This window comes from Microbacterium sp. Y-01 (assembly GCF_003856715.1).
Lineage (GTDB): Bacteria > Actinomycetota > Actinomycetes > Actinomycetales > Microbacteriaceae > Microbacterium > Microbacterium algeriense.
In genome coordinates this window covers 1,534,302-1,591,186 of record NZ_CP024170.1, presented here as the reverse complement: position 1 = coordinate 1,591,186, position 56,885 = coordinate 1,534,302, and the positions used below count along the sequence as shown (strand labels likewise).

General features: G+C 69.8%; 51 protein-coding genes and 1 pseudogene (2 of these 52 cut by a window edge). 15 read left to right on the top strand and 37 right to left on the bottom strand.

Annotated features, from left to right (window positions below; genetic code table 11):
• The 3 genes in view from efeB to efeU are tightly spaced (at most 35 nt apart) and all read right to left on the bottom strand, a layout consistent with a single transcriptional unit that may run on beyond the window.
• A protein-coding gene (gene efeB / locus CSX12_RS07390) for an iron uptake transporter deferrochelatase/peroxidase subunit (protein WP_192576744.1) crosses the window boundary here: on the bottom strand, positions 1-1,139 show its 5' portion. 166 nt of this gene lie to the left of the window's left edge; only the first 1,139 of its 1,305 coding nucleotides appear in the window; it begins with the start codon at positions 1,137-1,139; the stop codon falls past the left edge of the window.
• A gap of 35 nt (positions 1,140-1,174) precedes the next feature.
• Positions 1,175-2,407 carry an iron uptake system protein EfeO gene (efeO, locus tag CSX12_RS07385; RefSeq protein ID WP_124895368.1) on the bottom strand — a complete coding sequence of 411 codons (1,233 nt, stop codon included), beginning with the start codon at positions 2,405-2,407 and terminating at the stop codon, positions 1,175-1,177.
• Complete coding sequence (efeU, locus tag CSX12_RS07380; protein ID WP_124895367.1) at positions 2,404-3,345, bottom strand: iron uptake transporter permease EfeU; 942 nt, start codon at positions 3,343-3,345, stop codon at positions 2,404-2,406. The genes efeO and efeU overlap by 4 nt, the downstream gene beginning before the upstream one ends.
• A 150-nt stretch (positions 3,346-3,495) precedes the next feature.
• On the opposite strand from efeU, the gene CSX12_RS07375 reads away from it, so the two are divergent.
• The gene (locus CSX12_RS07375) at positions 3,496-4,500 is read left to right on the top strand and encodes a 2-oxoglutarate and iron-dependent oxygenase domain-containing protein (RefSeq protein ID WP_124895366.1); all 1,005 of its coding nucleotides are present in this window, start codon (positions 3,496-3,498) and stop codon (positions 4,498-4,500) included.
• A gap of 6 nt (positions 4,501-4,506) precedes the next feature.
• On the opposite strand, the gene CSX12_RS07370 is transcribed toward CSX12_RS07375, so the two are convergent.
• The 3 genes from CSX12_RS07370 to rpsO form a co-directional block, all read right to left on the bottom strand.
• On the bottom strand, positions 4,507-4,845 hold the full coding sequence (locus CSX12_RS07370; protein ID WP_124895365.1) for a transcriptional regulator: 339 nt from the start codon (positions 4,843-4,845) through the stop codon (positions 4,507-4,509).
• Positions 4,829-5,698, bottom strand: coding sequence for a hypothetical protein (locus CSX12_RS07365; RefSeq protein WP_124895364.1), 870 nt, complete (start codon positions 5,696-5,698; stop codon positions 4,829-4,831). The genes CSX12_RS07370 and CSX12_RS07365 overlap by 17 nt, the downstream gene beginning before the upstream one ends.
• Before the next feature lie 170 nt (positions 5,699-5,868).
• On the bottom strand, positions 5,869-6,138 hold the full coding sequence (gene rpsO, locus CSX12_RS07360) for a 30S ribosomal protein S15 (RefSeq protein ID WP_017203073.1): 270 nt from the start codon (positions 6,136-6,138) through the stop codon (positions 5,869-5,871).
• A 186-nt stretch (positions 6,139-6,324) separates the two neighbouring features.
• On the opposite strand from rpsO, the gene CSX12_RS07355 reads away from it, so the two are divergent.
• On the top strand, positions 6,325-7,617 hold the full coding sequence (locus CSX12_RS07355) for an MFS transporter (protein ID WP_124895363.1): 1,293 nt from the start codon (positions 6,325-6,327) through the stop codon (positions 7,615-7,617).
• A gap of 29 nt (positions 7,618-7,646) precedes the next feature.
• On the opposite strand, the gene CSX12_RS07350 is transcribed toward CSX12_RS07355, so the two are convergent.
• From CSX12_RS07350 to CSX12_RS07340, 3 genes are all read right to left on the bottom strand, one after another.
• Complete coding sequence (locus CSX12_RS07350; RefSeq protein WP_017203076.1) at positions 7,647-8,201, bottom strand: YceI family protein; 555 nt, start codon at positions 8,199-8,201, stop codon at positions 7,647-7,649.
• A gap of 179 nt (positions 8,202-8,380) precedes the next feature.
• Complete coding sequence (locus tag CSX12_RS07345; protein WP_017203077.1) at positions 8,381-8,749, bottom strand: FKBP-type peptidyl-prolyl cis-trans isomerase; 369 nt, start codon at positions 8,747-8,749, stop codon at positions 8,381-8,383.
• 210 nt (positions 8,750-8,959) lie between these two features.
• Positions 8,960-10,252: a PrsW family intramembrane metalloprotease gene (locus CSX12_RS07340; protein WP_225855802.1), complete on the bottom strand. Its 1,293-nt coding sequence runs from the start codon at positions 10,250-10,252 to the stop codon at positions 8,960-8,962.
• A gap of 89 nt (positions 10,253-10,341) precedes the next feature.
• Here CSX12_RS07340 and CSX12_RS07335 point away from each other — a divergent pair, with 89 nt between their 5' ends.
• The gene (locus tag CSX12_RS07335) at positions 10,342-11,211 is read left to right on the top strand and encodes a fumarylacetoacetate hydrolase family protein (RefSeq protein ID WP_124895362.1); all 870 of its coding nucleotides are present in this window, start codon (positions 10,342-10,344) and stop codon (positions 11,209-11,211) included.
• Positions 11,212-11,277: 66 nt separating this feature from the next.
• Here CSX12_RS07335 and CSX12_RS07330 read toward each other — a convergent pair whose 3' ends face one another.
• The 4 genes from CSX12_RS07330 to CSX12_RS07315 all read right to left on the bottom strand — a co-directional run bounded on the left by CSX12_RS07330 (position 11,278) and on the right by CSX12_RS07315 (position 15,502).
• Complete coding sequence (locus tag CSX12_RS07330; protein WP_124895361.1) at positions 11,278-12,738, bottom strand: aspartate ammonia-lyase; 1,461 nt, start codon at positions 12,736-12,738, stop codon at positions 11,278-11,280.
• Positions 12,739-12,799: 61 nt separating this feature from the next.
• Positions 12,800-13,720, bottom strand: a complete 921-nt coding sequence (locus CSX12_RS07325) for a phosphodiesterase (RefSeq protein ID WP_124895360.1) — start codon at positions 13,718-13,720, stop codon at positions 12,800-12,802.
• Positions 13,721-13,799: 79 nt separating this feature from the next.
• Entirely contained in the window at positions 13,800-14,135 is a 336-nt protein-coding gene (locus tag CSX12_RS07320; protein ID WP_017203083.1) for a hypothetical protein, read from the bottom strand.
• Complete coding sequence (locus tag CSX12_RS07315; protein WP_017203084.1) at positions 14,132-15,502, bottom strand: inorganic phosphate transporter; 1,371 nt, start codon at positions 15,500-15,502, stop codon at positions 14,132-14,134. The genes CSX12_RS07320 and CSX12_RS07315 overlap by 4 nt, the downstream gene beginning before the upstream one ends.
• Before the next feature lie 155 nt (positions 15,503-15,657).
• On the opposite strand from CSX12_RS07315, the gene CSX12_RS07310 reads away from it, so the two are divergent.
• On the top strand, positions 15,658-17,757 hold the full coding sequence (locus CSX12_RS07310) for a S9 family peptidase (protein ID WP_124895359.1): 2,100 nt from the start codon (positions 15,658-15,660) through the stop codon (positions 17,755-17,757).
• A 238-nt stretch (positions 17,758-17,995) separates the two neighbouring features.
• A complete protein-coding gene (locus CSX12_RS07305; RefSeq protein WP_124895358.1) occupies positions 17,996-18,838 on the top strand; it encodes a DUF559 domain-containing protein in 843 nt (280 codons plus the stop codon).
• Positions 18,839-19,150: 312 nt separating this feature from the next.
• Here CSX12_RS07305 and CSX12_RS07300 read toward each other — a convergent pair whose 3' ends face one another.
• From CSX12_RS07300 to truB, 6 genes are all read right to left on the bottom strand, one after another.
• On the bottom strand, positions 19,151-20,179 hold the full coding sequence (locus CSX12_RS07300) for a 6-phosphofructokinase (RefSeq protein WP_017203087.1): 1,029 nt from the start codon (positions 20,177-20,179) through the stop codon (positions 19,151-19,153).
• 201 nt (positions 20,180-20,380) lie between these two features.
• Entirely contained in the window at positions 20,381-22,525 is a 2,145-nt protein-coding gene (locus CSX12_RS07295; protein WP_017203088.1) for a DEAD/DEAH box helicase, read from the bottom strand.
• 223 nt (positions 22,526-22,748) lie between these two features.
• Positions 22,749-23,699 (bottom strand): bifunctional riboflavin kinase/FAD synthetase, encoded by a 951-nt coding sequence (locus tag CSX12_RS07290; RefSeq protein WP_017203089.1) that lies wholly within the window; start codon positions 23,697-23,699, stop codon positions 22,749-22,751.
• Positions 23,696-24,133, bottom strand: coding sequence for a hypothetical protein (locus tag CSX12_RS07285; protein WP_241160582.1), 438 nt, complete (start codon positions 24,131-24,133; stop codon positions 23,696-23,698). The genes CSX12_RS07290 and CSX12_RS07285 overlap by 4 nt, the downstream gene beginning before the upstream one ends.
• 58 nt (positions 24,134-24,191) lie before the next feature.
• Positions 24,192-24,560, bottom strand: a complete 369-nt coding sequence (locus tag CSX12_RS07280) for a hypothetical protein (protein WP_017203091.1) — start codon at positions 24,558-24,560, stop codon at positions 24,192-24,194.
• Positions 24,557-25,450: a tRNA pseudouridine(55) synthase TruB gene (gene truB / locus CSX12_RS07275; protein ID WP_124895356.1), complete on the bottom strand. Its 894-nt coding sequence runs from the start codon at positions 25,448-25,450 to the stop codon at positions 24,557-24,559. Before truB ends, CSX12_RS07280 begins: the two co-directional genes overlap by 4 nt.
• A 96-nt stretch (positions 25,451-25,546) precedes the next feature.
• On the opposite strand from truB, the gene CSX12_RS07270 reads away from it, so the two are divergent.
• Positions 25,547-26,443 (top strand): A/G-specific adenine glycosylase, encoded by an 897-nt coding sequence (locus CSX12_RS07270; protein WP_017203093.1) that lies wholly within the window; start codon positions 25,547-25,549, stop codon positions 26,441-26,443.
• A 4-nt stretch (positions 26,444-26,447) separates the two neighbouring features.
• On the opposite strand, the gene CSX12_RS07265 is transcribed toward CSX12_RS07270, so the two are convergent.
• The 6 genes from CSX12_RS07265 to CSX12_RS07240 all read right to left on the bottom strand — a co-directional run bounded on the left by CSX12_RS07265 (position 26,448) and on the right by CSX12_RS07240 (position 34,560).
• The gene (locus tag CSX12_RS07265; RefSeq protein WP_124895355.1) at positions 26,448-28,517 is read right to left on the bottom strand and encodes a helix-turn-helix transcriptional regulator; all 2,070 of its coding nucleotides are present in this window, start codon (positions 28,515-28,517) and stop codon (positions 26,448-26,450) included.
• Between the two features lie 162 nt (positions 28,518-28,679).
• The gene (rbfA, locus tag CSX12_RS07260) at positions 28,680-29,105 is read right to left on the bottom strand and encodes a 30S ribosome-binding factor RbfA (RefSeq protein ID WP_124895354.1); all 426 of its coding nucleotides are present in this window, start codon (positions 29,103-29,105) and stop codon (positions 28,680-28,682) included.
• Between the two features lie 83 nt (positions 29,106-29,188).
• On the bottom strand, positions 29,189-31,939 hold the full coding sequence (infB, locus tag CSX12_RS07255; protein ID WP_124895353.1) for a translation initiation factor IF-2: 2,751 nt from the start codon (positions 31,937-31,939) through the stop codon (positions 29,189-29,191).
• A gap of 94 nt (positions 31,940-32,033) precedes the next feature.
• Complete coding sequence (locus tag CSX12_RS07250) at positions 32,034-32,288, bottom strand: YlxR family protein (protein ID WP_083391685.1); 255 nt, start codon at positions 32,286-32,288, stop codon at positions 32,034-32,036.
• Positions 32,289-32,350: 62 nt separating this feature from the next.
• Positions 32,351-33,334, bottom strand: coding sequence for a transcription termination factor NusA (nusA, locus tag CSX12_RS07245; RefSeq protein ID WP_017203098.1), 984 nt, complete (start codon positions 33,332-33,334; stop codon positions 32,351-32,353).
• A 185-nt stretch (positions 33,335-33,519) separates the two neighbouring features.
• A complete protein-coding gene (locus CSX12_RS07240) occupies positions 33,520-34,560 on the bottom strand; it encodes a TIGR00730 family Rossman fold protein (protein WP_124895352.1) in 1,041 nt (346 codons plus the stop codon).
• 114 nt (positions 34,561-34,674) lie between these two features.
• Here CSX12_RS07240 and CSX12_RS07235 point away from each other — a divergent pair, with 114 nt between their 5' ends.
• Positions 34,675-35,178, top strand: coding sequence for a pyridoxamine 5'-phosphate oxidase family protein (locus CSX12_RS07235; RefSeq protein WP_026049846.1), 504 nt, complete (start codon positions 34,675-34,677; stop codon positions 35,176-35,178).
• Positions 35,179-35,197: 19 nt separating this feature from the next.
• Here CSX12_RS07235 and CSX12_RS07230 read toward each other — a convergent pair whose 3' ends face one another.
• Genes CSX12_RS07230 through CSX12_RS18475 form a run of 3 tightly spaced genes read right to left on the bottom strand, consistent with a single transcriptional unit; the run spans position 35,198 to position 37,979 of the window.
• A complete protein-coding gene (locus CSX12_RS07230) occupies positions 35,198-36,958 on the bottom strand; it encodes a proline--tRNA ligase (RefSeq protein ID WP_124895351.1) in 1,761 nt (586 codons plus the stop codon).
• Positions 36,959-36,998: 40 nt separating this feature from the next.
• Positions 36,999-37,769, bottom strand: a complete 771-nt coding sequence (locus CSX12_RS07225; RefSeq protein WP_124895350.1) for an isocitrate lyase/phosphoenolpyruvate mutase family protein — start codon at positions 37,767-37,769, stop codon at positions 36,999-37,001.
• 48 nt (positions 37,770-37,817) lie between these two features.
• The gene (locus CSX12_RS18475) at positions 37,818-37,979 is read right to left on the bottom strand and encodes a hypothetical protein (RefSeq protein WP_164479503.1); all 162 of its coding nucleotides are present in this window, start codon (positions 37,977-37,979) and stop codon (positions 37,818-37,820) included.
• Here CSX12_RS18475 and CSX12_RS07220 point away from each other — a divergent pair.
• Complete coding sequence (locus CSX12_RS07220; RefSeq protein WP_124895349.1) at positions 37,959-39,374, top strand: RNB domain-containing ribonuclease; 1,416 nt, start codon at positions 37,959-37,961, stop codon at positions 39,372-39,374. The genes CSX12_RS18475 and CSX12_RS07220 overlap by 21 nt on opposite strands.
• 173 nt (positions 39,375-39,547) lie before the next feature.
• On the opposite strand, the gene CSX12_RS07215 is transcribed toward CSX12_RS07220, so the two are convergent.
• From CSX12_RS07215 to ispG, 3 genes are read right to left on the bottom strand one after another with little or no spacing between them, the layout of a single operon-like run.
• The gene (locus CSX12_RS07215; protein WP_124895348.1) at positions 39,548-40,411 is read right to left on the bottom strand and encodes a hypothetical protein; all 864 of its coding nucleotides are present in this window, start codon (positions 40,409-40,411) and stop codon (positions 39,548-39,550) included.
• 56 nt (positions 40,412-40,467) lie between these two features.
• A complete protein-coding gene (locus tag CSX12_RS07210) occupies positions 40,468-40,800 on the bottom strand; it encodes a nuclear transport factor 2 family protein (protein WP_017203107.1) in 333 nt (110 codons plus the stop codon).
• Between the two features lie 13 nt (positions 40,801-40,813).
• On the bottom strand, positions 40,814-41,944 hold the full coding sequence (gene ispG / locus CSX12_RS07205) for a flavodoxin-dependent (E)-4-hydroxy-3-methylbut-2-enyl-diphosphate synthase (protein ID WP_017203108.1): 1,131 nt from the start codon (positions 41,942-41,944) through the stop codon (positions 40,814-40,816).
• A 77-nt stretch (positions 41,945-42,021) separates the two neighbouring features.
• Here ispG and CSX12_RS07200 point away from each other — a divergent pair, with 77 nt between their 5' ends.
• Positions 42,022-42,648 (top strand): pyroglutamyl-peptidase I, encoded by a 627-nt coding sequence (locus tag CSX12_RS07200; protein WP_124895347.1) that lies wholly within the window; start codon positions 42,022-42,024, stop codon positions 42,646-42,648.
• A 170-nt stretch (positions 42,649-42,818) separates the two neighbouring features.
• Entirely contained in the window at positions 42,819-44,702 is a 1,884-nt protein-coding gene (locus CSX12_RS07195; protein ID WP_124895346.1) for a chorismate-binding protein, read from the top strand.
• Positions 44,703-44,729: 27 nt separating this feature from the next.
• On the opposite strand, the pseudogene CSX12_RS07190 reads toward CSX12_RS07195, so the two are convergent.
• Positions 44,730-46,042 (bottom strand): annotated as a pseudogene (locus tag CSX12_RS07190) (M50 family metallopeptidase).
• 65 nt (positions 46,043-46,107) lie between these two features.
• Between CSX12_RS07190 and CSX12_RS07185 the strand changes: the two are divergent.
• From CSX12_RS07185 to CSX12_RS07175, 3 genes are all read left to right on the top strand, one after another.
• Positions 46,108-46,692: a hypothetical protein gene (locus CSX12_RS07185; protein WP_124895345.1), complete on the top strand. Its 585-nt coding sequence runs from the start codon at positions 46,108-46,110 to the stop codon at positions 46,690-46,692.
• Positions 46,693-46,788: 96 nt separating this feature from the next.
• Complete coding sequence (locus tag CSX12_RS07180; protein WP_124895344.1) at positions 46,789-47,463, top strand: YcnI family protein; 675 nt, start codon at positions 46,789-46,791, stop codon at positions 47,461-47,463.
• 94 nt (positions 47,464-47,557) lie between these two features.
• Positions 47,558-49,180: a UDP-N-acetylmuramoyl-L-alanyl-D-glutamate--2,6-diaminopimelate ligase gene (locus tag CSX12_RS07175; protein WP_051000876.1), complete on the top strand. Its 1,623-nt coding sequence runs from the start codon at positions 47,558-47,560 to the stop codon at positions 49,178-49,180.
• Between the two features lie 25 nt (positions 49,181-49,205).
• Here CSX12_RS07175 and dxr read toward each other — a convergent pair whose 3' ends face one another.
• A complete protein-coding gene (gene dxr, locus CSX12_RS07170) occupies positions 49,206-50,288 on the bottom strand; it encodes a 1-deoxy-D-xylulose-5-phosphate reductoisomerase (protein WP_017203115.1) in 1,083 nt (360 codons plus the stop codon).
• A gap of 38 nt (positions 50,289-50,326) precedes the next feature.
• Positions 50,327-51,289: an FKBP-type peptidyl-prolyl cis-trans isomerase gene (locus CSX12_RS07165; RefSeq protein WP_124895343.1), complete on the bottom strand. Its 963-nt coding sequence runs from the start codon at positions 51,287-51,289 to the stop codon at positions 50,327-50,329.
• Positions 51,290-51,412: 123 nt separating this feature from the next.
• Between CSX12_RS07165 and CSX12_RS07160 the strand changes: the two genes are divergently transcribed.
• Positions 51,413-52,192, top strand: a complete 780-nt coding sequence (locus tag CSX12_RS07160) for a lysophospholipid acyltransferase family protein (RefSeq protein ID WP_017203117.1) — start codon at positions 51,413-51,415, stop codon at positions 52,190-52,192.
• Between the two features lie 12 nt (positions 52,193-52,204).
• On the opposite strand, the gene CSX12_RS07155 is transcribed toward CSX12_RS07160, so the two are convergent.
• Positions 52,205-52,699 carry an OsmC family protein gene (locus CSX12_RS07155; protein WP_124895342.1) on the bottom strand — a complete coding sequence of 165 codons (495 nt, stop codon included), beginning with the start codon at positions 52,697-52,699 and terminating at the stop codon, positions 52,205-52,207.
• A 67-nt stretch (positions 52,700-52,766) separates the two neighbouring features.
• On the opposite strand from CSX12_RS07155, the gene CSX12_RS07150 reads away from it, so the two are divergent.
• Positions 52,767-53,762: an asparaginase gene (locus CSX12_RS07150; RefSeq protein WP_124895341.1), complete on the top strand. Its 996-nt coding sequence runs from the start codon at positions 52,767-52,769 to the stop codon at positions 53,760-53,762.
• 1 nt (position 53,763) lies between these two features.
• Here the strand turns inward: CSX12_RS07150 and CSX12_RS07145 are convergent, their stop codons facing one another.
• Both CSX12_RS07145 and CSX12_RS07140 read right to left on the bottom strand, forming a co-directional pair.
• On the bottom strand, positions 53,764-56,532 hold the full coding sequence (locus CSX12_RS07145; RefSeq protein WP_124895340.1) for an FtsK/SpoIIIE domain-containing protein: 2,769 nt from the start codon (positions 56,530-56,532) through the stop codon (positions 53,764-53,766).
• Between the two features lie 58 nt (positions 56,533-56,590).
• On the bottom strand, positions 56,591-56,885 hold the end of the coding sequence (locus CSX12_RS07140; protein WP_124895339.1) for a protein phosphatase 2C domain-containing protein. Its footprint extends 503 nt past the window's final position; the window shows 295 of its 798 coding nt (coding positions 504-798); its start codon lies beyond the right edge, outside the window; it ends in the stop codon at positions 56,591-56,593.

The following is a 56,885-nucleotide window of genomic DNA, read 5'->3' as shown; positions in this document are numbered from 1 at the left end:
AGACCCGCGTCGAGCCGTCCGAGCGCGTTGTTCCCGTCGACGTAGTTGTAGCCGCGACGGAGGATCCGCACGCCCCCGTTCTGCTCCGGATGGGCGAGACGCACGTGACTGTTCGCGTCGATCTCCGAGCCGTGGAAGTCCGGGGCGGTGAACTCGTCTCCGCCGGAGAGCGGTGCGCCCTCTCCCTTGTCCCTGCCGATGATCGTGTCCTGCTCCGACAGCCGCACGCGGTCCCAGGTCTCGATCAGCATCGCGATCTTCCGCGCGACGAGGTAGGAGCCGCCCGTCATCCAGGCGGGCTCGTCGTCGGCCGCCACCCAGACGTGATCAGCGAGGGCTGCGGCGTCATCGGCCAGGATGTTCGCCGTGCCGTCCTTGAAGCCGAAGAGGTTCCTGGGTGTGGCCTGCGTCGCCGTCGTGCGCGAGGTCTTGCCGAATCCGAGCTGAGACCACCGCAGCCGGGCGCGCCCGAAGGCGATACGGCTGAGGTTGCGGATCGCGTGCACAGCGACCTGGGGATCGTCGGCGCAGGCCTGGATGCAGAGGTCGCCGTGCGAGGCCTGCGGGTCGAGGTCGTCTCCCAGGAACGCCGGGAGGCGTTCGAGGCCGGCCGGACGCCTGGATGCGATGCCGTAGCGGTCGCCGTCCTCGTTCTCGAAGAGTCCGGGGCCGAACCCGATGGTGAGGGTCAGACCGGCGGCGGGAAGTCCCAATGCCTCCCCCGTGTCGTCGGGAGGCGCCTCGGCGGGACCGTTCACCGCGCCGCTCGCGCTCACCTCGAGCCCCTGCGTCATCCGCGCGGCCGCGTACGACCAGTCCTGCAGGAGGGAGATCAGGTCGTCGCGATCCGTGCGGGGCATCATGTCGAAGCTCGCGAAGTGCAGATGGTCCTGCACCGGGGTGGTGATGCCCGCCTGGTGCTCGCCGAAGAACTCGTACACGGGGTTCGCGCCCTCGCCGGCCCGAGCCCGCCCGAGCGCGACGCCGCCCGTGAGCCCCGCCCCCATGCCGACGGCGAGGCCGGCGACACCCCCACCGACGGCGAGTCCGAGCAGCCCTCGCCTGCTCAGCCCGCCCCCGGCGGACGCCGCCTCCGATGCCGCCGACGCGTCTGCGGTGTCGGCCTCCGACTCGTTCACTTCTGCGACCGTTCCTGTGCGCCGTGACCGGACCGTCAGTCGAGCACCGTGCCCGTGAGCTGCGAGAGCGGCTCGGCCAGCGCGTTGATGAGGTCCGTGAACTCGCGCTTGTCCGCGTCGGTCAGCTCCGCATATCCGACGAAGCCCTCGGTCAGCGAGCCGTGGGCCGCCAGCGACGCTTCCAGCGCCGAGTAGCCCGACTCGATCTCGGAGACCAGCTTCTCGCCGTCGTCGCCCTGGGCGGCCGCGAAGTCCTGGACGAGCGAGAACGCCATCTTCGAGCCTTCGACGTTGGCCGCGAAGTCGTACAGATCGGTGCCGGACCACCAGTCCTCCTCACCGGAGATCTTGCCCGTGGCGACCTCGTCGAGGAGCGCGATCGCGCCGTTGGAGATGCCGCCGATGCCCTGGTCGTCGAGCGCTGTCGTGAAGTCGTCGGAGTGCACGTAGTCGTACAGCTCCTGCACGTCCGCGAGCAGCAGATCGCCGAAGTCCGCACGCTCTGCCGGCGTCGAGGGCGCCCAGTCCTGCCAGGCCGGGGTCTCGCCGTCGGCGTTCAGGGCGTCCTGCGCAGGAACCCAGAGGTCCTTCTCGATGCGGTGGAACCCGGTCCAGTCGAGTCCCTCCGCGACCGCATCGACTTCGCGGTAGTCGATACGAGGGTCGAGGTCGCCCAGCGCCTCGGCGACCGGCTCGATGCGCTCGTAGAATGCCCGGGTCTGCGGGAACAGCGTGCGGGCGGTCTCATCGTCTCCGGACTCGTAGGCGGCGACCAGGTCCTCCACCGCGGGGACGAGCTGTCCGACCTGATCCTTCACGAACGCGCCGTAGAGGTCGACAGCCTTCTGCTTCTGCTCCGCGTCGGGTCCGTCGACGGCGACGCGGTCGCCCGTGACGGTGAAGGAGGCCCGGCCGACGCCCTCGCCGACCATGCCCGGCTTGCAGAGCGTGAAGTACTCCCCCGGCTGCGCCACCACGGTGAGCGTGCGCGACGCCGCAGGGGCGATGTTCTCGACCTCGCCGACGATGCGCAGGCCGTCCTCGGCGAGCAGGTAGAACTCGGACACCTGGTCGGTGTCGTTCGTCACGTCGAAGGTCAGGGTCCCGCTCTTCGCGGTGGACCCGGACACGGCGCAGTCGCCGTCCGTGGAGGAGACCTCGAAGGCGGCCGCGGCTTTCGCATCGCTCTTCGCGACGCAGCCGCTGAGGAGGACGGCGGCGGCACCAGCGGCCACCACCGCTGTCAGGACCCGGTGCGAGGTGATCATGCTGCTCCTTGCTGTGAGAGTGAGGGAGAGGAGGAGGACGCGGTCCTCTGCTCGCGCCGCGACGAGCGCGCCGAGCGGAGTCCGCGGACGTAGAGCCATCCGACGACGGCGATGTAGACGACCCATGCGACGACCTGCAACCAGGTCATCGCCGGCATGAATCCGACCGTGGCCTGGAGGATCGAGGCGAGGGCGCCGCCGGGCGCGATCGCCGAGGAGACGTCGAAGGCCCAGCCGAACGGGAAGGCCGCCCACCCCACGGCGACCGCCCCCGTGACCGGGTCGAGAGGCGCGGCGGCCGTGAACGGCCCCGGCAGCGCGCCGGCCTCCTGAAGGTCCATCAGAGCGTACGCGAGGACACCGGCGGCGACGATCACGAGGAAGCCTCCGGTCCAGGCGAAGAAGCGGCGGAGGTCGAGGCGCAGGGCCCCGCGCGAGATCAGCCAGCCGAGCAGGACCGCGACGGTGAGGCCGAGCAACGCTCCCAGCAGAGCGGAGGGCGCGTCGCCGAAGGACTGCACCATCGACCACAGCAGCAGCGTCGTCTCGATCCCCTCGCGGGCGACCGAGACGAACCCGATCGCGATGAGCGCCCAGAGACCGCCGGCCGTGAGGGCGCGATCGATCCCGCCCTCCAGCGTCGACTTCATCGTGCGGCCGGCCCGTTGCATCCAGAAGATCATCCAGGTGACCATCGCGACGGCGACCAGCGACAGCCCTCCGCCGATCAGCTCCTGCGCCTGGAACGTGAGCTCGTACGCCCCGAACGTGAGCACGGCCCCGATGGCGAGAGCCAGGGCGATCGCGAGCCCGACCCCGGCCCACATCTTCGGAAGAGCGTCGCGACGCCCGAGACGACGCAGGTAGGCGACGAGGATGCCGACGACGAGCGCGGCTTCGAGACCCTCGCGGAGCCCGATGAGGAAGGTGGCGAGCACGGAAGAACACTCTCTGATGGCGACTGAGGTAAGGCAGCCCTTACTCACGAGACTCTAGCATCGGGATCGCTCCGTCTCGAACACCGTGACCGGAAGTAATGGAGCGCAACAGAGCATGACCGGGTCGCTCCTCCGACGTAGCCTCGGTCCATGGCTGAACTCTCGCTCCCCATCCTGGATCTGTCCCAGCTCGACGAAGGCCCCGACGCCGCGGCTCGTTTCCGCGACGACCTCCGCGCCGCGACGCACGACGTGGGCTTCTTCTACCTCACCGGCACGGGGATCTCCCCCGACCTCGAAGCGCGCCTGCACCAGGCGGCGCTCGACTTCTTCGCCCTGCCCGAAGAGGACAAGCTCGCGATCGAGAACGTGAACAGTCCGCACTTCCGCGGGTACACGCGAGTGGGTGGCGAGCGGACGCAGGGGAAGGTCGACTGGCGCGAGCAGATCGACATCGGCCCCGAGCGCGAACCCGTCGACGGCGGCCCCGCCTTCAACCGGCTCACCGGCCCCAACCTCTGGCCTGCAGCCCAGCCGGAGCTGAAGGAGATCGTCACGGAATGGCACGACACCCTGACCGAGATCGCGCACAAGCTTCTTCGCGCCTGGGCTGTCACGCTCGGCGCAGACGAGACCTACTTCGACGAGCCGTTCCGCGATCCGTCGACTCTGATCAAGATCGTGCGGTACCCGGGCACGGACGAGCCGGAACCGCAGCAGGGCGTCGGAGCGCACAAGGATTCCGGTGTGCTGACGCTGCTGTGGGTCGAGCCCGGCAAGGGCGGACTCCAGGTCGAGCGTGACGGCGAGTGGGTCTCTGCTCCCCCGGTGCCCGGCGCCTTCGTCGTCAACATCGGCGAGCTGCTGGAATACGCCACCGGCGGATACCTCAAGGCCACGAACCACCGTGTGATCTCACCGCGGGCACCGGAGGAGCGCATCTCGATCCCGTTCTTCTTCAACCCCGCGCTCGATCAGCAGCTGCCGCTACTCGAGCTCCCCGCCGACCTCGCTGCCCAGGCGACCGGAGTCACCGAGGATCCCGGCAACCCGATCCATGCGACCTACGGCGAGAACGCGCTCAAGTCTCGGCTTCGTGCGCACCCCGATGTCGCCGCGATCCATCACCCCGACCTCGTCAGCGCGACCGCTTGAGGGACGTCACAGTTCCGCCCCGCCGCTGAGGGCGACGATCTCGCGGAGTGCCTGAAGGTGCGCGGCGAAGGCATCACTTCCCGTCTTCGTCGGACGCACCCAGGTGCGCGAGCGCCCCCCGACCGTGCCCTTGCGCGCGACCACATACCCGGCGGCCTGCAGGTGCGCGATCGCCTTGCTCAGGGGGGAATCGCCGCACTGCAGCATCTCGCGCAGGGCTGAGAAGTCGAGCTCCATCCCGTCGCCAAGTCCGGCCATGAGGGAGAACCGGATCGGCGAGGCGAAGTTGTCGTCCAGCCGGGTGCGCGGGTGTGGGGCGGAGGCGGACTCACGCACGTTCGCCATGCCCCGCGACGAAGGAGACAGCCATGAAGGACGCGATCACGCCGACTCCGGCGCACACGCCGGCGAGTCCCGCGTTGTCGAGTGCTCCGGATCCCAGGACGATGCCCACGGGTATGCAGGCGGCGACGAAGAAGACAGTGAGGTGCGGCCAACGCCAGGACGCGCCGACAGCGGGGAGACCGAGGTCGGAGGCGGAGGCCGCGATCCACGCCACGAGGCACAGCATCACGAGCAGGGTGATGACACTCCTCAGCACGTCGTCCGGCGATCCCGCGAGCATCGTCAGCACGGCGAACGCGACGCCGACGAGGACGGTGCCCCAACGAAGCCGGCGCGGCAACGGACGGGGAGCCGGACGCGGACGACGCGGGTCACCCGCAGCCCGTCTGAGCTGCACGACGCCGTGCCCTCCCACTCCGGCGAGCACCAAGGCTGCCGGGATGAGCACCACCCCGACGGGGAGTCTCGTATCCAGAGCCGCGAACCCGAACACCACGAGCGCCCCGACGACGATCGCTGCGCCGCCGACCAGCAGCGGCCACCGCGAACGCGTCATCCGCCACTGCATGCCCGTGCGCTGCGCCATCCCGGTGGACAGCTGCCCCCAGACCAGGAGGGTGAACAGCACGATCTGCGACGCCAGCACGTCGTCCTGCCGGAGGACGAGCGCGAAGGCGACGAAGTACGCCGCCATGACCACGGCGTTGCCGATCTGCAGTCGGGCGAGAGCGCGTCGGTCGACGGCACGGTCGCGGCGGTCCACCACCGCCTCCACCGTCTCGAGATAGCGCCGGGCGGTCTCCGGGTCCGGGGGCACCAGAGCGTCCTGACCTTCGATCGGCTTCTGCTCCATGACGACCTCCCTCACTTTCCAGGTGGAAAGCCCTACGACTTTCCTATCGGAAAGTCGGGCAGGTGGCAACCAGCATCGCTACCCGCTCGGGTACGACGAAGGCCGCCCCACACCGTGGGGCGGCCTTCTCAAGAATGTTCTGCGCGATTGAACGCTGGGTCCGTGGTGCCTTATCGGCGAAGACCAAGGCGTGCGATCAGCGAGCGGTAACGCTCGATGTCGACGCTCTGGAGGTAGCCGAGCAGACGACGGCGCTGACCCACGAGCAGGAACAGACCACGACGCGAGTGGTGGTCGTGCTTGTGCTCCTTCAGGTGCTCGGTGAGGTCCTTGATGCGCTGCGTCAGCATCGCGGCCTGCACCTCGGGGGATCCGGTGTCACCGGGGTGCGTCGCGTACTCTTCGATGATCGCCTTCTTGACGTCTGCTTCCAGTGCCATAGATTCGATCCCCTCTCTGCTTGTTGCGCGGCGCCCGACGCCTGATGCGTGAGCTCTCTTTATCCGCGGCCGATCGAACGGCAACCTGACGAGTCTACCAGCCGAATCGCGCGTGGCGGGACACCAGTGCCGTCTCGCCCTCGCATGGGTCGACTAGGCTCGGGATGTGCAGAAGAAGATCGACCGGTGAGCACCCGACGCGGCCATCTGATCGACCTCACTCCGCTGAAGGCGAGTCCCGCCTTCGCTCGCATGTGGATCGGCTCCACGCTCGCCGGCATCGGCGGCCAGCTGACGATCGTCACCGTCATGCTCCACGTGTTCGTGCTCACCGGGAGCACGTTCGCCGTCTCGATGATCGCGGTCGCCGGCCTTCTCCCGATGATCCTCGCCGGGCTCTACGGCGGCATGCTCGCCGACGCCTTCGATCGCAGACGCGTCGCCCTGATCGCCGCGACCGTGACGTTCGCCTCGACGGCCCTGCTCGCCACCCTCACGTGGACCGGCACCGAGACGATCTGGTGGCTCTACGCGCTGAGCATCGTCAACTCGGCAGCGAACTCCGTCGGCATGGCCACGCGCACCGCCATCGTGCCCCGGCTCATCCCCCGCCGCATGCTCGCCGCCGCATCCGCCCTCAACGGTGTGGCATTCGGCCTCACCGTCATGGCCGGTCCGGCACTCGCCGGTCTCCTCGTGGCGCTCACGGGGTACGGCTGGACCTACACGATCGATGTCGTACTGATGCTGTCGATGTTCCTCGGGCTGTGGACGCTTCCCGCGCTCCGCCCCGAGGGCGAGGTCGTTCGGCCGGGGTTCGCCTCTCTCGTCGACGGCTGGCGGTTCCTGCGCCGAGCCGGCAACATCCGGATGCAGTACATCATCGACATCATCGCGATGACCTTCGGCCAGCCCCTGGTGCTCTTCCCTGCTCTCGGCACCGTGATCCTCGGCGGAGGCGCATTCACCACCGGGATCCTCACGGCCGCGGTCGCCGTCGGCACCTTCTCATCGAGCCTGCTCTCCGGGCGCGTGGTGCAGTACCGCTGGCACGGGCGCGGCATCGCGCGCGCCGTAGAGGCGTACGGAGCCGCCATCCTGCTGTTCGGCCTGGTGCTCCTGGTCGGCGCGTTCTCGACACCGGCGAGCGAGAAGGACCCGAACATCGGACTGATCGTCGCCGCGTGCATCGCGCTCGCGCTCTCCGGGGCGTCCGACAACGTCAGCTCCATCTACCGCAACACGATGATGCAGGCAGCGGTGCCCGACGCGATGCGCGGTCGCCTGCAAGGACTCTTCGTCGTCGTGGTGACGGGCGGCCCTCGCGTCGGTGCACTCTACGCCGGCACGCTCGCCACCCTCACCGCCCTGTGGTTCCCGCCGCTGCTCGGGGGCATCCTCGTGATCTCCCTGGTCGCCCTGCTCGCGCGGCGCAACCGGCGCTTCCGCGACTACGACGCAGAGAACCCCGAGCCCTGACGGGCCCGGGGTTCGAGGGATCCTGCCGCTCAGTCCTGCTGCAGGGCGCCCTGCAGGTCGAGGCTGATCGTGACGTCCTTGCCCACGAGCACGCCGCCGGTCTCGAGCGCCGCGTTCCAGGTGAGGCCGAAGTCCTCACGGTTGATCACGGTCTTCGCCGAGGCGCCGGCCTTGTAGTTGCCCCACGGGTCGCTGCCGAAGCCGCCGAAGTCGAGTTCGAAGGTCACTGGCTTCGTGATGCCGCGGATCGTCAGGTCGCCGTCGACGAAGAGCTCGCCCTTCTCGGCGCGCGCTCCCGTGGAGACGAACTCCATCGTGGGGAAGTTCTCGGTGTCGAAGAAGTCGGCCGAGCGCAGGTGGGCATCGCGCCCCTCGTCCTTGGTGTCGACCGAGGTCACGTCGACGCTCGCCTCGACCTTGGCGTCGAGCGGGTTCTCGGGGGCGATCAGCGTCGCGCTCTTCACGCCGAACGTGCCGCGCACCTTCGAGATCATCATGTGACGGACGCTGAACGTGACCTCGCTGTGCGCAGGGTCGAGGACCCAGGTGCCGGGACGGTAGCCGGGGATGTCGATGCTGGTCATGGGTTCTCCTTCGGAGAGATCAGCCGCTGCGGCGGCAAAGGGACAGGGGCCGCGAAGGTCGCGACCCCTGTGACAACTTACATTCATTCGCATGTATTCCCGCGCCGAGCAATATTCTGCGCGGGACGACAGAGGCGCCCCTCTCACGGGAAGAGGAGCGCCTCGTGATGGGGTTCGGTTCAGCCGACAGCCACCAGATCGATGATGAAGATCAGCGTCTTGCCGGAGAGGAAGTGTCCGCCGCCGGCGGGTCCGTATGCGAGGTGCGGCGGGATGGTGAGCTCACGACGGCCGCCGACCTTCATGCCAGGGATGCCGTCCTGCCAGCCCTGGATCAGTCCGCGCAGCGGGAACTGGATCGTCTCGCCGCGTCCCCACGACGAATCGAACTCCTCGCCGGAGTCGAACTCGACACCGGCGTAGTGGACGGTGACGGTGTCGCCGGGCTTCGCCTCGGCGCCATCACCCTCGATGATGTCGCGGATGACGAGCTCCTCGGGAGCGGGGCCGCTGGGGGCATCGAACTCAGGCTTTGTGCGATCAGTCATGCCTCCATCAAACCCGAGCACGCCGGAACGGGTCAACGCGAACGCACCTGCTCACAGCGAACACCCCGGCGACCGCCGGCCTGCGCCGTCGAAGAAGCTCTTGACACCCACGAGCGGGCGGGTGCACCCTGATTACAGATCAACTCAGCGCCCGGGAGACTCGCAGGCATCGCCGCAGCACCGGGCGCTGAGTCTTGCCGGACGGACCTCTCAGTAGGCCAGCAGCGCCGCTCTCGTAGCGCGCGTGCGGATCAGCAGCGCCCGCTCGTCGTCCACCGCCAGCGGGTCACGCCCGGTGATCGCGCGCTGTCGGACGGACGCGAGCTCCGTCGCGTCCTTGATGAACGCACGCATCAGCCGGCGCCGGTCGCCCCGGAGCTGCGCGGCCCACGCCAGGCCCACCTTGCGTCCCGCCGGAGTCGCGAGCATCGTGACCTCCTCCGGTGTGAACCAGCCGGCGGCCGCGTAGTCGCTCAGTCGTGCCCTGGTGAGTCTCGCCTCTTCCCGTCGCAGGGCGACGATGCCGAGGATGAATCCGACGAAGAGCGGCACCTGCAGTGTGAAATAGAGCCCGAAGAAGTCCGCGAACGTGGCGGATCCGTTCCACAGCGCGTGCAGCAGGATCGCCCCGATCAGTCCCACGGCCCCGGCCCCGAAAGCCGACCCCGCAGAACCGTGCCGCCGGGCGACGAGCCCGATCGCGAAACCCGTCATCGCCGTGAACATGGCGTGCGCGAACGGCGACAGGAGCCCCCGGACGACGAACGTGACCGTGAGCTGCTCCCCGCCGCCCTCGATCAGACTCAGGCCGAAGTACTGGATGTTCTCGGTGAAGGCGAACCCCGCGCCCACGAGTGCTCCGTACACGATGCCGTCGACCGGACCGTCGAAAGCCCGCCGTGCGAGCAGGAAGATGAGGAAGACGCCGAGCCCCTTCCAGAACTCCTCCACGATCGGGGCCTGCACGACGGCGCTGAACTCCTCCGAGCGGATGTCGAACAGCAGGGTCAGCGCGGTGTCCACGAGTAGGGTGAGCCCCACCGCGGCGACCGCGCCCCATGCGATGGCGAAGGCGATGAGCCGCTTGGGTTCCGGTTCCCAGCGGTCGATCAGGCGGACGCCCAGGAAGACGATGGTCAGCGGGATCAGGGCGAGCACCAGTCCCACGATCGAGGCCACCGATCCGAGTGCCCACACGAAATAGCCGACGAGGGCGATCAGCAGGAACCCCAGCACCCCGAACAGCCACAGCGAGACCGTTCGGCCCTTCCTGGTCGGGACAGGCAGCGCGGGCAGCGAGGGCGCCGGGGCCGGAGCCACCGGTGCCGGCGGTGTGTACGGCGTCGGCTGCGCGAGCGAGGAGGCGTAGCCCGTCGCGGGGGCCGGTGCCGTCGGGAACGTCGGCGACGGCGCGGCCGTGTACGCGGGCGGGGAGGCCTGAAGCGACGCGGGCGGCGGCGTGTACGGCGACGGCTGCTGCGGGGGCGGTCCTCCGAAAGTCATAGCCACAGCTTAGGCGGCACAACAGAGCCCGCACGGGTATGGCCGAGTCCTCCAACCGCTCACCGCCCGCCACCCGGTAGCGTAGAAGCATGCGGTTCGCTCATCTGCGCCGTCCTGACTCCCCTCATGCGGTTCTCGCCGTGGTGCAGGACTCGGACGCCATCCTCGTCTCCGACCTCGTGACCGATGCTCCTGCCACGCTGCAGCAGCTCATCGAAGGAGGCGACGCCCTGCTCGAGCGCCTCCGCTCCGCCGTGGCCGAGGGCGCCGCGGACCGGCACCCGCTCGGCGACTGGTCCTTCGCTTCCGCCGTGATCGCTCCCCCGGCGGTTCTCGCCGTCGGGCTCAACTACGCCGCGCACTCGAGCGAGCTCGGGCTCAAGACCGATGCAGCCCCGACGGTGTTCACCCTCTGGCCGAACTCGCTGACGGGTCACGAACAGACCACGTCCTGGCCGCGCAGCCTCAGCGAAGCCGTCGACTACGAGGCCGAGCTCGGCGTCCTCATCGGCACGCCGGCCAAGGACGTCGCCGAGGCGGATGCCCTCTCGCATGTCTGGGGCTACACCGTCGTCAACGACATCACCGCGCGGAACATCCAGTTCTCCGAGGCGCAGTGGTCGCGCTGCAAGTCCTTCGACGGCTTCACACCCACCGGTCCCTTCGCCGTGACCGCGGATGAGATCGCCGACCCGCAGGATCTGCACATCTGGGCGGTCGTCGACGGTCACACCGTTCAGGACGCGAGCACGGACCAGATGGTGCGCTCAGTCGCCAAGCTGATCGCGCACCTGTCGCAGTCGCTCACCCTGCTGCCCGGCACGCTCATCTCGACCGGGAGCCCGGGCGGTGCCGGCTACTCACGCGATCCGCAGATCTTCCTCCGCGATCACTCGACCGTCACGGTCGGCATCGACGGGATCGGCGAGCTCACCACGCACTGCCGGATCACGGACTGACGCACGACGCAGACAGAAGGGGGGGACGGATGCCGAAGCATCCGTCCCCCTTCTCGTCTCCCCCGGTCAGATCTCGATGAGGTCCTCGGGCGTGACCACGGGGATGGCGGCGGTGATGGTCTCCAGCCCGGACAGGCGCGCCGGTGACAGCTGCTTGGTGACCTCGTCGCGCGACATCAGCCCCGCCTCGACCACGAGGTCGGCGACGCTCCGGTTCGTGAGCAGAGCCGTCTTGGCGAGAGCGGCGGCGGCCGCGTAGCCGATGAACGGCGTCAGCGCGGTGATCACGCCGACGGATGCGCCCACCATCGCCCCGAGGCGGTCACGGTTGGCGGTGATGCCGTCGACGCAGTTGACGCGCAGGGTCCACATCGCCTGACGCATCCAGGTGATCGACTGGAAGATCGAGTGCGCGATGACCGGCTCGAAGGCGTTCAGCTGCAGCTGACCGGCCTCTGCCGCCATCGTCACGGTCATGTCGGCGCCGGCGACGGCGAACGCCACCTGGTTCACGACCTCCGGGATGACCGGGTTGACCTTGCCCGGCATGATGCTCGACCCCGCCTGCATAGCCGGGAGGTTGATCTCGCCGAGACCCGCCTGCGGACCGGACGACAGCAGCCGGAGGTCGTTGCAGATCTTCGACAGCTTCATCGCGTTGCGCTTGAGCGTCGAGGAGAACGACATGAACGATCCGGTGTCGCTGGTCGCCTCGACGAGGTCTCCCGCCGTGCGCAGGTCGAGTCCGGTGATCTCGCGCAGGTGCTTGAGCACGGCGGGAGCATAGCCGGGGTGCGTGGTGATGCCCGTGCCGATCGCCGTGGCGCCCATGTTGATCTCGAACATCAGCGAGGCGTTCTCGGTGAGGCGCGTGTGGTCGTAGCCGAGGGTCGTGGCGAAGCCGTTGAACTCCTGCCCGAGCGTCATCGGCACGGCGTCCTGCAGCTGGGTGCGTCCGACCTTGAGCACGTCGTGGAACTCGCGCGACTTGCCGAGGAACGACAGACGCAGCAGATCGAGCTCCTCGAGCAGCGAACGCAGCGTCAGGGACAGACCGATCTTCACTGCGGTCGGATAGACGTCGTTCGTCGACTGGCTGCGGTTGGTGTGGTCGATCGGCGAGAGGAAGGCGTAGTCGCCCTTCTCGCGGCCGGCCATCTCGAGCGCGATGTTGGTGATGACCTCGTTCGCGTTCATGTTGGTCGAGGTTCCGGCCCCACCCTGGATGACGCCGACCGTGAACTGCTCGTGGAACTCGCCGTCGATGACGCGTTGCGCGGCACGGTCGATCAGGTCGGCCCGTTCCGGGTCCAGCACGCCGATCTCGCGGTTCGCCCTGGCGCTCGCCTGCTTGACCATCGCGAGGCCCACGACGAGGTCGGGATACACCGAGATGGGCCGCTTCGTGATCGGGAAGTTCGCATCGGCGCGGGCGGTGTGGATCCCCCAGTACGCGTCGGCGGGAATCTCCATGCTCCCGAGCGAATCGGTCTCGGTGCGGGTCAGGGTAGGCGCGGCAGAAGCCATGTCACATCCTCGTGGGTCGTGGCGGGTGAGAAGGGTGGGGGATGTCCCCAGTCTACGCCGGTCACCGTCCGGGTTTGCGGGAGAAGGCCTCGAGTCGCGCCTCCGGGGTGAGCATCGCCATGCGCTCCAGCCACTCCTCCGAGAAGAAGTCGCCGGTGGGGGCGTCGACCACCGGAACCACCGTGTGCGTGATCGTGTCAGGGTAGACGTGCACCAGCTGGAAGGCCTGAGCAGCGTCCATGCCGTTCACCTCCGCGGAGGGCCGCGCGACGTTCATCGTGTAGCAGGTGGCCGACGCGACGCTCACCGGCACTCCGGCGAACGTGCCGTTCGAGGAGTAGTGCAGGTGACCCGCGAGGATCCCGCGGACATCGGTCCCGCGGATCACCTCGGCGAGCTCATCCTGATGGCGCAGCTCCAGGATGTCGAAGAGCCGGAGATGACTGGGCAGCGGCGGGTGATGCATCGCGAGGAGGGTGCCGTGCGGCGCCGGCTCGGACAGGATGCCGGCCAGCCATGTCAACTGCCCGTCGTCGAGATCGCCGTGGTGCCAGCCGGGCACGCTCGTGTCCAGGGCGACGAGTCGGAGGCCGTCGAGGTCCCAGACCCCGGTGACGGGTTCCTCCGTCGGAGCCAGGTCCCACAGCTCGGCGCGCAGCGCCGGGCGCTCATCGTGATTCCCGGCGACCCACACCACCGGTGCCCCGAGTTCTTCGGCGACCGGCTCGACCGCGGCGCGGAGCCGACGATAGGCGTCCGGCTCCCCCAGGTCGGCGAGGTCGCCCGTGATCACGATCGCCGCCGGATGCGGGTGCACCGCGCGGATCGCCTCCAGCGTCCGGGAGAAGTTCTCCTCGACGTCGTAGTGACCGCCCAGGAGCGCGCCGCCCGCGAGGAAGTGCGGGTCGCTCACATGGATGAGCACGTGCGAGGCGGGCCGATGACGACCGAAGACGTACGAGGGAGCGTTTCCTGCGGACATGGCATCAGCCTAGGCGTCCGCCGCGACGTTCCGCCGGGGGCTGCGCATCCGACTCAGGCGTCGGCGGACGATGCCGTCGTCAGTGCCCCACCACGAGCATCAGGATGCCGGCGACGACCGCCGCCGCGCACAGCGCGAAGCACGCGTACGCACCCACGAGGGCGAGCTTCTTCTGCCCCTCGGTGAGCGGGCTCTTGCGAGCCGCCTTCGCCGCCTGCTTCTCGGCGCGCTTGAGCTCCTTCTCGGTGATCACGGTGATCGCGTCCGTGAACTCCGCCGGACTCACCACGGGGGCATGTCCGCTGCGCACGAGCAGTCGGAGCCCGAGGGCGTAGAACGTGACGATCGCAGCAGCTCCGACGAGAGCCGCGACGAAGACCTGGAGGAAGGCGAGCCAGTCGATCACGACGTTCATTCCGAGTCCCCGTTCCGCTCAGCGGGCACGCCCGTCGACGACTTCGACGCCTTGGCTCCCGCCTTGGCCTGAGCCTTCTTCTCGGCCTTCGCCTTCGCGTCCTTCTTGGCCTGGGCCTTCACTTTCTCGCGGGCCTCGGCGCGGGCTTTGGCCTCCGCCTTCGCCTGCTCGATGCGCAGCTGTCGGCGCGTGGGCGGGGGCGTGTCCGGAAGCTCGATCGCCCTGCCCGACGCGGCGACGTCGCTCATGGCGTTCGCCGGCGTCACGGCATTCCGGCGCGAGCGCATGAAGAGGCCGAGGATGATCGCCAGGGCCAGCACGGCGTCGATCGCCACGCCCCAGTTCCCGAGCCACACGACCAGCAGTGCAGCCAGCGCACCGACGCCGCCCGCCGCCGGAAGGGTGAGCAGCCAGCCGACGCCGATACGGCCGGCGGTCCGCCAGCGCACCGTGGAACCGCGGCGCCCCAGACCGGAGCCGATGACCGAGCCGGAGGCGACCTGCGTCGTCGAGAGGGCGAAGCCGAGAGCGCTCGACGCGAGGATCGTCGCTGCCGTGGAGCTCTCCGCCGCGAAACCCTGAGCGGGCTTGACATCGGTCAGGCCCTTGCCGAGGGTGCGGATGATGCGCCATCCGCCGAGGTAGGTGCCGAGCGCGATCGTGAATGCACAGGCGATGATGACCCACAGCTCGGGCTCGTGGTGAGCACCCGACTGCCAGCCGATCGTGATCATCGCGAGGGTGATCACGCCCATCGTCTTCTGCGCGTCGTTCGTGCCGTGTGCGAGCGCGACGAGCGAGGAGGTGAAGATCTGTCCCCAGCGGAACCCGTCGCGACCGTCGGGCTTGCCGTCATAGCGACGGGTCACCGAGTACGCGATCTTGGTCGCCGCGAACGCGATGATCCCCGCGGTGACGGGCGCGATGAGCGCGGGCAGCACGATCTTGGACAGCACGGCCCCGAAGTCGATCCCACCCATCCCGGCACCGACGAGCGTGGCACCGATGAGGCCGCCGAAGAGGGCGTGCGAGGAGCTCGAGGGAAGCCCGAGCAGCCAGGTCAGCATGTTCCAGGTGATCGCGCCGATGAGTCCCGCGAAGATCAGCGACAGGAACAGATCGGCCCCCGCGTCGAGGATCGCGTCCTCGCGGATGATGCCGCCGGAGATGGTCTTCGAGACCTCCGTGGACAGGAACGCGCCGACGAGGTTCAGGACCGCGGCGAGCAGGACGGCGGTCTTGGGCTTCAGGGCGCCCGTCGCGATCGGCGTCGCCATGGCGTTCGCCGTGTCGTGGAAGCCGTTGGTGAAGTCGAAGAAGAGTGCCAGCGCGATGACAAGCACGACGATGAGGGCTGCGGTTTCCACCGTTCGCTTTCGGTCGTTGAGGACGAAGGACGTGTCGACGTGGTCGACGTGCTGAACGAAGAGTTCACCGTGGGTTTGACTTCCGTTAACCGGCCCCGGTAAATCCTCCCACCCTCCCCCGTGCCGGTCAACTCGACCTGGGATAGCGTGAGACGGTGACTGACGCACCCACGGCAGACCGCCGCTCCACCCTCCGCACGCACCACGGCGACACCTTCGACGATCCCTACGAGTGGCTCAGGGCCAAGGACTCGGACGAGGTCATCGCCCACCTCGAGGCCGAGAACGCCCACACCGACGCCGAGACCGCGCATCTCGCCGACCTCAGGGAACGGCTGTTCCAGGAGATCAGAGGACGCGTGCAGGAGACCGACCTGTCCGTCCCGACCCGCCGCGGCGACTGGTGGTACTACAGCCGCACCGAGGAAGGCGCGCAATACGGCATCCACTGCCGCGCCGCCGCCGATGCGGACGACTGGACACCCCCGCGGCTCGAGCCGGGCGTTCCCGTGCCGGGTGAGGAGATCCTCCTCGACGGCAACGTCGAAGCCGAAGGGCACGAGTTCTTCTCGCTGGGCGCCTTCGACACCTCTGACGACGCGACCAAGCTCCTGTGGTCGACCGACTTCGAGGGCGACGAGCTGTACACCGTGCGCGTACGCGACCTGACCACGGGCGCCACCCTCGACGACGAGATCCCGAACACCGGCGGGGCGTTCTTCACGCCGGACGGCACCGGCGTCCTCTACACGACACGCGATGAGGCGTGGCGACCGGACACGCTGTGGCTGCACCGGCTCGGCACTCCGGTCTCCTCCGACGTGAAGCTCTTCCATGAGCCGGACGAGAAGTTCTGGCTCGGGGCGGGGATCACCCGCAGCCGTCGGTACCTGGTCATCGGGGTCGGGTCGAGCATCACGAGCGAGGAGTACCTCGTCGACCTGGCGGGCGAGCTGACCGCCGAGCCGCGACTCGTCTGGCCGCGGCGGGAAGGCGTCGAGTACTCGGTCGATCATGCCGTGGTGGACGGCGAGGACCGCCTGCTGATCCTGCACAACGATCAGGCCCTGGACTTCGAGCTCGTCTCGGTATCCGTCTCCGATCCGCAGGGTGAGCGGCATGTGGTCGTCGCGCACGAGCAGGGGCGCCGCCTGCTCGGAGTGGACGCCTTCCGCGACTACGCGACGGTCGAGTACCGCAGCGAGGGTCTCGAACGCGTCGGGCTGCTCGACTACGCCACCGACACGGTCGATGAACTCCGGTTCGACGAGCCGCTGTACTCCGCGGGCGTGAGCGGCAACCCCGAGTGGCACTCTCCCTTCCTGCGCCTGGGTTACGCCTCGTTCGTCACCCCGGGCACCGTGTACGACCTCGACCTCGCGACGCGAGAGCTCGTGCTGCGCAAGCAGGTGCCGGTGCTCGGCGGCTACGACCCCGCCGAGTACGGACAGCGCCGCGACTGGGCCGTGGCATCCGACGGCGTGCGCGTGCCGATCTCCCTCGTCTGGAAGCGCTCCTTCGGAGAGCCCGGCTCCGAGGCGCGGCCCCTGCACCTGTACGGCTACGGCTCGTACGAGCACTCCATCGATCCGGCGTTCTCCGTCGCACGACTCTCCGAGCTGGACCGGGGCGTCGTGTTCGCCGTCGCGCATGTGCGCGGAGGCGGCGAGATGGGGCGGCAGTGGTACGAAGACGGCAAGCTCCTCCACAAGCGCAACACCTTCACGGACTTCGTCGCCTGCGCCGAGCACCTGGTCGAGGCGGGGATCACCGCGCCGGACCGGATGGTCGCTGAGGGCGGCAGCGCCGGCGGGCTGCTGATGGGGGCGGTCGCCAACCTCGCCCCCGAGCTCTTCGCCGGGATCCTGGCGGGTGTGCCGTTCGTGGATGCGCTGACGACGATCCTCGATCCCTCGCTCCCGTTGACCGTGATCGAGTGGGACGAGTGGGGCGACCCGCTCCACGACGCGGAGGTGTACGCGTACATGAAGTCGTACACGCCGTACGAGAACGTGCGGGACGGCGTCGCGTATCCGCGCATCCTGGCGGTGACGTCGCTCAACGACACGCGCGTGCTGTACGTCGAGCCGGCCAAGTGGGTCGCTCGACTGCGGGAGGCCGGGGCTTCGGACGTGCTGCTCAAGTGCGAGATGGTCGCGGGCCACGGCGGCGTGAGCGGACGGTACAACTCCTGGAAGGAGCGCGCGTTCGAGCTGGCCTGGCTGCTCGACACGCTCGGCCTCGCCGACGCCTGACCCCTGCACCCGCTCGCCCGCGCCCGCACCCGCACCCGCACCCACCCTCCCCGGATCAGGCGATCACGCGGAATCAGGCAGTTTTCGCCTCAGTTCGCCTGATCCGGGGTGTTCGCCTGATCCAAGCGCGCATCGCGTGGGCACGACCTCTCCTACACGGTGCAGTCGACGGTGATTGCTTCCCCAGACCCCGTGCCGGGCGCCCGGGCGACATCCCCGCGGGGCGCAGGCTGGACGGATGACGAAGCCGACGGTCGAGGACTGGGTGCGCGCGCGAGGCGGCTCCGCCCACTCCTCCGCCGCTCGCCTCTCGGGCTTCAGTGATCACGCGGTCCGACGCGCGGTCGATGCGGGCGCACTCCATCGTGTACGCCGATCGTGGCTCGTCACCCCCGACTGCGATCCGCGGCGTGTGGCCGCAGCCTCCGTCGGAGGACGCGCGACGTGCGTCAGCGCCGCGGCGTTGCAAGGGCTGTGGGAGGTCCGGACGGATGAGGTCCACGTCGCGCTCCCGCACAGCGCATCGCGGTTCGACCCCTCCGGAGTGATCGTCCACCGCGGCCGCGGTCCTGTCCCCGTGCACCCGCGATCCCCCGACGAGCCGGTCCTGAACGTGCTCTTCCACGTCGCGCGGTGTCTGCCCCTGCCGGATGCTCTGGCGATCTGGGAGTCCGCGGTGCGTCGAGGAGCCGTCGACCTCGACGTCCTCGAGCAGGTGAAGTGGCGCTCGTCCGCCGCGTCCCGCATCTCGGCGCTCGTCGGAGATCGCTCGGACTCCGGTCCGGAGTCGACGTTCGTCTCGCTCATGCGCGGGATCGGCGTCGAGGTGCGGCAGCAGGTCTGGGTCGACGGGCATCCCCTGGACGCCATGATCGGCGACCGCCTCGGCGTGCAGATCGACGGCTACGCCCATCACAGCTCCGCCGCGGACCGAAGGCGCGACATGCGAGCAGACGCCCGCCTCGCGCTGCGCGGCTACACGGTCCTCCGGTTCGACACGCAGCAGGTGATGTACGACGCACCCCATGTCGAACGCACCATCCTGACGGCGATGGCGCAGGGTCTTCACCGCAAGCGCTGACTTGCCCTTCTTTCGCGCCGTGCTTCCACTCCCCTGCCAGCACGGCGTGAACAGGCGGACGAGCGAGATCAGGCACTCTCCAGCGCGAACGGCCTGAACCGAGCGGAACGCCTGAACTCGCGGCCCGAACTCTGGCATGCGGGTGCGCAGAATGTCGAGACCACGGGAGACTGCGGAGGGCGCCGCCGCGCGGAATCAGGCGGATGAGCGAGATCAGGCAGTCTCCCGCACGAACGGCCTGAACCGAGCGGAACGCCTGAACTGGCGCGGCCCGGCTCGGCGGAACGCCTGAACGTGCGCGCAGCCGAGAGCTCAGCCGAAGAGCGCGGCAGCCTCGTCGTAGCGGTAGCGCGGCACCGTGTTGAGCTCGCCCAGCGCGTCCGCGAAGGGCACACGGACGATGTCGGTGCCCTGCATCGCGACCATCTGTCCCCAGGCGCCGTCGACGATCGCGTCAGCCGCATGCAGACCGAGGCGCGTGGCGAGCACACGGTCGAACGCGGACGGCGATCCGCCGCGCTGGATGTGTCCGAGGATCGTCGCGCGGGTCTCGATGCCCGTGATGCGCTCGATCTCCGGGGCGAGCAGATCGCCGATGCCGCCCAGCCGGGGCCGGTTGAAGGCGTCGAGGCCCTTGTCGCTGTAGGCCTCTTCCATTCCGAGAAGCTTGAACCCCTCGGAGACCACGACGAGCGGGGCACGTCCGCGGTCGTGGGCGCTGGTGACGAGCTCGGTGATGTCTTCGATGGACATCGGCACCTCGGGGATGCAGATCACGTGGGCGCCGGCGGCCATCCCGGCGTGCAGCGCGATCCATCCCACGTGGCGGCCCATGACCTCGGCGACCATGCAGCGCTGGTGCGAGTCGCCCGTGGTGCGCAGGCGATCCATGGCATCGGTGGCGATGTTGACGGCCGTGTCGAAGCCGAACGAGTAATCGGTCGCCTGCAGGTCGTTGTCGATCGTCTTGGGGACGCCGATGACCTTGATCCCATCCTTGGCGAGGCGGTCGGCGGCGGCGAGAGTGCCTTCGCCGCCGATCGCGATGACGCCGTCGATCTTGTGCCCGTACAGGGTCTTGGCGATGTTCTCCGCGCCGCCGCGCTCACCCTCGTAGGGGTTCGTGCGGCTCGTGCCGAGGATCGTGCCGCCGACTTTCGACAGGCCCTTCACCTCGTGTCGCGTCAGCGGCATGAAGTCGCCGTCGACGAGGCCCCGCCAGCCGTCTCGGATGCCGACGAACTCCAGATCGTACGTAGTCGTGCCCTTGAGCACGATGCCGCGGATGACCGCGTTGAGGCCGGGGCAGTCGCCGCCGCTCGTCAGGATGCCGATCTTCATGCTGGTGCCTTCAGACGTTCAGGAGATGGGGGAAAAGGCGACGCTGCCTTCGATCGACACTAGCGCTCCGGCGTGCCCGGCGCTATTCGACGTCGGAGAAAACCGTCGATCTTGACAGCCGCCGGCCGCCGAATCGACGAAGTTGGCGGTCACGGCCGATCTTGCCGCAGAACGGACGTTAAGAAACGTCGTTCTTGACGCTCAGGCCGACCCGAGCGCCTGACGCAGCAGGTGCATCAGAGCCGCCAGCTGGACCGGCTCACCTGCCGACTCCTCGACAGCCTCGCCGTCGAGTGCCCGCGCCGCGAGACCCTGCTTCTGGTCGATGAGCTCCGCGATCTTGGTGTCGATCGTGTGCGCCGCGATGATCCGCCACGCGGTCACCGGCTCGCCCTGTCCGATGCGGTGGACGCGGTCGATCGCCTGGGTCTGCTCCGCGGCCGTCCAGGAAAGCTCCGCGAGGACGACGTTCGACGCCGCCTGCAGATTCAGCCCCACACCTGCCGCGGTCAGCGAGCAGACGGCGATTCCGACGTCGGGGTCGCCGTTGAAGTCGTCGATCGCCTGCTGCCGCGCGGTGGTCGTCTGGTCGCCGCGGATCGAGACCGCACGGATGCCGGCGGCGGCGAAGTGCTCCTCCGCCTTGTCCATCACGTCGATGTGCTTCGCGAAGAACACCACCTTGCCGACCGAGCGCTGCAGCTGTGCGGCGTAGTCCGCGGCGAGCTGAGCCTTCGCCTGGCCGATGCGTCGGACCATCGTGAAGACGTTGTCTCCCCCGGTGCCGGCCGCCTTCGACTCCTCGAGCTCGTTCTGCGCGACGAGGCGCACGATGTCGTCGTCGATCTCCCCCGGTGCGAGTCCGCGGTCGCCGCGGGCCTCGATGATCCGCCGGTAACGGGCGGCGAGTCGCTCGCCCAGTTCCCGCTCCGCCTCACGGATGCTGCGTCCGAACTCGTCGTCGAGCTGCACGGGCAGGTCGGCGATCAGCTTGTCGGGCAGGTCGGCCGCGACGTCCTTCTTCTTGCGCCGGACGATGCCCATCGAGATGACGGCGTCCCTCGCTTCCGGGTAGAACGCCTTGTCCGCGGGCGTGAAGCCCGTGGCGTCGAGCTTCTCCATGAGCTCAGGGCCCGGCTTCTCTCCGTTGGTCCAGCCGAGGAAGCGCCAGATGGCGTCGAAGTCCTCGACGTCGTTGATCAGCGGTGTCCCGGTGAGGGCCAGCATGAGCGGATCGTGTCCCGGTGTGCGCTCGCGCACCTGGGCGGCGAGGGAGAGCACGTTCTGGGACCGCTGCGAGGAGAGGTTCTTGATGAAGTGCGCCTCGTCGACGACCATGCCGCGCAGACCGATCGAGGCCAGCCAGGAGAGGTGACGGTCGAGGATCTCGTAGTTGACGATGAAGACGTCCGCGAAAGCGTCGATGTCGGCACCATCGCCCTGGATCACGGTCGCCCGCCGCTGCGGCGTCCACCGCTCGACCTCGCGTGCCCAGTTCATCTTCACGACGTTCGGCACGACGGCCAGCAGCGGGTAGGCCCCGGCGACGGACGCGGCGAGCACGGACTGCGCGGTCTTGCCGAGTCCGGGCTCGTCCGCCAGGAGGAAGCTGCGGTGCCCGGCGCGCACGGCCTCGAGGAACCGCGACTGATGCACCATGACATCGAGACCCTTGGGCGAGATGTGGTCGAACTCGGGCGCCGGGGGCAGCTCCATGGACGCGGCGGATCCACCGGCGCCCGTCTCGAACGCCTTGTACAGCGGCCCCATGAGTTCCCACCCGTCGAGCCGGCGGCGCGGAGTGGCCGCAGGGCGCGGGGTGAGGTCGGGCGCGAGGAACGGATTCGCGAGCTGTCGCGCCTCGACGGAGGGCGGGGTGACCTGGCGTTCCGCGATCGCGGCGGGTACGACCGATATCTGCACGGGAGCGGCGTCGGCGATGATGAGCTCCTCGGGAGGCAGCTCCGCCCCCGATTCGAGCAGCCAGTCGCGGCGCATGCGCTTAGCGACGGGCGAGGTCGCCTGGTCGGCCTCGAGCAGCTGGATGAGCGAGGTGTCGCGTGCCGCGGTCTTCGCGAGGATCGTCGCGACACCGTCCAGACGCTTCAGCAGCTCGGCGCGGGCGGGATCGCCGATCTCCGCGTCGGCCTTCACCCTGGCGCGCTCCTCGCGCACCAGGAAGGCGATCACCTGGAACTTGACCCGGTTGGTCGGGCCCAGCTTGCCTCGCTGCGACTTCGCCTCGATCTCGCGCACCTTGCGCGCGAGGATCGGGATGAGGGGCGCCTCATCGTCGCGTCGGGACGTCTTCTTGCGCCGCGTGGCGGCGGTTGCCGTGGTCGGCATGCTCCTCCTGAGCGTGAAGGCCCTGGTTTCCCCATGAAACCGCGAACCGTTCTCGTTGTCCGCGTGTGGCGTGAGCCAGGACCGTACGAACAGTGGATCGTCTTCCGCCGCGGCGCGCGAGACGCACGAGGAACGGCGGAAGCCGATACCCATTCTATGTCATCGCGCCGGCTTCCTGCGGATCATCGCGCCGTGCCGCGGTTCGGCTCTGCGGAAGAGGTGCCTAGGACGAGAGCCCGAGCACGCGCGCAGCGTCGGTGACGTCCGCGGCCATCTGCTCCATGAGCTTCTCGATGCCCTCGAACGCGACCATCCCGCGCAGCCGCTCCACGAACTCGACCGTCACATCGTGGCCGTACAGATCCAGCCCGGTCTCGCCCAGCACGTGCGCCTCCACCTGCCGGACGAGCACGTCGTCGAAGGTCGGGTTCGTGCCGACGGAGATCGCCGATGGGTGCCGGATGCCGGTGTCGTGGTCGACGAGCCAGCCCGCGTACACCCCGTCTGCGGGGACGAACGCGTCGACGATGGTCGATAGGTTCGCCGTCGGGAAGCCGAGCTCCCGACCGCGCTTGAGCCCGTGCACGACTTCGCCGCGCACGTCCGGGTTCCGTCCGAGGACCCGGGCGGCCGCCGTGACGTCGCCGTGCATGAGCAGTTCGCGGATCCAGCTCGACGAGACGCGGCGCGTCGAACCCGGCAGGTACACGTCGTCGACGACCTCCACCGTGAAGCCGTCACGGGGCCCGAGTTCTCGCAGGAGCTCCGGCGTTCCCGCTCCCCTGTTGCCGAAACGGAAGTCCTCGCCGACCAGCACCGTCGACACCTGGAGCGCGTCGACGAGGATGTCGGTCACGAAGTCGTCGGCGCTGCGGGCGGCGAGCTGTTCGTCGAAGGTGAGCACGAGCGTCGCGTCGATCCCGAGCTCGCTCAGCAGCTCGAGCTTGCGGTCGACGGTCACGACGTTCTCGGGGCAGCGATCCGGTCGCAGGACAGCCAGCGGGTTGCGGTCGAACGTGACCACCACCGAACGGCTGCCGCTCGCGGCCGCCGCCTCATTGAGACGGTCGATCACGGCGCGGTGGCCGATGTGCACGCCGTCGAACTTCCCGATCGCGACGGCGCTGGGTCCGAAGTCGGACGGGACCTCCTCCGGGCTGCGGAAGACGATCACGCGGCGACCTCGACGGGACGCCCGGCGCCGACAGGACGATGCGTGCGGAGCCACCAGATGCCGAACACCGGGAGGACGAGCGGGATGAACAGGTATCCGCGGCCGAACAGGGACCACACGGTCTCGTGCTGGAACAGCGCCGGCAGCACGATGCTGAGCACCCCCACGACGAGGACACCCGTGAGCTCGAAGACGATCGCCACCCAGGCCACCGTGTACCAGCCGCGGCGGCGGGCGAGCACCAGCGCGAGCGTCGCGAGGACGTACACGACGGCGGCGAGTGCGGACAGCGAGTACGCCAGCGGCGCCTCGTCGAATCGGCGGACGATCTGCACGAAGCTGCGCCCCGTGGCGGCCAGCGCCATGACGGCGTAGACGATCACGAGGACGCGACCGATTCCGGTCATCCGAGTGGTGGGGGCGGTGGAGCTCATAGCGCATTCCATCCTAGAGCCGCGGGAGCGGGCCGGACTCCGCCGTCGTCCCCCGGCGTCACGCGATCTGCACGGACCAGATGACCTGCATGCGCCACAGCATGATCGCGATCGCCACGGCCGCCACGCCGAGGATGACCGTGCTCCAGCGGCTTCGCTCCATGAGCGCCCAGAGCACCGCCCCGATCGGCAGGAGCAGAGCGGAGACGAGATAGACCCAGTACTCGAGCAGGTCGCCCGTCGGCGGGTTGCCCGCCAGCGGCGCGATGATCGCGACGACCACCTGGGCGACGAGGAGCGCCTCCACCAGCGCCAGGGCGCCGACCGTGTAGTCGCTCGGCCGACGACCGGCCAGACCCGCCACGAGGCAGAACAGCCCCGCGGCCACGGCGACCGCAATCTGCACGATCGTGAACCACAGGATCATCGGGCCGCCTCCGGCATGTTCATGGTGCTCTTCAGATCGTTCCCGCGCCTCTCGACGATCCCGATGAGACCGCCCTCGGGGTCGACCGCAGCGGCGATCGCGCCTTCCAGACGCACGGCCTGCCCCGCGAGTCGCTTGCCGTGGCGCAGATCGCGGGCCTCCTCGGCGGACATCGGGAGCACCGGGAGGATGCGTGCTGCGGCCTCGGCCGGAGTAAGGGCCTCCGCGCCCTCCAGGTCGTCGATCCCGACCGCGTCAGCCACCTCGAACGGACCGACTCTGGTGCGACGCAGCGCCGTGAGGTGGCCGCCGACGCCGAGCGCCGCGCCGAGGTCGCGGGCGAGGGAGCGGATGTACGTCCCGGACGAGCAGTCGACCACGACATCGAGGTCGAGGTGTCCATCGCTCTGCCGCTTCTCGAGCATGTCGAACCGCGAGACGACCACCTCCCGTGCGGCGAGGACGACCTCCTCCCCCGCCCGCACACGGTCGTAGGCGCGCCGACCGTCGACCTTGATCGCGGAGACGGCGCTGGGCACCTGGGAGATCTCGCCCGTGAGCGCCCCGATCCCGGCCGCGATCGCCTCATCGCCGACAGCCTCCCAGGCGGATGCGTCCGCCGTCGTGAGGATCTGGCCGTCGGCATCGTCGGTGCTCGTGGTCTGTCCGAGGCGGATCGTGGCCTCGTACGTCTTGTCTGCCCCCACGATGTAGGTGAGCAGCCGCGTGGCGCCCTCGATGCCGAGGACGAGGAGTCCGGTCGCCATCGGGTCGAGCGTTCCGGCGTGTCCCACCTTCCGGGTGCCGAACGCCCGCCGTGTCCGCGCGACGACGTCGTGACTGGTCGGCCCCGTGGGCTTGTCGACGAGGAGGATGCCGGGCGAGACCATTCCTCCAGCCTACCGAGGGCCGGAGGCTCCCCTGTTCCTGCGCCGAGGCGTTCGGCGCGGGCGGAGGCGCGGCGACCGCTCCCGTAGGCTGGAAGGATGCCCGGACCGCAGGCCGCTCGCGACGTGACGACACCTCTGTCGGAGTGGTACCGGGCGTCGGCCAGGGATCTGCCCTGGCGACGGCCCGGGTTCCACGACGAGTTCGGCGCCTGGGGCGTGCTCGTGAGCGAGTTCATGCTGCAGCAGACTCCGGTGACACGCGTCATCCCCCATCTCGAGGCCTGGCTCTCGCGCTGGCCGACTCCGGCGTCGATGGCCGCGGCGACCACCGCCGACGTGGTGCGGCAGTGGGCGAACCTCGGCTACCCGCGTCGGGCGCTCTGGCTGCACCGTGCCGCCGTCGAGATCACCGAGCGTCACGGCGGAACGGTCCCCCGTGACGTGGAGGCACTGCTCGCCCTCTCCGGCATCGGCGACTACACCGCTCGTGCCGTCGCGGTGTTCGCGTACGGCGACCGCCATCCGGTCGTCGACACGAACACGCGGCGGGTGCTCGCGCGGGCCATCGGCGGTCAGGCGCAGCCCGGTCCCCCCTCTCGACGCGATCTCGAGCTCATGGCGTCGCTGCTTCCGACCTCGGTGGCGGAGTCCGCCGTGTTCAACGCCGCGGCGATGGAGCTCGGCGCGACCGTATGCACGTCGCGGGCTCCTCGCTGCGAGCTGTGTCCGCTCGCCGGTTCGTGCGCCTGGCTGGCGGCAGGACGACCGGAGAGCCGGGACGAGCGGCGGCGTCAAGCCACGTATGAGGGGTCGGACCGTCAGGCACGCGGAGCCGTCCTGCGCCTTCTGCGGGAGCTCTCCCCCGAGGCTGCGGCCCTGCACGCCGTGCTGCCGGATTGGCCGGACCCGCGTCAGCGCGACCGGGCGATCGACTCCCTCATCGCGGATGGTCTCGCGGAGGCCGACGGCGAGTGGCTCTCTCTGCCTCGCTGACCACTCACAGGTGCTGCTCGAAGCGGTGCGCCAGCACCGTGAGCTCGACCCTGCTGCGGACATCGAGCTTCGCGAACACCCGCCCGAGATGCACCTCCACCGTGCGCACGGACACGTTCAGCGCGGCGGCGATGTCGCGGTTGGCGGCACCGTGCACCGCGCGCATCGCGACCTCCACCTCGCGCGCGGTGAGGCGCAGCGACCAGGCGCGGCGGCAGGCCATGAGCGGGTCGACCGAGGGCACGATGCTCCCCTCTCTCGCGTCGAGGCGATCGAGACGATCCCGGACGGCCCGCGCCCAGGCCGTGGCGCCGGACAGTTCGAACAGGCGCTCCGCGTACTGCAGGTGCACCCTGGCGGAGGCGTGCTCCTGGCGTATCGCCTGCCGGGTGCCCAGCATCGTCTCCACGCGTGCTCGCGCGAACGGAGACCGCAGACTCCGCGCCGTCTCGCTGACCTCTTCGTACTCGGAACGCCAGCGTCCTTCGGCGACGAGGGCGACGCGGGCCCGCAGACACCGCGCGAGCGCGACGTCCGGCGGCGCGATCGACGTCCGTGCCGACGGTTGCCCGGACGCCGCGGCGAGCTCGTCCAGACCGGGAACGGCGATCGCCGTCGCCGGCGACCCGAGTTCGGTCCACAAGCGGATCGCCGCGGAGGCTTCATCGAAGTCACCGGACAGGAATGATCGGATGCCGTGATCGACGAGGCCGTCGCTCCCGACCGACGAGAGGTCGGTCAGCGCGCGAGCGTACGGGCCGAGTTCGCCGAGGACCGCCAGATCGAGCCGTCGTGCGAGCACAACGCCGAGTCCGGCCAGCGGGAGCGCGACCGGCAGGGAGAGCGACGACTGGATCAGCCGGTCGCGTGCGCGGCCGATGTCGCCGCGCCAGACGAGCAGCAGCACCTCCACGACGGCCTGACAGGCACGGACGATCGGGCTGTGCCGGTATCCCGGCACGAACGAGGACCGCGTACCGGACGCCATCCCCTCGTCGCCCGCCAGCAGTCGCAGCGCCACGTCGATGTCGCCGGTCACGGCGGCGTCCAGGATCCGGAGCAGACCCCCGTCGGACACGCGCCGATCCGCACGCCCCAGCGCCTCCGACTCTCCGACGAGGAGCCAGCTCAACGCGACGACCGCGTCACGCAGCTCCTGATCCGCGCCGGTCCTCGCCGCGCCCTCGCGCAGCGCGTCGAGCCAGCCGCGCATTCCGCGCCGGTCTCCCCGTTCAGCGCACAGCACCGCGCCGATGGCCGCAGCCCTGGTCCAGTGACGCCAGTCGCCGAGGGCGTCCGTGGTCGGGCGCAGCGCGCCGGGATCGAGCTCCGGCACGGCGCCGTGCACGAATGTCTGAGCGACGATGAGGTCGCCGAGGGCCTCGAGACGACGACTCTCGGCGGCATGCGGGAACAGGCGGCTCAATCGCTCGACGGCCTCGACGGCGAATCCCGCGTCGAGCGCCGACCTTCCGGCGACCAGCTCGACGCCCTCCCGATCCTCACCGATCGCGTGCTGCTCGGCCTCCCGCGCGAGAAGCAGCGCCCGCTCCGGGTGCCCTGCCCGGGCCAGCTGACTGGCGAGGAGTGCGAGGTCGGGCGCGGCCTCCGGAGCCTTCTCGAGCGCGGCCCCCGCTCGGTGCCAGCCGGCGCCCACGGCATCGCCGCAGCGCCGGAAGATCTCGCTCAGTCGGGCGTGCACCGCTGCTGTCTCCGCCGTGCCGGTGGTCGCCGCCACCCAGATCCCCAACCGCGCATCGACCAGGCGCACACGACCGGCGTGGATCGTGAGGTGCTCTCCGACGGGGTCGGCGGCGAGATCCGCTGCCGTCCGCCCGTCGAACACAAGCAGCGGATCGAGGGCGTCGTCGAGACCCACCGCGACGGCCAGCAGGAGCCGGCGGTTCCGGGCATCGAGCTCGGTCCCGTGGAATCGCTCGGTGATGGCCGGCACAAGCGGGAGCGGGACCGGAAGGGGCCGCAGACCGTGCCTCTGCTCGGACGTCAGCTGCGCGACGACCTCGATGATCGTGGTGCCGTCCCCGTCGAGTCGTGCGGCAAGTCCCGCCAGCACGTGCGGGGCGCAGCCCAGACCCCGGTCGAGGAGTTCGTCGAGGAGCAGCCCGACCGCTGCGGGCGCGACGAAAGACGCCCGCGACGCAGTCGTACCGTCGATGCCGATCCCCCTCAGCTTCGCGGGAGGCGATCCCGCGAAGCCGAGCGTATCAAAAGCGGATCACTCCGAATCGTTCTCGGCGCGGTACGGATCCGCGTCGCCCGCGTGCGAGGCCGAGGAGGCGAGCTTGGCCACCTCGGCGTCCCGCTCCTGCGCCTGGCGCAGAAGCGCGCCGATGTGGTCCGCGTTCTCCGGGAGCGCGTCGGGGATGAACTCGAGCGTCGGGACCAGTCGCGTGCTGAGCTGACGCCCGACCTCACTGCGCAGCATCCCGGTCGCCGAGGTGAGCGCGGCGCCGCTGGCGATCCGCTCCTCCTCCGTGCCGAGGACCGTGTAGAACACGGACGCATGCTGGAGATCTCCGCTCACGCGCACGTCGGTGATCGTGACGAACCCGAGCCGCGGGTCGCGGAGCCCCTTCTCGAGCCGCTCCGCGAGGATCACGCGGATACGGTCCGCAAGCCGAGCCTGTCGTTCGCCTGCCATTTCTCTCTCCCTGTCCAGGAACCCTCAGGGCGTCCCCCGCTCCGGACCGGAGCAGAGGACGCCCGAGGGGTGATTCGAATAGATCAGCCGCGCGGCTTCTCGACGAGCTCGGTCGTCTCGATCTCGTCGCCGATCTGGATGTCGTTGTACTTGCCGAGTCCGATACCGGCCTCGTAGTCCGTACGGACCTCCGTGACGTCGTCCTTGAAGCGACGCAGCGACTCGATGGCGAGACCATCGGCGATGACGACGCCGTCGCGGATGACGCGGGCCTTGGCGTTGCGCGTGATCGTTCCCGACCGCACGATGACACCGGCGATGTTGCCGAACTTCGAGGAGCGGAACACCTCGCGGATCTCGGCGACACCCGACTGGACCTCTTCGTACTCCGGCTTGAGCATGCCCTTGAGCGAGCTCTCGATCTCGTCGATCGCGTTGTAGATGACGGAGTAGAAGCGGATGTCCACGCCCTCACGAGCGGCACGCTCGCGCGCCTTCGTGTCAGGACGGACGTTGAAGCCCACGATGATCGCGTTGTCGATCGTCGCCAGGTTCACGTCGGACTCGGTGATCGCACCCACACCGCGGTGGATGATGCGCAGCTGCACCGAGTCGTCGACCTCGATCTTGAGCAGCGACTCCTCCAGCGCCTCGACGGCACCGGAGACGTCACCCTTGATGATGAGGTTGAGCGACTCGACCTTGCCCTCTTCGAGAGCACGGGTGAAGTCCTCGAGCGAGATGCGCTTGCGGGCCTTGGCCAGCTGGGCGTTGCGCTCGACCGCTTCACGCTTCTCGGCGATCTGGCGGGCCATGCGGTCTTCCTCGGTGACGATGAAGACGTCGCCTGCGCGGGGCACGGAGTTCAGACCCTGCACCTGGACCGGACGCGACGGGTAGGCCTCGAGGACCTGCTCGCCGTTCTCGTCCGCCATCGCACGCACACGGCCGTACGCCGTACCCGCGACGATCGCGTCTCCGACCCGGAGCGTTCCGGACTGGATGAGCACCGTTGCGACCGAACCACGACCCTTGTCGAGCTTCGCCTCGATGGCGACACCGCGAGCGGCCTTGTTCGGGTTCGCGGTCAGATCGAGGCCTGCGTCCGCGGTGAGCAGCACGGCGTCCAGGAGCTCCTGGATACCCGTGCCGGCGCGAGCGGAGACGTCGACGAACATCACGTCGCCACCGAACTCCTCAGCGACCAGACCGTACTCGGTGAGCTGCTGACGGACCTTCGACGGGTTGGCGTCGGGCTTGTCGACCTTGTTCACCGCGACCACGATCGGCACGTTCGCCGCCTGGGCGTGGTTCAGCGCCTCGACCGTCTGCGGCATGATGCCGTCGTCGGCCGCGACCACGAGGATCGCGAGGTCGGTGACCTGCGCTCCACGGGCACGCATGGCGGTGAAGGCCTCGTGACCGGGGGTGTCGATGAACGTGATCGCTCGCTCGATGCCCTCGTGCTCCGTCCACACCTGGTACGCACCGATGTGCTGGGTGATGCCGCCGGCTTCGCCCTCGATGACGTTGGTCTGACGGATCGCGTCGAGCAGTCGCGTCTTACCGTGGTCGACGTGACCCATGACGGTGACCACCGGAGGACGGATCTCGAGGTCGTCCTCGCTCTCCTCCTCCAGCTCCTTCTCCAGGTCGAGACCGAAGCCCTCGAGGAGCTCCTTGTCCTCATCCTCGGGAGAGACCATCTGGATCTTGTAGCCGAGCTCCTCGCCGAGGACCTCGAACGTCGCCTCGTCCAGCGACTCGGTGGCCGTGGCCATCTCGCCGAGGTTGAAGAGAATCGTCACGAGGGTTCCGGGCTGGACCGTGTAACCGGTCAGCGTCTCGATCTTGTCGGCGAAGTCCGCGATGGATGCGCCGCGACGCATGCGGATGATCTCTCCGTTGCCGCGGGTGACGTTGACGCCACCGACGACCGGAGCACTCCGCATCTCGAACTCTTGCCGCTTCGCCCGCCGCGACTTGCGCTGCTTGCTCTTGCCGCCGCCCTTGCCGAAGGCACCAGCGGTACCACCGCCGGGACCACGACCACGGCCGCCGCCACCGCCGGGGCGACCGGCGAAGCCGCCGCCCGGACGAGCACCGGGCCCACCGGCACCGGGTCCACCGGCACCGCCGGGACGACCGGGGCCGCCGGGACGCTGCTGGAACGGAGCACCGGGACGACCGCCCTGACCGCCACGAGGCGCTCCGGGACGAGGCGAGCCGGGACGAGGCGCACCCGGACGCGGGGCGCCGGGACGAGGAGCCTGCGGACGCGGGATGTTTCCGGGCGTCGGGCGCTGGCCCATGCCCTGCGCCGAGGCGAAGGGGTTGTTACCCGGACGGGGGCCGGCCGGACGCTGGCCCATACCCTGCGCCGAGGAGAACGGGTTGTTCCCGGGGCGGGGGGCGCCGGGCGTCGGTGCTCCGCCTTCTGCGGGCTTCGGGGCACCGGGAGCCGGAGCCGCCGGGGCCTGCGCGGAGGGAGCCGGTGCCGCGGGAGCGGGAGCGGCAGGCGCCGGTGCTGCCGGAGCAGCCGCCTCCGGGGCGGGCTTCGGTCCCGGCTTGGGGCCAGGGGTCGGCGCAGGCTTCGCGCCGGGCTTCGGTGCGGGCTTCGCCGCAGCGGGCTTGCCGGCGGGAGCGGACTCCGCCGAACCCTTGAGCGAACCGTCGGCCTCGATCGCCGCACGCAGCTTGCGCGCCACCGGCGGTTCGATGGTCGAGGACGGGCTCTTCACGAACTCGCCGAGTTCCTTCAGCTTCGCAAGAGCGACCTTGCTGTCGACGCCGAGTTCGGCGGCGATCTCATGTACGCGTGGTTTACCAGCCACAATTCTCCTGTCTGAGTCGGTCCACCCAGACAGGGCAGACCACTAGTCGCGGACGGGTCTCATTTCGAGCCGTTCACTTTGTTTCCATAGCTGTTCAGCCTTTGTTTCTTGGTGGGTGCTGTTCGAAGGTCCGTGTGTCCAGCTGAGTGGTCACACGCAGTGCTCGTCCGAAAGCCCGTCGCCGCAGAGCGGCCTCCATGCATTCGGGTGTCGGATGCACCCACGCGCCGCGCCCCGGCAGGACAGCACGCTCATCGGGGATGAGGGTGTCGTTCTGGGCAACCACCCTGAGCAGAGTGGAGCGGGGAGCACGCGTGCGGCAACCGACGCACGTTCGTACGGGTTCCATCTTACACCTGCGTTTCACCCCGCCTCGTCCGCGGACGGGCGTGGCGGGAGGCCGGAGCCCGGTCAGTCGAGGACGCTGTCGGGCTGGATGTCGATCTTCGCGCCCGTCAGCTTGGCGGCGAGTCGGGCGTTCTGGCCCTCCTTGCCGATGGCGAGCGACAGCTGATAGTCCGGCACCAGGGCGCGCACGGCCTTGGTGCCGGCATCGAGCACGAACGCGCTCGTCACCTTGGCGGGCGAGAGGGCGTGGGCCACGAAGGTCGGCAGATCGGCGTCGTAGTCGACGATGTCGATCTTCTCCCCCGCGAGTTCCTCGGTCACCGCGCGCACGCGACGGCCGAGCTCGCCGATGCAGGCGCCCTTGGCGTTGATGGACGGGTCGTTCGCCTTCACCGCGATCTTGGTGCGGTGGCCCGCCTCGCGAGCCAGCGCGACGATCTCGACCAGCCCTGCGGCGATCTCCGGCACCTCGAGGGCGAAGAGCTTGCGGACGAGACCGGGGTGCGTGCGCGAGACGGTGATCTGCGGACCCTTGAGGCCCTTGGCCACACTCGTGACGTAGACGCGCAGACGCGATCCGTGCGTGTACTCCTCGCCGGGCACCTGCTCCTCCGGGGGCAGGATCGCCTCGACCGAGCCCAGATCCACGTGGATCATGCGCGGGTTCGGACCCTGCTGGATCACGCCGGCGACGATGTCGCCCTCTTTGCCCTTGAACTCGCCCAGCACGGCGTCGTCCGCGATGTCGCGCAGACGCTGGCTGATGACCTGCTTCGCGGCGAAGGCGGCGATGCGTCCGAAGTCGTCCGGGGTCGCGTCCTCCTCGCCGATGATCGCGTCCTCCTCGTCACGGACGACCTGCAGCACCGCGACGTGGCCGGTCTTGCGATCGAGGTGCACCCGGACGCCTTCGGGGGTGGCGCCGTCTGCGGAGACGTGCTTGGAGTACGCGGTCAGGATCGCCTGCTCGATGATCGCGACGAGTTCGTCGAAGGGGATCGCCTTCTCCTTCTCGATCCCTCGCAGCAGACTCAGTTCGATGTCCATGACGGCCTCCCTATTCAGCTCTCGTCGCGCCTGTTCGCACGCGCGACATCCGTACAACGATACCCTGCGTCCCGGCGGCACTGCCACGCCGCCGCCTCACCCGCGCACGCAGGCCGACGCGCCGCATCAGGCGTGCGGACGCAGAAACCGCCTGAACCGGCGGGAACGCCTGAACCGGCGCGGGGTCAGTCCTTCGGTGCGGAGGAGAGGGCGTTGATCGCGCCGATCAGGCGGAAGAGGTTGCCGACCTGGCGCTGATCCAGGTGCAGGGCGAGGCGCGGCAGGTCGAGGCGATCGTCGTCGGCGACCTCGGGCGACCGGGGCGCGGTCCGCTCGATGCGGCCGGTCGAGAGGATCGCTGCGAACTCCGTGTTCAGCTCTTCGATCTCCTCATCCGTCGGCTCGGCCTTGAGACGCAGCACCAGCGTGTCCCCGACCCAGCGCAGCGAGTCGTAGTTGCGCCAGAAACCGGTGATCTCGGCGCGCGCCGCCTCGACGGAGTCGGTGATGACCACCCGATCGAAGTCGCCCGGGGAGATCACCCCCATCGGGGCGAGGTGCTCGTCGACGAACCGCCGCATCCCCTCCCAGAACGATCCGCCCTTCTCGTCGAGCAGCACGATGGGCGTCGGCTCGGCCTTGCCCGTCTGCTGGAGGGTGAGCAGCTCGAACATCTCGTCGAGGGTGCCGAACCCGCCGGGGAGGCAGATGAAGCCGCTCGACTCCTTGATGAGCATGAGCTTGCGAGTGAAGAAGTACTTCATCGCGACGACCTGATCGCTCCCCGCGACGAGGCTGTTCGCCTTCTCCTCGAAGGGCAGCCGGATCGAGACGCCGAGCGACAGCGCGGGGCCAGCGCCCTCGGCCGCCGCCTGCATGATCCCGGGCCCTGCACCCGTGACGACCATCCAGCCGTCGCTCGCGAGCGCCGCGGCAACGTCGCGTGCCTGCCGGAAGAGAGGGTCATCGGGGCGGGTGCGCGCGGAGCCGAACACGGTCACCTTGGGCACACCGCGGAAGGGCGCGAACAGACGGAAGGCATCGCGCATCTCGGCCAGAGCGGCGGAGGCGATCTTGAGGTCGAGGCGGTCGGTGCCGTCCTCCCCGAGGAGCAGCGCGGTCCGCAGCATCCGCATCACGAGCCGGCGGTCCGTGGACACGCCGGCCTCGTCCAGCACATGGTTGATCTCGTCGCTCAGAGCTGCCGGCAGCATTTCCTCGGTCATGATCCCAGCGTCCCATGGGGCGTGCGGTGGGCGACGCGCAACGCCGAGGGAGCACGCGCGATGAGCGGTGTCAACGCCCGTGCCCGACGCGTCCGCACGCGGCATCATGGCGGCATGACAGAGATCACCGGACCCGAAGCCCTCGCCCGCGTCGCCGAGCTCGTGGAGGACATCGACTTCACGATGCTCACGACCACCGACCCGGAGGGCAACCTCGTCAGCCGTCCGATGTCGACGCGACAGATGGACGACGCTGGCGCCATCTGGTTCTTCACTGCCGAGGACACCGAGAAGGTCGAAGAGGCTCGCCGTCATCATGACGTCGGGCTGGCCTACTGCGACGCCAAGGGCATGCGCTACGTGTCGGTCGCCGGTACCGCCGAGATCGTGCACGATCGCGCGAAGATGCAGGAGCTCTACTCCCCCTCGCTCGACATCTGGTTCGAGGACGGGCTGGACACGCCAGGAATCGCGCTGCTCAAGGTGACACCGGTCGTCGCCGAGTTCTGGGAGCCCGCGAAGGGGAAGGTCGCGATGGCCGCCGGGGCGCTCAAGGCGCTGGTGACCCGAGACACCCCGGACGACGACACCATGAACCACGGCCGCATCACCTGCTGAGCGGCAGGCACAGCGGGCGTCAGCGAGTGGAGCTGAGCCGCTCCACCGCGTCGGCGACCGAGACGGCCTCGCGCTCGCCCGTGCGACGATCCCAGAACTCGACCTGGCCGTCGGCGGCTCCCCGGCCGACGATCACGATCTTCGGCACGCCGACGAGTTCCGCATCGCCGAACTTGACACCCGGGGACACCTTCGGACGGTCGTCGTAGAGCACGTCGAGTCCTGCGGCTTCGAGCTGGGCGGAGAGGTCCTCGGCGACGTCGAAGGCGACCTGATCGCGACCGGCAGCGACCACCTGGACGTCGAAGGGCGCGACCGACGACGGCCAGATCAGGCCCTTGTCGTCGTTGTTCAGCTCCGCGATGATCGCCAGGATGCGGGTGACGCCGATTCCGTAGGAGCCCATCGTCACGGTGACGAGCTTGCCGTTCTCATCGAGCACCTTGAGGCCCAGAGCCTCGGCGTACTTGCGGCCGAGCTGGAAGACATGACCGATCTCCATACCGCGTGCCAGCTCCACGGGACCGCTCCCGTCGGGCGCGGGGTCACCGGCGCGGACGTTCGCGATCTCGACGATCCCGTCCGCCTCGAAGTCACGGCCGGCCACCACCGAGTGCGCGTGCTTCTGATCGATGTTCGCACCCGTGATCCAGCTGGTGCCCTCGCTCACGCGGGGGTCGACGAGATAGCGGATTCCGGTCGCCGACTCCTCGCCGAGGACGGCTCCGGTGGGCGACCAAGGTCCGATGTACCCCTTGACCAGCAGCGGGTTCCGCTCGAAGTCCTCGGCGGTGGCGGTCTCGACCTCGGCCGGCGCGAAGGCCACCTCGGCACGCTTCTCGTCGACCTCGCGGTCTCCGGGGATGCCGACGATCACGAGCTCCCGCGTGCCGTCGAGGTGCTTCAGCGCCAGCACGACGTTCTTGAGGGTGTCCGCCGCGGTGAACTCGCCGTCGAGGACGCGGTTGGCATGCGCGACGAGCGTCTCGATCGTGGGCGTGTCCGGGGAGTCGAAGATCAGGGGCGATCCGGCGACGTCGAAGGCGACGGGCTCGGGTACAGCGGTCGTGAAGGCCTCGACGTTGGCCGCGTAGCCTCCGGCGCTGCGCACGAACGTGTCCTCGCCGACCGGCGTCGGGTGCAGGAACTCCTCGCTCCGGGATCCGCCCATCGCCCCGGCGTCGGCCTGGACGATCGCGTACTCGAGTCCGAGGCGCTGGAAGATCCGCTCATACGCGTCCCGCTGCGCCTGGTAGCTCGCGTCCAGCCCCTCGTCCGAGGAGTCGAAGGAGTAGGCGTCCTTCATCGTGAACTCGCGCCCGCGAAGCAGCCCCGCCCGCGGACGAGCCTCGTCGCGGTACTTGTCCTGGATCTGGTAGATCGTCAGCGGCAAGTCCTTGTACGAGGAGTACAGGTCCTTCACCAGCAGCGTGAACGCCTCCTCGTGCGTGGGCGCGAGAAGGTAGTCGCCGCCCTTGCGATCCTGCAGGCGGAACAGCAGGTCGCCGTACTCGTCCCACCGCCCCGTCGCCGCATAGGCCTCGCGGGGCATGAGGGCAGGGAAATGGACCTCCTGCGCGCCTGCCGCGGCCATCTCCTCGCGGACGATCGTCTCGATCCGCGACTTCACTCGCAGGCCCAGCGGGAGCCACGCGAAGATGCCGGCCGCCTGCGGTCGGATGTAACCGGCGCGGATCAGCAGCTTGTGGCTGGCGACCTCTGCGCCGGCAGGGTCTTCGCGGAGCGTGCGGAGGAAGAAGTTCGAGAGACGAGTGACCACGGAGCAAGTCTAGTGAACCGCGGCCACCCGTCCCGGACGCTCAGTTGAGCGCGGGGAGGTTCGCCGGGACGACGCCGCCCGCGTAGAGGTCGGCGGCGAGCTCCTGCAGCGCGGTCAGAGCCACCCGCTGCGGAAGAGGGCCGTACGAGATGCGCGCGACGCCGAGCTTCTCATACTCGGACGCCGCGAGCGCACCCGGGATCCCGATCACGCTGACCTTGCGCTCGCCGATGCCCTCCACGAGCTGACGGGTCACGTTCATGTCGAGGATGCCGGGAACGAAGACCGCGGTGGCTCCGGCGTCGAGGAAGGCGCGTCCGCGCTGGATCGCATCGGCGATGCTCTCCTCGACCGGACGATGGCCCGCACGGACGAAGGCATCCGTCCTGGCGTTCAGCGCGAACGGCACGCCCTCGGCCTCCGCCGCCTTCACGATGGCTTCGACGGCGGCGACGGACTCGGCGAGCGGCTTGAGCCGGTCCTCCACGTTCGCCCCGACGACACCGGCTCCGATCGCGAGCCGCGTGGTCTCCCCCGCGTCGCCGTACCCGTCATCCAGATCGGCGGTGACGGGCACGGGCACGGCGGCGGCGATGCGCCCGACCATGTCGATCATGATCTCGCGCGGCGTCGTTCCGTCCTCGAAGCCGAAGGACGCCGCGACCCCGTGGCCCGCGGTCGCGATCGCCTTCGTCTCGGGAAGAGCGGCGACCGCGCGAGCGGACACCACGTCCCACACGTTCACGACGCGGAGGATCTCCGGTGCGTCATAGAGTCCGACGAGGGTCTGTGCCTTGGCTGCAGTGGTCATGCCTCCACGCTAACGCGGGTTGCCCTCGACGGGGCCGTGTTCGACGGGTCAGGCCTTGAGCACCACCTTGAGCGCCTTGGTCTCGGCGGCGCGGCTGAAGGTGTCGTACGCATCCTGGATGTCATCGAGCGCGAAGCGGTGCCCGCTCAGCGCGACCGGTGCCGGAGGCCGGCCGCCTAGTGTGGAGCCATGCCGCAGCGCCGATCCCACGTCGCCCCCTCCGCCGCCCAGACCGAGCTCGCCGCGGCCCTCGCCGCCCTGCGGGAGACCCTGGAGGCTCCGACGGACTTCCCCGTGGAGGTGCTCGCCGAGGCGGAGACGCTGACGGCTCCGGCGCCGGAGCTCGATCTCCGGGATCTCCCGTTCGCGACGCTCGACCCTGCGGGCGCACGCGACCTGGATCAGGCGTTCCACCTGGAGCGCGACGGCGACGGCTACCTCGTGCGCTACGCGATCGCGGATGTCCCCGGCTTCGTCGTGCCGGGAGGCGCGGTGGACGCCGAGGCGCGTCGCCGCGGACAGACCCTGTACGCGGCGGACGGCACCATCCCGCTGCATCCGCCGACCCTGAGCGAGGATCGCGCCTCGCTGCTGCCCGACGTCGACCGCCCTGCGCTCGTGTGGACGTTCACCCTCGACTCCGACGGCGCCGTGACCGATTTCCGGTTGCAGCGCGCGCTCATCCGGTCCCGGGCGCAACTGGACTACGCGACGACGCAACGGGCCCTGGACGCCGGAGAAGGCGGTCCCGCTGCCCTGCTGCCGGAGATCGGCGCCCTACGTCTCGAACAGGAGCGCCGACGCGGGGGTGCCAGTCTGAATCTGCCGGACGAGGAGGTTGTGCGCACGCCCGACGGCGGGTACGCGATCGAGCGGCGCAGCCCCCTGCCGGTCGAGGAATGGAACGCGCAGCTGTCGCTCATGACGGGCATGGCGGCCGCATCGCTCATGCTCGACGCGGGTGTGGGCATCATCCGCACGATGCCGGAGCCGGATGAGGCGGCCTTCGAGGCGTTCCGGCATCAGACGGCGGCGCTCGGGCGTCCCTGGGTCGGCGGGACCTACGGAGAGTATCTTCGTGGTCTCGACCGTGCCGACCCGATGACCCTGCCCGTGCTCGAGGCGGCGGCGTCCCTGTTCCGCGGCGCCGGATACCTGGTGTTCGACGGGGAGGCGCCGAAAGACGCCGTTCAAGCCGCGATCGCCGCCCCGTACGCGCACGCGACCGCTCCCCTGCGCCGCCTCGTCGACCGGTGGGCCCTCGCGATCTGCCTCGCCGCATCGGCAGGAGAACCCGTGCCGCCGTGGGTGCGCTCCTCCCTCGGCGATCTCCCCGCCCTGATGCAGCAATCCGGACAGCGCGCCTCGCAGCTGGACGCGGCCACGATCAATCGGGTCGAGGCGGCGCTCCTGACACCTCTGGTCGGGCGAAGCCTCGAGGCGACCGTGATCGAGCTGCGGGGCGACCGGGCAGCCATCCAGATCGCAGACCCCGCCGTCACAGCCACCGCGCCCGTGCCCGCCGACGCGAAGCCGGGTGACATCCTCCGGCTGCGCGTCGTCCGCGCGGACATCTCCGAGGGAGTGGTCGAGTTCGCCGTCTGAGCCCTCCCCGGCCGCTACGCTGACCGGATGGATCACGCGGGACTCGCCGAGCGACCTCGCCGGATCAGGCGATCCTGCCGGGTCAGGCAGTTTCCCGCCAGAAGCGCCTGATTCCGCAGGGTTGCCTGATGCGGGTGTGCCGTCACCCGAGGAAGCCTCCGGGCGTCACGGGGTCAGGCGCGGGTCGCGGTCGTGGTCATGACGAGCAGCTGAGGGTCGCTGAGGTCGAGCGAGACCGAGATCGAGGCGAACTCGTCGAGCGAGGCGACGTGCGTCCCGCCGCACAGGATCACGGCCTCCCCCTCAGGGAGGTCGCAGCGCCAGCGTCGACGGTCCACGATCGTCGGGCCGTCGACCTCGATGAGGCTCGCCGCGCCGGAGGCGACCCAGGCCGCGAGCTGAGCGTTGATGCGCTGCTCCCGATCGGAGAGCGTGGCAGCGAACATCTCGGTGTCGAACCCGGCACGACGCAGACTCTTGCCGAGTCGGTACTCGTCGACCGCGCCGTCCTCATGGATGCGGCTGGACTGGTTCGCGCGCCCCTCGAAGTCGGGATTGCCCAGCGCATCCTCCCCCGGGCCCTTGCGCCAGAGGTCCGCGACTGCGAGATCCAGGGCGAGAGACGCGAGGTGACATGCGGTGTGGCCGCGGCTCAGCCCGGCACGGTGACCCTCGTCGACCGCGAGAGACACTCCCGCACCCTGTGTGAGCCAGGCCGGTGCATCGCCGTCGAGTCGATGGCCGACCAGCCAGGTCCATCCCTCGGCTCCGCGCTTGACGGGGATGGCGCTTCCGACCGCGAACTCGCCCTCGTCCGACACAGCCGCCATGAGCGCCTCGGTCACGCGGACGGATCCGCCACCGGCCGTCAGCACACCGACGTCACCGGGCTGGTCGGGCCAGGTGTGGTCGACCGGGTGGAACGGCGTGGCGTCGACGACGACCACCGTCCCCTCGGGGTCGTCGGCCACGCGGGTCACGACGGCGTCTCCACGGAGGGTGCCGTCCGGGAAGGTAACAATCGTGGGCGTGGTCATGGGTCTCCTCGGAAAGGGCTCCCTCGACGGGGCCGATGCGGTGGGCGGTGTCAGTGTCAGTGCGATGGCGGGATCGTGAAGCTGGCGAGCTTGGCGCCCTCGACGACGAAGATCCCGTCGGACTCTCCGTTGAAGACGCGACTGGACCATCCGAATCGGATGCGCGTCGTGTCGCCGTCCGTCGCGGCGGAGAGCACCGTCATCCGCGCCCCCGCGCCGATCGCGTCAGTGTCCGCCCAGCTGCGCACGCCGTCAGCACCCGCCTTGACGGTGCCCCAGTCGTTCACGAAGCCGTCCGCGGTGAATGCGTCGACGAAGGCCGCGGTGTCCCCGGCGTTGATCGCATCGATCATCGTCTGGACCGGCGCTGGCAGGAGGAAGTCGGACACGGTGCTCCTCCGCTCAGGCGGTGACGACCTGGGCTGTGCCGAGCGGCGCCTCCGGGCCCATCTCGGCGGCGATCCGGTTGGCCTCTTCGATCAGGGTCGCGACGATGTCGGCCTCCGGCACCGTCTTGATGACCTCGCCCTTGACGAAGATCTGCCCCTTGCCGTTGCCCGATGCCACGCCGAGGTCGGCCTCACGGGCTTCACCGGGTCCGTTCACGACGCAGCCCATGACGGCGACGCGCAGCGGCACGGTCATGTCCTTGAGTCCCTCGGTCACGTCTTCGGCGAGCGTGTACACGTCGACCTGGGCGCGTCCGCACGAGGGGCAGGACACGATCTCGAGCTTGCGCTCGCGCAGATTGAGCGACTGCAGGATCTGATGCCCGACCTTGACTTCCTCGGCGGGCGGCGCCGACAGGGACACGCGGATGGTGTCGCCGATTCCCTCACCGAGCAGGATGCCGAACGCCGTGGCGCTCTTGATCGTGCCCTGGAACGCCGGTCCTGCCTCGGTGACGCCGAGGTGCAGCGGCCAGTCGCCGCGCTCGGCCAGCTGGCGGTACGCCTTGACCATCACGACGGGGTCGTTGTGCTTGACGGAGATCTTGAAGTCGTGGAAGTCGTGCTCCTCGAACAGCGACGCCTCCCAGACGGCGCTCTCCACGAGGGCCTCCGGGGTCGCCTTGCCGTACTTCTCGAGCAGACGGCGGTCGAGCGAGCCCGCATTCACGCCGATGCGCAGCGAGACACCGGCGTCCTTGGCAGCCTTCGCGATCTCTCCGACCTGGTCGTCGAACTTGCGGATGTTGCCGGGGTTGACCCGCACGGCAGCACAGCCCGCGTCGATCGCCTGGAAGACGTACTTCGGCTGGAAGTGGATGTCGGCGATCACCGGGATCTGGCTCTTCTTGGCGATGATGTGCAGCACGTCGGCATCGTCCTGCGACGGAACCGCCACGCGCACGATCTCGCAGCCCGACGCCGTCAGCTCGGCGATCTGCTGCAGAGTCCCGTTGATATCGGTGGTCTTCGTCGTCGTCATCGACTGCACGCTGACGGGGGCGTCACCACCCACGAGCACCTTGCCCACCTTGATCTGCCGAGACTTCCGGCGCGGGGCGAGGACTTCGGGGATCTTCGGCATTCCGAGGTTCACTGCTGGCACCCCCTCAGCCTACGCCGCTCGGATGCATGCGGGCTGGAAGCGCCTAGCCTGAGAGCATGCCCGTCATCCTGCTCACCGGCTTCGAGCCGTTCGCCGGCTCCGACCGCAACCCGTCGGCAGACGCCGTCGAAGCCGTCGCGCAGGGCTACGACGGCCCCCATGACCTCGTCGTCGCGACCCTGCCGGTCGCCTTCGACACCTCCGCGCGGCATCTGCGGGAGCTCATCGCGCAGCACTCTCCTGATGCCGTGGTCGCCACCGGTCTCGCCGGGGGAAGCGCGCAGATCGCGATCGAACGCCTCGGGGTGAATCTGATCGACGCGCGGATCCCCGACAACGACGGCGCCCGACCCGTCGACGCGCCCAGCGAACCCGGCGGTCCGGCCGCGCGCTTCTCCACCCTCCCCGCCAAGCTCCTGGTGAAGGAGCTCACGCTCGCCGGTCTCCCGGCGCGCGTCTCCCTCTCCGCCGGCACATACGTCTGCAACCACGTGCTGTACACCGCACTGGGGGCGGTCCGCACCGACGCCGTCGCCGGCTTCGTGCACCTGCCCTGGTCGACCAGCACCGCGCCCGACGGCGCACCGCACCTGCCGGAGGAGGAGCTGGCCCTGGCCGTTCGCCTCATCGTGGATCACGTCTTCGACGCCGAGGTCCGGGAGGCGGGCGGCACCATCTGGTGACGTCATCGCGCCGGGGAGCGCCGTGACCGTGTGGTAGTTTCGGCCCATGCTCGCGAACTTCACCTGGTGGCCCGCCTTCTAGGCGGTGTGTTCGCGTTCCCACGAATCCAGACCGCCTCCGGGGCGGTCTTTTCGTTGCGCCGAGCCGGAGCACTGCACAGGAGACATCGATGACCCTCTCACGACTGGCCGAGCTCACCGCGGATCCCACGGCATCCTTCGTGCTGATCGCGCGCGACAGGGCGGACACGGTCGAGCTGCTCACGGGCGAGGTCGCGGACGTCGACCTGCTCGCCGACATCCCCCTGACGATCGACGGCACACCGCGCGAGGTCTTCGCCCTGGTCCCTTACCGGCAGGTGCGTGAGAGGGGCTTCGTGGCCCAGGACGACGGGGCGCCGCTGCGCTGCCTGATCGTCGATGAGCACGGCGAGATCGAGACGCCTGCGCTCGTCGATGCGCTCCCGAGTGCACCGGTGCCGCTGCACGACGACGGCTTCGACATCGCCGACGAGGAATACGCCGCGATCGTCGAGAAGGTCATCGCCGAGGAGATCGGACGCGGCGAGGGTGCGAACTTCGTGATCCGTCGCGACTTCACCGCGAGCATCGACGTCGACGACCGCACGGCTGCCCTCACCTGGTTCCGCGCGCTGCTGACACACGAGCGCGGGGCCTACTGGACGTTCGCCGTCTTCACGCCGGGACACATTGCCGTCGGTGCGAGCCCCGAGGCGCACGTGGTCGCCCGCGGCGGCGTGGTCACCATGAACCCGATCTCCGGCACCTTCCGCCACCCGGCGGGGGGAGCAACCCGGGAGACGCTGACCGATTTCCTCTCCTCGACGAAGGAGACGGAGGAGCTGTTCATGGTGGTGGACGAGGAGCTCAAGATGATGAGCGCCGTCTGCTCCGACGGCGGCCGGATCACCGGTCCGCACCTCAAGGAGATGTCGCGCCTGACCCACACCGAGTACATGCTCCGCGGACGCAGCGGGCTCGACCCGCGCGACATCCTCCGGGAGACGATGTTCGCCCCGACCGTCACGGGCTCGCCGATGCAGAACGCGTGCGCCGTGATCCGGCGACACGAGCGGAAACCGCGCGGTTACTACTCGGGGGTCGCCGCACTGTTCACGCCGAACGCGGAGGGCGGCCACGACGTGGATGCGCCGATCCTCATCCGCACGGTCTACCTCCAGGACGGCACCCTCAGCGTGCCGGTCGGCGCCACGCTCGTGCGCCACTCCGACCCGCTGGGCGAGGTCTCCGAGACGCACGGGAAGGCCGCAGGGGTGCTGGGCGCGATCGGGGCCATCGACCGCGACCGGGTCGCCGAGGCGCGCAGCGACGCCGATGCACCCGGTGAGACCCGCGCCCTCGCCGACGACCCGGTGATCGCCGAGCTGCTGTCATCCCGCAACGCCCGTCTCGCCGAGTTCTGGCTCAACCCGCAGGGCGAGGACTTCACGGGACCGTTCGCGGGCCGCACCGCCCTCGTCGTGGACGCCGAGGATCGGTTCACGACCATGCTCGCGCACCAGTTGCGCCATCTCGGCCTCGGCGTGACGATCGCACCATGGAGCGAGGTCGCGGATGCCGATGTCGACGCGGCCGACCTCGTCGTCGCCGGACCAGGGCCCGGGGATCCCCGGGACACGGCGAGCCCCCGCATCGCCCGCATGCGGGACATCGTCGCCCGCCGTCTCGACGCCCGGGCACCGCTGCTCGCGGTGTGCCTCAGCCACCAGATCCTCGCTGATCGGCTCGGGATCGCGTTGACGCCGCTCGACTCGCCGCACCAGGGACTGCAGAAGTCGGTGCCGGTCTTCGGCGAGAAGGCCTCGATCGGCTTCTACAACACCTTCACTGCCCGCGTCGTTCCCGGAACGGAGCGCGTCGCGGGGGCGGAGGTGTCGGCCGACAGTGGCTCGGGCGACGTGTACGCCCTCCGTGGCGCGCACTTCGCCTCCGTGCAGGGGCATCTGGAGTCGATCCTGTCGCGCGACGGCATCCGGACCCTCGAGCGTCTCGTCGCGCACGCCGTCGCCTGATCACTGCAGCGCGCCAGGAACGCGCGCTCAGCCCAGCAGCTTCACCGGGTTGAACAGATCGGCGACCAGGAGCAGGGCGCCCATGCCGATCAGCAGCACCGCGACGACCACCGTCAGCGGTACGAGCTTCGTCGCATCCACGGGCGCGGGGGCGGTCGCCGGAAGAGCTTCGCCCACACTCGCCGAACGCCCTCCCACAGCGCCACCACGACGTGTCCGCCGTCGAGGGGGAGCAACGGGATGAGGTTGAAGACGAAGAGCGCGACGTTCAGCGAGCCGAGCAGGCTCAGCAGGATCGCGAAGCGGTTGAGCACGGGCGCGTCCGTCGCGGCGACCTCTCCGGCGAGGCGCCCCACACCCACCACGCTGAGGGGGCCGTTCGGGTCGCGCTCGCTCCCGGTCACGAGCGACACCCCGACGTCCCACAGGCGCACGGGCAGCGTGACGATCAGGGAGGCCACCCTGGAGACGTTCTCGGCAGCGAGCTGAGGGCCGGCGGTCAAGGGCTGCTGCACGTACCCCATCTGCGCCCCCATGCCGACGTAGCCGACCTCCTTGACGACGGGATCACCGGCGTCGTCGAGCACGGGCTGTCCGCTCGCGTCCGTGAGGGTGCGCTCGGCGGCGATCGGCGTGATCGACAGGGTCTTCTCCTCGCCCGCGCGCCGCACCACCATGTCGAGCGTCTCCCCGGGAGCGGCCTGGACGATCGCGGTCGCCTCCGCGAAGGTCGACACGGGTCGCCCGTCGATCGAGACGAGAACGTCACCCGGCTGGATCCCCGCTTCAGCCGCAGGCGACGGCGGGTCGGCCGACGTGCACTCGGTCGCGGTGGAGGACGCCGGCACGACGCACTCGTTCACCGAGGCGATCGTCGTGGTCCCCTGCTGCACGCCGATCCCGGAGACGAGGACCGTGAAGATCACGACGGCGAGGAGGAGGTTCATCAGCGGTCCGCCGAGCATGACGATCACGCGCTTCCAGACGGGGAGACGGTAGAAGACCCGGTCCTCCGCGCCCTCCGCGATGGTCTCGTCGTTCGCGGCCCGCGCGTCCTGGATGAGCGATCGGAACACCCCGGACGCCGGCCCCGTGCTCTTCGACGGGGGATACATGCCCGACATCGAGATGAACCCGCCCAGCGGCAGCATCTTGAATCCGTACTCGGTCTCGCCGATCCGCTTCGACCACAGCCGAGGACCGAAGCCGATCATGTACTGACCGACGCGCACGCCGAAGAGCTTGGCAGGGACGAGATGGCCGACCTCGTGCAGACCGATCGAGAGGCCGAGGCCGATCAGCATGAACACGATGCCCGCCACGTAGAGCACGATTTCCACGTGCCAACGCTAGTGCCCGCAGCTAGGAATCCGCCCGGCGCCGTCCGCGCGGCTAGGCTTGCCGTGTGAACGCCCGGCAGCTGCGACTCGTCCGCGCTGCGGCCGTATCCTCCGTCGCCACGCTGATCGCCGCGGTCTCGCACACTCTCGGCGGCGGATCCGCGCCCGCACCGCTGCTGATCCTGGCCGTCACGACGCTCCTGACGCCGCTGTCCGCTCTGCTCGTGGGAGCGCGCCGGTCACGGGGACGTGTCGCACTGGCCGTGCTCATCGCTCAAGGCGCGTTCCACGTCGTCTTCCAGGTCCTCGGCTCCCCGAGCGGGTCCGGCGCTGCCACCGCTCTCGGGCATTCCCACCACGTCGATCTGAGCCTGCTCGGCCCCGCGTCGCCCGCGACCGCACCCGGTGCCCTCATGCTGCTGGCGCACGCCGTCGCGGCGGTGCTCACCACGCTCCTGGTGTGGCACGGCGAAGGGCTCCTGCGCGCCGTCGCGCGCTGGGTCGAGGCGCTCCTCCTGCGGGCCGTCGCGTTCGCGTCGTCGGATCATCCCCGACCGCGGCCGCTGCGTTCGCTCCCGCTTCTCTCGATCGACGCCGCCGTCGCCGCGGCGGTGTCCAGACGCGGTCCTCCTCCGCTCGCCCGCGACTGACCGTCGCACCGGAACCCGTCGCCCATGGGCGGCATCACCCTTTCGCGGGGCCGTTCGTCGCGCCCCGCTCATTCCGAGCAATCAGGAGAATCCCGCATGTCCCGCAACACCTCTACCCGTACCCGCCGCACCGCCATCGCCTCCGCCGGCATCCTCGGCGGCGCCGCCCTCGTTCTCGCCGTCCCCGCGATGGCCGGCGCGCACGTCGGCGTCAGCCCCGACGAACTCGTCGCGGGCGACCACGGCGTCCTCACCTTCTCGTTCTCGCACGGGTGCGAGAACTCCCCCACCACCGCGCTCCGCATCACCATCCCTGACGGCCTCGCCTCGGTCGCCCCGACGATGGACGGCGACTGGGACATCCAGGTCGAGCGCGGCGATGACGGCCTGGTGAGCGCCGTGACCTACACCGCGCTCACCCCTGTCCCCACCGACCTGCGCGGAGCCGTCAGCATGTCGGTCGGCCTGGACGAGAGCACGCCCGAGTCCCTTGTGTTCCCCGTCGTGCAGGAGTGCGTCGAGGGCGCGACCGAGTGGACGCAGCTCGCGGAGGACGGGGAGGATCCGCACAGCCTCGAAGCTCCGGCCCCGGTCGTGACGGTCGCCGAGTCCCCTGCGGACGACGCTCACGGCGACCACGACGCGGCGGCGACGGACGGCGATGAGGCGACCACGAGCGATGTCGCGGGCATCGCTCTCGGCGCCGGCGGTCTCGTCGCCGGGATCTCCGCGCTCGTCGTGGCGATCCTCGCGTACCGTCGACGCGTCTGACGATCCGCACGGCTCCTCGCCCGCCGCATCCGAGCGCGCGAGGAGTCGTGCCGCAGAGGGGTTCGCCCTGAGGCCGTGAGATCATGGAGACGACATGTCGATTGAACAACAACCGAGCCTGCCTCCCGTGCTCCGCCCCGCGAACCCGCCCCGGCGTGAGCTGTCCGAACTCGCATCCCGTTTCGCCCGTGCCGTCCGCGGCGATGTCGACGGCATCGCCCTCACCGGCATCACCCTCGCCACGGCCGACCTCCGACCCGGCGAGGCGTTCGTGGCCATCCAGGGAGTGAACCGCCACGGCGCCGACTTCGCGGTCGCTGCCGCCGAGAAGGGTGCCGTCGCCGTCATCACCGACGAGGCGGGCGCGTCGATCGCTGAGGCTGCGGGCCTGCCGATCATCGTCGTCGATGACCCCCGAGCCGTGCTCGGCGACCTGAGCGCCTGGGTGTACGGCACCGGGGCGGACGACCCGCTCCCGCTGCTGTTCGCGACCACCGGGACGAACGGGAAGACCAGCACCTCCCACCTGCTCGAGGGGATCCTCGATCAGCTCGGCGTGGTCACCGGTCTCTCCTCGACGGCCGAGCGTCACATCGCGGGCGAAGTGATCGTGTCGCGGCTCACGACGCCCGAGGCGTCCGAGATGCATGCGCTCCTCGCTCTCATGCGCGAGCGGTCTGTCGAGGCCGTCGCGGTAGAGGTCAGCGCGCAGGCGCTGTCTCGTCATCGCGTCGACGGCATCCGCTTCGACGTCGCCGGGTTCACCAACCTGAGCCATGATCATCTCGACGACTACGCCGACATGGAGGAGTACTTCGAGGCGAAGCTGCCGCTGTTCCGTCCAGACCGCGCCCGGCGCGGCGTCATCTGCCTCGACTCCCCCTCGGGGGCGGTCGTCGTGGAGCGCGCCGAGATCCCCGTCGTGACCGTCGGTACTCCCTCCATCGCCGCCGATCCCGAGGCCGCCGCCGCCGCGGACTGGGTCGTCGTGATCGACGAGGAGCGCGCGTCCGGCACGACGTTCACGATGACAGGGCCCGCCGGATCGCTGACGACCACGGTGCCCGTGATCGGACCGCACATGGCCGCGAACGCGGCACTCGCGATCGTGATGCTGCTCGAGGGCGGGTACGCGTGGTCGCGCATCGTCGAGGCTCTCACGCGCGACGGCGGGATCCGCGCCTACCTCCCCGGGCGCACGCAGCTCGTGTCCGGTGAGGCCGGGCCGGCCGTGTTCGTCGACTTCGGCCACTCCCCCGACGCTTTCGAGAAGACCCTCGCCGCGGTGCGCCGGGTGACCCCGGGCAAGGTGCTGATGCTGTTCGGCGCTGACGGAGACCGCGACGCGAGCAAGCGGTTCGACATGGCCCGCACGGCCGTCGAAGGAAGCGACATCCTCGTCGTGACCGACCACCACCCCCGCTTCGAGGACCCCGCCTCCATCCGGGCCACTCTGATCGAGGGTGCCCGGCGCGCCCGCCCTGATGCCGAGATCCATGAGGCGTCCCCGCCCGAGAACGCGATCGTCACGGCGGTCGGACTCGTGGGCGAGGGCGACGCGATCCTCTGGGCAGGACCGGGGCACCAGGACTACCGCGACATCCGCGGCGTCCGCACCCCGTACTCGGCGCGAGAACTGGCCCGCCGGGCCCTGCGGGCGGCCGGCTGGCCGGTGCCCGACCCGAAGTGGCCCGTGCCCTATCCGGACGAGGACTGAGATCGGGAGGGGCTGCTCCCCCGGATCAGCCCTTCTCGATCAGTCGATCAGCGGTCGTCCGCGCCCACGACTCCGCGGCGGCGAGCGTCTCCACCGTGAGAGACTCCGGTGCGTCGTGGGCATCGACCACGCGGGCGATCGTGTCGACGATGCCGAGGAACGACAGTCGACCTTCGTGGAACGCATCGACGGCCTGCTCGTTGGCGGCGTTGTAGACCGCGGGGAAGGTCCCTCCCGCGCGTCCGACGGCCTTCGCGAGCGCGACGGAGGGGAACGCGTCGGCATCGAGGGGCTCGAACGTCCACGACGTGGCGGAGGACCAGTCCAGCGGCCGCCCCACCCCTCCGACACGGTGGGGCCAGTCGAGCCCCAGAGAGATCGGAAGGCGCATGTCCGGCGGCGAAGCCTGCGCGATCGTGGACCCGTCGATGAACTCGACCATGGAATGCACGATCGACTGCGGGTGCACGACGACCTCGATGTCGTCATAGGCGACGTCGAAGAGCAGATGCGCCTCGATCACCTCCAGGCCCTTGTTCACGAGCGTTGCCGAGTTGGTCGTGACCATGCGCCCCATGTCCCACGTCGGGTGCGCGAGCGCCTCGGCCGGTGTGACCTCCGTCAGCTCCGCCCGGCTGCGTCCGCGGAAGGGCCCGCCTGACGCGGTCACCACGAGACGCCGCACCTCGGCGTGCGTTCCGGCGAGGAGCGCCTGCGCGAGCGCGGAGTGCTCCGAATCGACCGGGACGATCTGGCCGGGGGCCGCAGCGGCGAGCACCAGCTCGCCGCCGACGATCAGCGACTCCTTGTTCGCGAGGGCGAGCGTGCGTCCGGCCTGCAGCGCAGCGAGGGTCGAGCCGAGACCGATCGAACCCGTGATGGCGTTGAGCACCACATCGGCCTCGACGTCGCGAACCAGCTGCTCCGCCTCCGCCGCGCCGAGCGCCGTGTGCTCGACCTGGAACTGGGAGGCCTGCTCCGCGAGCAGCTCGGCGTTCGAGCCGGCGGCGAGACCCACCAGCTCGAACCGACGAGGGTTGGCGCGGATCACATCCAGCGCCTGGGTGCCGATGGAGCCGGTGGAGCCGAGGACGATGACGCGACGCATACCGTCAGCCTAGGTCACCGCCTGCGGCGGCTCGTCCGCTACTGCTGTGCCTGGACCGGAGTCGTCGCCAGGATGTCGACGACGAACACGAGGCTCTCGTTCTGCAGCTCGTGCCCCTCGCTCGCCCCGTAGCCATCCGCCGGCGGCATCACGACGAGCACCTGCGAGCCGACCTTCTGGCCCTCGAGCGCCTTCTGGAAGCCGGCGACCACGCCGGTGGTCTGGAACTGCGCCGGCACGGCGTCACGGCTCCAGCTGGAGTCGAACTCCTTGCCGTCCGACCACTTCACACCGAGGTACTGCACGACGACGAGATCGCCCGACGAGACGGTGGCTCCGTCGCCCTGCTTGAGGACGGCCACCTTCGTCTCGGACGGTGCATCGCCGTCCGGGATCGTCACGGACGGTGCACCCTTGTCGTCGAGCTTGACGGTCGGCATTCCCGGGGTGGGGTCGACGGGAGTCCCCGTCGCCACCTCCGGCAGCTTCTCCACCGCCTCGGCGTAGACGACGACGTTGTTCTGGCCCTCACCGAGGACGTTGCCCGGGAGGGCGAGCGCGATGCGGGAACCGAGGGGCTTGCACTCCAGCGCTGCCACGAAGAGCGAGGACTGGTTGGTGTCCAGAAGCACGGGCAGCACATCACCGTCGCCGCGGGCTGAGGAGTCGAGCACCTGGTTGTTCGTGGCGTCGACGATCTGGTACTCGACCGACACCAGGTCGTTGACGCCGATCTCCTCGCCGTCCCCTTCCGAGATGACGGTGCGCTCGACACCGGCGAAGGCCGCGTCGGCCGGGATCGTCACCTTGGTGTCGGCTCCGTCACCCTCCACGACGACCGCGTCGGACGTCGCGCCCGGCTGAGCGTCCAGGGCGCACTGGCTCGCGGCGGTCGGCTCCGGCGTGCCGGAGCTCTGCGGCGCACCGCTGCCGGAGCAGCCCGCCAGCAGGAGGGTCGCGGCGGCGACGGTGGACAGGACGATGAGCGGACGCTTGCGCACAGTGGGACCTCGGAATCGCGGGCGGGAACCTCCATCCTGCCCTATACCCCTTTGCCCGCGCTGGGAGACGCGGCGCGAGGCTTCATTCCCACTCCGGCATGGATCCGGGAGTAACCTGCTCTGATGACCTCCGAGCAGTCCGTCGAGCCCGAATCCTCGTCAGAAGAGACTGCGAAGCCCCGCCACGCCGGGTTCGCGTACACGCTCGGCCGGAGCCTCATCACGCCCCTGGCCCGCCTCGTCTACCGCCCGCGCATCGAGGGGCGCGAGAACGTGCCGCTGGACGGTCCCGTCATCTTCGCCAGCAACCATCTGTCGTTCATCGACTCCATCGCCATCCCGGTCGCGGCTCCCCGCCCCGTGCATTTCCTCGCGAAGTCGTCCTACTTCGAGGGAACGGGCTTCCAGGGCTGGATGAGCAAGACCTTCTTCGAGTCGATCGGCGCGATCCCGGTCCGCCGCGGTGCGGGCCAGGCGGCGCTCGACGCTCTCGACCTGCAGCGTCAGCTCCTCGACGAGGGGCTTGCGGTCGCGCTCTACCCGGAAGGCACCCGCTCCACGGACGGGCGACTGTACAAGGGTCGGACGGGTGTCGCCTTCCTCGCGCTCCAGACCGGAGCCCCTGTGGTCCCCGTCGGACTCATCGGCACGGACAAGGTGATGCCGGTCGGCGCGAAGGTGCCGACGCTCAAGGAGCGCATCACCGTCCGCTTCGGCGAGCCGCTCGATCTGTCCCCGCACGGTCCCGCCACGAGCGGGCGCGCCCGCCGCCTCGCGACCGACGAGATCATGGCGGCGATCCACGCGCTGTCGGGCCAGGAACTCGCCGGAATCTACAACGAGGCCCCCGCCCAGAGCACGATCGAGAAGATCAAGCAGGCGCTCCCCCACGAGCGCCGCTGACCGCGCCGCCGCCTAGGCGAGCGCGGTCACCGTCGCCTCGTGCCGCACGGGGAAGTTCATCGAGTTCGCGATGAAGCACCACTCGTTGGCCTGCGCATGGGCGCGTTCGGCCGCTTCGATCATCGATGCCTCCGCCACGACCACCTCGGGACGCAGCGTCACCTCGACGAACGCCCCGCCCCCCTTTCCGTCCTCCCGCATGAATCCGGAGGCCGCGTCACGGTACGAGACGACGACGACACCCGCCGTGACGCACGCGTGCAGGTATGACAGCAGGTGGCACTCGGAGAGGGAAGCCAGGAGAAGGTCCTCCGGATTCCATCGAGACGGATCCCCGCGGAACGGCTTGTCGGACGACGCCAGAAGCTCCGGTTTGCCCGCGACCTCGATGGTGACGTCGCGGCGGTAGTCGCGGTAGCCGCTGGTGCCGGTTCCGGTGTTGCCCGTCCAGGTGGAGGTGAGCGCGTAGTGGTGTTCCCCCAGGGCACGAGCTGTCGACTCTGTCATGCGCCCAGTCTGCCAGGAGGCGCCGACGCGGCACGAGCGGCGGTGTCGGCGCGGTTAGAGTTGACGGGTGCTGGAGACTCTCACCATTCAGGATTCCGTGGAACTCGCCGTCGTCGAACGGAGCGGATTCGTCGAATCCCGTCATGCCGGCGCCGCCGTGGTGCTCTCGCCCGATGGGGATGTGCTGGCCCGTCATGGCAATGCGGACGCCCTGATCCTCCCGCGCTCCAGCCTGAAGCCGCTCCAGGCCGTCGCGTGCATCACCGCGGGCGCGAACCTGGAAGGCGAGCAGCTCGCGATCTCGACCGCGAGTCACACCGGCACCGACCGGCACGCGTCCGTGGTCCGCGACATCCTCACGGAAGGCGGGCTGACCGAGGACCACCTCGCCTGCCCGCCGTCATGGCCCGGGGATACATCCACCCGTGATGAGCTCGTGCGCGAGCACGGTCAGCCGGCGCGCGTGCGCATGAACTGCTCCGGCAAGCACGCGGCCATGCTCCGCGCCTGTGTGGCGACGGGATGGTCGACGGAGGGGTATCTCGACCCCGCGCACCCGCTCCAGGCCCACATCCGCGACGTCGTCGAGCGCCTCACCGGGGAGAAGATCGCCCACACCGCGATCGACGGCTGCGGTGCGCCCGTGCACGCAGTCACGCTCACCGGTCTCGCGCGCTCGATCCACCGGATCGGCACGGCCTCCGATCGCTCGCCGTTCGCCCTGCATCGCGTGGCCGGCTCGCTGGTTCGAGCGGTGCGCGAGCACCCGTGGACACTGGAGGGTCCCGGTCGGCCGGACACCGTGGCGACGGAGCAGCTCGGAGTGTTCACGAAGCACGGCGCCGAGGGCGTCATGGTGATGGTGGCTCCGAACGGGACGACCGTCGCCCTGAAGATGCTCGACGGAGCGACCAGGGCGTCCACCATCGTCGCCGCGACACTGCTCGCGCGCGCCGGAGGGCTCGGTGACGCCGAGGTGGCCGGCCTCGCGGAGGCCCTCCCCCTCGCGATCTCCGGCGGTGGCAAGGACGTCGGGATGATCCGTCCCGGGGCAGGTCTCTGACTCACCCGTCACGACGACGTCGGGAACGCCCCTGCGTCCGGGGAGACAGTTCGGGGAGCACGACCCGCTCCGGCGGGCGGCTGCCCCGCACGGACCAGGCGCGCCCCTCGTGGAGGCGTGCGAACGGCGGAAGGGTCCTGACGCCGACGAGCTGACGCAGATCGACCGGGTGCTCCGCGCGGACCAGCACCTCCCCCTCCGCGCGGATGCGCTGCCAGGTCGACCAGTTGCGCTGCCACGTCTCGGCGTCCGCGACGAAGATGCGAGGCCTGTCCTTCGCTGACGGTTCCGCTCCGACGAGAAGCACCTCGCCGTGCGGGTGCGCGCGCTGCAGACGCTCTGCCGCTGCCGGCGCCCCGGGGCTCACGAGCGCCGTCGACGCAGCGCGCGGCGTCCACGTCGATTCCGCGACGCTCCGGTGCGCCCGGGGTACGTCGCGCTCGGACCAGACGAGCTGGACCTCCCTCTCCCCGATCGTGGCGCGCCCCGGAGTGCGCCGGCGCAGGAAGGCCGAGGCCTCTCCCCCCGCCGCGAGATGCTCGATCCGGTTGGGCATCCTCAGGACGGCGCGTTTCGGAACCAGGTCGAGGGCGCGCCCGAGCTGCCCCGCGCTGCGCCCCGCCGTCAGCACGAACAGCGAGCCGGGAGACGTGCGGAGAACCTGTTCCCAGCCCTGCGCGAGCTGCTGACCGTAGTCGGGCGGAAGGCTCGCCACGAGAGCGTCCACGTCGTCGGCCAGCACGACAGGCGGAGGCGACTCCTCGCCGCTCGCCCAGGCGATCACCAGATCCCAGACCACCTCCGCGTCGTCGGGCAACCAGAGCGCATCAGGACGCTGATCGGCGATCGCCCGCAGCACGGTCGTCTTCCCCGATCCTGCGCCGCCGACGACGACCAGCCCCCTCTCCTCGCCGGAGCGCAGGACCTCCAGCGGCTGCTCCTGCCGATCGGGTTCGTCGGCGAGTCCGAGCACGATCTCGTCGACGCCCCCCGATCTCGCGGTGAGCTCCGCGAGCCCCACCCGCGTCGGGAGCGCCGGAAGCCAGGGACTGGGCGGTCGTGGCGCCGCCGCCCAGCGCCCGGCGACGCGACTCACGTCTGCGGCACCGGTCAGCGCGATGCGGACGGGCACGGGCTCGGTGTCGGTCGGACGACGCATCAGCGCGACGCCGCGGGAGGCCGTGCCGCCCGGAAGCGACGCCGCGGCATCCGTCCCGATCATGAGCCGGCTGTCCGCGGCGTCGCCGACCCGCAGGCTGATGCGGAGCGGGCAGTTGGCCGCCAGAGCATCCCGCACGATGCCGGCTGCTCGTTGCGTGCCGAGGATGACGTGCATGCCCAGGGCTCGACCGCGGGCGGCGATGTCGGTGAAGACCGCGCCGAGGTCAGGATGCTCCGCCAGCAGGGCGGCGAACTCGTCGACCACGACCACCAGCCGCGGAATCGCCGCATCGCGCACATCGCGCACCCCCGCAGCGGCCAGCAGCCTCTCCCGGCGGCGCAGTTCCGCCGCCAGGCTCGAGACGCCCCGCCGCGCTCCCTCGTCGTCGAGGTCGGTGATGACCGCGGCGACCTGCCGGAGCTCGCGGAGCGGTTCGAAGGCCGTCCCGCCCTTGAAGTCCGCGAGCACGAAGACCACCCGTTCCGGGCCGTGCTTCGCCGCCATCGCCGCCACCCAGGTGACGAGGAGCTCGCTCTTTCCGGTGCCGGTCGTCCCGGTGACGAGGGCATGCGGTCCGTCGCCCACGATGTCGACGACGACCGGCCCCCGCGCGTCCCGGCCGATCACCGCCGCGAGGCCCTCGGCGTCATCCGGCTGCTGCAGTTGATCGAGAGCCACGGCCTCGGGGAGGCGCTCCGCGTCGTCACGTCGTCCCGCCAGCTCGCCCGCGACGACGACGGCCTGCTCGCGCGACAGGCACTCGACGGCCACGTCGATCACCGCGTGCGGGGTGCGCACCGACGACAGCGTCGGCTCCGCGACGTCGATGACCGTCGTCGTCCCCTCGGGGACGTCGGCTCCGGGCGGCAGCATCAGAATCGCCGCATCCGCTGCCGACCGCGCTTCGTCGACCGCGCCGATGGCGACGCTCAGCCCGGAACCACCGACCCGAGCGGCGTGGGGCAGCCCCGCGAGTCCGTACTCCTCCAGTCGCTCGCCGACTATCGTCAACTGGGACGGCCCGAAGCGCAGACAGAGCTGAACCGCCAGCGCTCGGGCCACCGCCTCCACGAGCGGCTGTGACCCGCGCACGGAGATGCCCCCGCCGAGCGGAACGACGATCGGCGCCCTTTCGAGGACACCGGCTCTCATCCGGAACGAGCGCCCCCGCTCATCGTCGGCACCGCTGCAGCGAACAGCGCTCGAGACGCTCCCCGCGCCCACGACGATCGACGTGTCCGCGTCGGGCGGCCGCGTGCCCCGCAGAGGAGGCTGCGCCAGGCACCCCGCGACATCGGGAGCATGCAGCCACAGAGCATCCCTCTCCTCCTGGTGCCTTCTGACGAGCTCCGCCTCGACCGCCGCCCAGTCCCGTTCCGCCCGCGCTTCCCCTTCCCGACGGTCGCGTCGCCGATGACGTGCGGCGTCGACAGCGGAGGCGCCGATCATGAGCGGCCCCAGTGCCGCGAAGCACAGGGCGTACAGTGAGCCGGTCACGAGCCACAGCACCACGCCGCCGGCCACCGGAACGACGGCGGCGAGAAAGGGCAGCGGTGCGCGACGCGAAGGCGCGGGAGTCGTCGGGAGAGCGAGGGGAAGGGAATCCATGACCCCCAGTGCACCTCATGGCCGGCGCGGAGAACGGGCTGTCCACAAGCCCTGGCTGCTACTCGGCCGTGTCCTCGGATGGGGAGGAGGAGTCGGCTTCGTCAGCCACCTGCAGAACGATCAGCGTCACGTTGTCTCGCCCGCCGTTCTCGAGCGCCGCCGAGAGCATCGCGTCGACCGCGGCGGCCGGATCGAGGTGCTCGCGGAGGAAGTGCTGGATGCCGTAGTCGGTGAGCTCCTTCGTGAGCCCGTCCGAGCAGATGACGAACCGGTCTCCCGGCCGCAGGTCGATCGACACGTAGTCCGGCGCCGTGAGTTCGCTCGCTCCGACGGCACGGGTGATCACGTTGCTG

Bases quoted from the DNA above. Each gene is read 5' to 3' on its own strand.
- efeO (WP_124895368.1), bottom strand. From the start codon at position 2,407: ATGATCACCTCGCACCGGGTCCTGACAGCGGTGGTGGCCGCTGGTGCC.
- CSX12_RS07375 (WP_124895366.1), top strand. From the start codon at position 3,496: ATGGCTGAACTCTCGCTCCCCATCCTGGATCTGTCCCAGCTCGACGAA.
- CSX12_RS07370 (WP_124895365.1), bottom strand. From the start codon at position 4,845: ATGGCGAACGTGCGTGAGTCCGCCTCCGCCCCACACCCGCGCACCCGG.
- CSX12_RS07365 (WP_124895364.1), bottom strand. From the start codon at position 5,698: ATGGAGCAGAAGCCGATCGAAGGTCAGGACGCTCTGGTGCCCCCGGAC.
- rpsO (WP_017203073.1), bottom strand. From the start codon at position 6,138: ATGGCACTGGAAGCAGACGTCAAGAAGGCGATCATCGAAGAGTACGCG.
- CSX12_RS07350 (WP_017203076.1), bottom strand. From the start codon at position 8,201: ATGACCAGCATCGACATCCCCGGCTACCGTCCCGGCACCTGGGTCCTC.
- CSX12_RS07345 (WP_017203077.1), bottom strand. From the start codon at position 8,749: ATGACTGATCGCACAAAGCCTGAGTTCGATGCCCCCAGCGGCCCCGCT.
- CSX12_RS07340 (WP_225855802.1), bottom strand. From the start codon at position 10,252: ATGACTTTCGGAGGACCGCCCCCGCAGCAGCCGTCGCCGTACACGCCG.
- CSX12_RS07335 (WP_124895362.1), top strand. From the start codon at position 10,342: ATGCGGTTCGCTCATCTGCGCCGTCCTGACTCCCCTCATGCGGTTCTC.
- CSX12_RS07330 (WP_124895361.1), bottom strand. From the start codon at position 12,738: ATGGCTTCTGCCGCGCCTACCCTGACCCGCACCGAGACCGATTCGCTC.
- CSX12_RS07325 (WP_124895360.1), bottom strand. From the start codon at position 13,720: ATGTCCGCAGGAAACGCTCCCTCGTACGTCTTCGGTCGTCATCGGCCC.
- CSX12_RS07320 (WP_017203083.1), bottom strand. From the start codon at position 14,135: ATGAACGTCGTGATCGACTGGCTCGCCTTCCTCCAGGTCTTCGTCGCG.
- CSX12_RS07305 (WP_124895358.1), top strand. From the start codon at position 17,996: ATGACGAAGCCGACGGTCGAGGACTGGGTGCGCGCGCGAGGCGGCTCC.
- CSX12_RS07300 (WP_017203087.1), bottom strand. From the start codon at position 20,179: ATGAAGATCGGCATCCTGACGAGCGGCGGCGACTGCCCCGGCCTCAAC.
- CSX12_RS07295 (WP_017203088.1), bottom strand. From the start codon at position 22,525: ATGCCGACCACGGCAACCGCCGCCACGCGGCGCAAGAAGACGTCCCGA.
- CSX12_RS07285 (WP_241160582.1), bottom strand. From the start codon at position 24,133: ATGAGCTCCACCGCCCCCACCACTCGGATGACCGGAATCGGTCGCGTC.
- CSX12_RS07280 (WP_017203091.1), bottom strand. From the start codon at position 24,560: ATGATCCTGTGGTTCACGATCGTGCAGATTGCGGTCGCCGTGGCCGCG.
- truB (WP_124895356.1), bottom strand. From the start codon at position 25,450: ATGGTCTCGCCCGGCATCCTCCTCGTCGACAAGCCCACGGGGCCGACC.
- CSX12_RS07270 (WP_017203093.1), top strand. From the start codon at position 25,547: ATGCCCGGACCGCAGGCCGCTCGCGACGTGACGACACCTCTGTCGGAG.
- rbfA (WP_124895354.1), bottom strand. From the start codon at position 29,105: ATGGCAGGCGAACGACAGGCTCGGCTTGCGGACCGTATCCGCGTGATC.
- CSX12_RS07250 (WP_083391685.1), bottom strand. From the start codon at position 32,288: ATGGAACCCGTACGAACGTGCGTCGGTTGCCGCACGCGTGCTCCCCGC.
- nusA (WP_017203098.1), bottom strand. From the start codon at position 33,334: ATGGACATCGAACTGAGTCTGCTGCGAGGGATCGAGAAGGAGAAGGCG.
- CSX12_RS07240 (WP_124895352.1), bottom strand. From the start codon at position 34,560: ATGACCGAGGAAATGCTGCCGGCAGCTCTGAGCGACGAGATCAACCAT.
- CSX12_RS07235 (WP_026049846.1), top strand. From the start codon at position 34,675: ATGACAGAGATCACCGGACCCGAAGCCCTCGCCCGCGTCGCCGAGCTC.
- CSX12_RS07225 (WP_124895350.1), bottom strand. From the start codon at position 37,769: ATGACCACTGCAGCCAAGGCACAGACCCTCGTCGGACTCTATGACGCA.
- CSX12_RS07220 (WP_124895349.1), top strand. From the start codon at position 37,959: ATGCCGCAGCGCCGATCCCACGTCGCCCCCTCCGCCGCCCAGACCGAG.
- CSX12_RS07215 (WP_124895348.1), bottom strand. From the start codon at position 40,411: ATGACCACGCCCACGATTGTTACCTTCCCGGACGGCACCCTCCGTGGA.
- ispG (WP_017203108.1), bottom strand. From the start codon at position 41,944: ATGCCGAAGATCCCCGAAGTCCTCGCCCCGCGCCGGAAGTCTCGGCAG.
- CSX12_RS07200 (WP_124895347.1), top strand. From the start codon at position 42,022: ATGCCCGTCATCCTGCTCACCGGCTTCGAGCCGTTCGCCGGCTCCGAC.
- CSX12_RS07195 (WP_124895346.1), top strand. From the start codon at position 42,819: ATGACCCTCTCACGACTGGCCGAGCTCACCGCGGATCCCACGGCATCC.
- CSX12_RS07180 (WP_124895344.1), top strand. From the start codon at position 46,789: ATGTCCCGCAACACCTCTACCCGTACCCGCCGCACCGCCATCGCCTCC.
- CSX12_RS07175 (WP_051000876.1), top strand. From the start codon at position 47,558: ATGTCGATTGAACAACAACCGAGCCTGCCTCCCGTGCTCCGCCCCGCG.
- dxr (WP_017203115.1), bottom strand. From the start codon at position 50,288: ATGCGTCGCGTCATCGTCCTCGGCTCCACCGGCTCCATCGGCACCCAG.
- CSX12_RS07160 (WP_017203117.1), top strand. From the start codon at position 51,413: ATGACCTCCGAGCAGTCCGTCGAGCCCGAATCCTCGTCAGAAGAGACT.
- CSX12_RS07155 (WP_124895342.1), bottom strand. From the start codon at position 52,699: ATGACAGAGTCGACAGCTCGTGCCCTGGGGGAACACCACTACGCGCTC.
- CSX12_RS07145 (WP_124895340.1), bottom strand. From the start codon at position 56,532: ATGGATTCCCTTCCCCTCGCTCTCCCGACGACTCCCGCGCCTTCGCGT.